A 56,256-nucleotide genomic window follows, 5' to 3' on the forward strand; every position below is an offset into this window, starting at 1 on the left:
CGGCCCCGAGGTTCAGGACGCCTCGTCGCGCACGCGTCAGCAGGCCGTCCTCCTCGAACGCGGCCTGGTAGGCCGCTGCGAGGTCACGGCCCCTGCGCCACAGCCAGTCCTCGACGTTCTCGTACGGCACCTGCCGAACGAGCGCCGACGCCGCTGCGCCGAGCAGCCGGTCGTCCAGGTCCGGCTGAGGGCCCGGCACGATGCGATCGCCGTCCAACGCGATGGCCTCGGTTTCGAGGAGATCGACCAGTTCGGCGCCTGCGAGGGACAGGGACAGGTCACCCTGCCCCACGGCGCGCTCCGGCCGGGGCTCCAGGGCAACGGTGAACAGGTCTTTTGCCGTGGTCATGGACGGCTCCCTCGTCGTCGGCCGCACCCGCGTCCCCTACCGGTGCGGGGTCAGGGGCAAGTATCCCTCAGCCGTTGTTCGTTCTGCGTCCTTGTGCCGTCCGGGGCGGGGCCCCGCGGCCGTCACGGCCGTGCGGACTCGGCCGCGCACCGCCTTGAGGAAGTCTGCTCGTGCAGCGGAGCCGCACAGTCCTCTTGTGAATCACAGGTTGATTTCGCTCACATCTCGTCACGCGTCCGGCCAGGGCTTAGGGTGCCGTTACCCGGCCGGGTATCAGCGCGAAAACAGATGCCACTCCGCTGGAGGATGACTCTCCGTGTCGCACGTTTCACAAGCTCCCGTCCCCACCCCCGACGGTGAGCCGGCCCCGCTCGTCCCCACCACGTACGGCGAGGTCAAAGGGTGGTTCTCGGCGTACGACCAGGTGCTCTTCGACTGGTTCCTGACACGCCAGAACAGCGGTGAGGGGGAGCTCGGCGACCTGCTGGAGCTCGGCGCCTTCATGGGGAAGAGCGCGATCTTCCTCGGACGGTACCTCCGTCCCGGTGAGGAGTTCACCGTCTGCGACCTCTTCGACTCGCCCGCGACGGACGACTTCAACGTTGCGGAGAACCGCAGCTCCTACCCCACGCTCACGCGGCGCGGCTTCGAGACGAACTACCTGGCCTTCCACGAGGCGCTGCCGACGCTGATCCAGGCCCCCACCTCGGTGGTCGCCGACCGGGTCAAGCCGGGAAGCTGCCGATTCGTGCACGTCGATGCCTCGCACCTCTACGAGCACGTCGTCACGGACATCGCGTCCTCGCGCCTCGTCGCGACCCCGGACGCCGTGGTGGTCTTCGACGACTACCGCTCCGAGCACTGTCCCGGCGTCGCGGCCGCCGTCTGGACCGCCGTGGTCACGGGCGACCTGCACCCCGTCTGTGTCTCCGCCTCGAAGCTCTACGCCACCTGGGGCGACCCGGCGCCCCACCAGGCGGCACTGCTCGCGTGGCTGGAGGAGCGCACCGACCTCTGGCACGGCGTGGACGTGATCGACGGCCGGCCCCTGGTACGCATCGGGGACCACGGCGTGGTCGCGCCGGAGCCCCCGCAGCCGCTCCACCCCGCACCGCCGGCGGAACCGGCGGTGGTTCCCGCTGCCGCTCCCGCCCCCGCGCGCAGGCCCGGTGCCCGCTGGCGCAAGCTGGCCAAGGACCTGCTCCCGCCCGTGGTGACCCGCGCGATCGTCGCCCGGAACCGCCGCCGCAGGGGCTGACACCGAAGGGCTGCCCGCGAAGGGCTGCGACCGAAGGGCTGACACCACGCCTGCGGACCCGACCCGGTCCGGGGGTGTGGTGCGGCGCCCGGGCCGAGCGGCGGGCCCCGTCCTTCGGGGCCCGTCCCCTCGGTCAGGCCGACGGCGGGGGAGGGCTCTGCGTGAGGATCCGGGCCGCGGCGAACTCCTCGCGCCAGGCCTCGTCGGCCAGCTCCAGATAGCCGTACGCGTCCTCGCCGACCGGGATCCGCAGCGGAGTGGGGCCCTCGGCCGCGACGATGTCCAGAACCCGTGCGGCGAAGTCCTCGGGGTGCCCGGTCTCCGGGTTCTCCGCGAGGCCCCGCGCGCCCTCCAGCATCTCGCGGTTGGTCACGTCGTAGTCCGGGATCCGCCGGTGCGTCTGCATCATGGACGTCCCGTAGCGCGTCGCGAACATGCCCGGCTCGATCACCGTGACGCGGATGCCGTGCGGGGAGCCCTCGACGGCCAGGGCCTGGCTCATGCCCTCCAGGGCGTGCTTGCCGGCGACGTAGGCGGCCAGACCCGGGAACGCCATACGGCCGACCACGGAGGAGACGTTGACGATGTGACCGTGGCCCTGGGCCCGCATCAGCGGCAGGACGAGCCGGGCGAGCCGCCACGGGCCCACCACCAGGGTTTCCAACTGGTCGCGCAGCTCGGTGTCCGAGACCTCCTCGACCGCGCCGAACAGCCCGATGCCCGCATTGTTGACGAGGACGTCGATGCCGCCCAGCCGGTCGACGGCGCGGCGCACGGCCTCCTCGCAGGAGGCGGCGTCCCGCAGTTCGAGCGGGATCGGCGTGATGCGGCCCGGCCAGGCGGCGGCGAGGTCCTCCAGGTCGGCGGTCTTGCGTGCGGTGACCGCCAGTTCGTCCCCGGCCCGCGCCGCGGCTGTGGCCAGCGCCTGCCCGAGGCCCGAGGAGCATCCTGTGACCAGCCAGCGTCGTCCCATTCGTTCCCCCGTGACCGTCGAGTCCGTGTCGGACTGTGGTGGTGACGGTCATGGTCCTGGCGCGCGCCCCCTGCGGTCATCCCTCCCGTAGGGGCGTGTGGAGGCGCGCGGGCGCACGTACGGGCGCAGCCGCGCGCCGCCCGCCCGCGCCGCGGCCACCCGCGCCCAGGGCCTCAGACGGCTTCGGTCGCGAAGAGCTCCAAGTGAGAGCAGCGCGGGCAGCGGTACGCCTCGATTCGGCGCCGCGGCCGGCCCATCCGCTTGGCACCCCCGAACAGGCCGCGTTCCAACGGCCCGGCGATCCAACGGGCATACCCCCGGGCCCCCTCGCCCGCATCCTCGACGAAACCCGGCTCCAGGCCGACGCCACCGCAGTACGTACATTTCATCGAATCCACCGGACGAGTGTAAGAACCGCCCGCCTCCGCTCCGACCTCCGCCCCGTCCCGCCCCCCCACACACAGGCCGAGGAGCAGTGCGTCAGGTCGCCCGGGGGTGCTGGAGTCCCTGGAGGAGGAGGGCGATCAGGCGTCGGGGGTCGTAGCGGGGGTCGTTGTCACGACCGACGCAGAGGTTGCCGATGCCGCGCATCAGCTCGTAGGGCTGCGTGCCGGGCCTGATGTCGCCTGCCTCGACCGCGGCGTCGAGCAGCTGCGCGCAGACGGGCAGCAGGCGGTCGAGGAAGTAGGCGTGCAGTGCGGCGAAGCGTTCGCTGTCGGACTGAAGGGCGTCGGCGAGGCCGTGCTTGGTGACCAGGAAGTCGACGAAGAGGTCGATCCATTGGCGCAGGGCGTCGAGCGGGGTATCGGCGTCGGCCAGGAGGTCCGGGCCGGCTTCGGCGCATGCCTCGATCTGGTGCTGGTAGACGGCGGTGACGAGGTCCGCCCGGGTCGGGAAGTGGCGGTAGATCGTGGCCATCCCTACGCCCGCCCGGGCCGCGATCCGGCGGATCGGCGCGTCGACGCCGGAGGTGACGAACACCTCGGCCGCGGCAGTGAGCACCGTCTCCCGGTTGCGCTGAGCGTCGGCCCGCTTGCTTCGGGACGGCGAATCCACTGCAGGACCCTCGGCGGTCATCACGTTCTCCCTCGACACCGATTGACAAAGCGGAGCGATGCTCCGGATACTAAATGGAGCAGTGTTCCGTTTCAGCTTAGCCGAAGCGGGGCACCCCTGACCGCCTTGTCCGCCCGCCGGCTGCAAGAGTCCGGCGGGCGGCAGGCGCCGCCGAAAGGGAACCCGCACCATGAGCACATCCACATCCACATCCACATCCACCGCCACCGAACCCTCGGGCGCGCCCGTCCCGGTCCTGTCCGTCAGCCCCGTGGTCCTGTCCGTGCCCGGACGCCCCGTGGATCTCCAGGTGCGCGTCTCCGCACCCCTGACCGGTACCGGCCTCCCCGTCATCCTCCTCTCCCACGGTCACGGCCCCTCGAACAACCTCTCCTCGCTCAACGGCTACGCGCCGCTCGCCAACCTCTGGGCGGCACGCGGCTTCGTCGTCGTCCAGCCCACCCACCTCACCTCCCGGACGCTGACCGCCCTGGTTGCGGACGCCCCCGGAGCACCCGACTTCTGGCGCTCCCGAGCCGAGGACATGACCCACGTCCTCGATCGGCTCGAGGTGATCGAGAACGCCGTGCCGCAGCTCGCCGGGCGGATCGACCCCACCAAGGTCGCCCTCGCCGGACACTCGCTCGGCGGCTTCACCGCCGCCCTCCTGCTGGGCGCCGGCCTCACCGACCCCGACACCGGGAGCCTGGTCCACCTCCGCGAGCCGCGGATCAAGGCAGGCGTACTGCTCGCCCCGCCCGGCAGGGGCGGCGATGTCTTCAACGGACCCATGGCCGCTCACTGGCCGGTCATCGGGGCCGTCGACTTCTCCACCATGACCGCGCCCACGCTTGTTGTCACGGGCGAAAAGGACGACCCCCGGCACTTCACGGACATGGGCCCGGACTGGCATGCCGACCCCTACACCCTCGCCCCCGGCCCCAAGACCCTGCTCACCCTGTTCGACGCGGAGCACGGACTCGGCGGGATCGCCGGATACGACGCAGCCGAGACCACCGACGAAGACCCCGAGCGAGTCGCCGCCCTCGCCCGGCTCACCGCGGCCTACCTCCGCACCCGGCTCCACCCCGGCCACAACGCCTGGCAGACCGCCTACGAGGCACTGGCCACCGGACCCGCCCCGGCAGGTCGAGCAGAATCCAAGTAGCCCCCGCCCCCTGCCGCGCCGGCCCGAAGCCCGGAGACCGCCGAGGCCTGGAGCCGTGGCACCAGCGGACCTGACGAGGTGATCGACGGATGATGTGTGCCGTGGACTCACGCCCAGTGGCCGCGTACCGGGCCGTTGCTGCTGGACGGGGCCTCACCGTCAGGTGATCGACGCGATCGCCTTCAAGTACCCCTGCCCGCGCAGGCCGACGCCGAAGGCGACCTCGACTGGGCCGTCGCCATCGACTCCACCGGGGGCTTGGGCGGCCGATTCGGCGGGACACTCGTAACCGTGCCATGACCTGCGGGAACGTCGTCGGCCCACTTCCGCAGCCGGTTGTGGGCGCCCTTCCGTGCCCGAAGTGCTCGGGCAGGTCCGTCCCCGATGTGCCGGTGCGGTACTTGAACGCGATGGCGTCGGCCGCTTGCCGGTGATCACGCCACTCCCCGCCCGCAGCACGCCCCGAGCCCCCGCCCCGTATACGGCAGGTTCTCGGCCCCCCGAACCACCCCGGAATTTTCGTCCAAGACAAGGGCCCGCGACTCCGGCGAAGCTGGAGGCATGCCCAGAGACAACGCGGGGGACGCGCCCCCGGAGCGCACTGTTCACAACGGCTGGGAGGTCGCCCGCCCCCTGCGCGGAACCTCTCTCGACGGCGTACGGATGGCCGGGTACCGGGACCGTACGGGCAGCAGGCTGGACATGCAGGTGCTGCCACAGCCCGCCGTGATCGTCGTCATCGGGCTCGGAGCCGGACCGCTCACGGTGGAGTGCGCTTCCGGGCACCGGCCACTGAGGGGTCTCGTCGCCTCCCTGTCACCACGTCCGGCCCGCGTCCGCGGCGAGGGCGTCGAATGCGTCGAGGTGGCGTTGTCACCCCGCGCCGCCTACGCCCTGCTGGGCGTGTCCCCACTCGAACTCGACGGCTCCATCACCGGACTCGACGACCTCTGGGGGAGGCACGCCCGGCTGCTGCGCGAGCAGCTGGCCGACACCGCGTCCTGGCGGGAACGCCTCGACCTCACCGACGGATTCCTCCGACGGAGGGCCGCCGGTGCCCCGCCCATGGCGGCCGAGGTCTGCGCCGCCTGGGACACCATCGTGGCAGGCCGCGGCCGAGTGCGGGTCGGCGACCTCGCCGCCCCCTGTGGATGGAGCCGCAAGCGGCTCTGGGCCAGGTTCAGCGCCCAGGTCGGCGTGACCCCCAAACGAGCCGCCATGCTGGTCCGCTTCGACCACGCCGCTCGGGCACTCCTCGCCGGCGAGCGCCCCGGCGACGTCGCCGCAGCGTGTGGATACGCCGACCAGCCCCACCTCCACCGCGACATCCAGGCCCTCGCCGGTTGCACACCCGCCGCACTGGCCGGCATGAACGCCTCCACCGGGCCCTGACTGCCCGTACCCCGACCGATCGGTGATCGGTCGACCCGAAGGAAGGAACCAAGTCCTGTGACAGACACCGAGGTTCGAGCCGCACGGACAGCGGCAGGCCGGGAACTCGTCGTCCGGCTCGCATTCGGCAGCATGGCCGCGCACACCCTGCGCGCGGCGGTCCGCCTCAAGGTCGTGGAAGTGATCGGCGACGAACCGCGCACAGCAGCCGAGGTGGCCGCCGGAACCGGAACCGCGCACCAGCCCACAACGCGCCTGCTGCGCACCCTGACGGCCCTCGGCCTCCTCACGGAAGGCGCCCCCGATACGTTCTCGCTGACACCGGCGGGCGCGCTCCTGGCCCCCGGACACCCCGACTCCCTCGCGTCGTTCGTCCGCATGTTCACCGATCCGGCGATCGTGCGCGCCTGGGAGCACCTGGAGACCAGCGTCCGAACGGGAGAGACCGCGTTCGATGCCGTTTTCGGCACCGACTTCTTCAGCCATCTCGCCCGACACCCCGAGCTCTCCACGGACTTCAACACGGCAATGAGCGAGGTCACCTCCGCGACCGCCGCCGTCCTGCCGCGAGCCTTCGACTTCAGCCGGTTCGCCTCCGTCACGGACATCGGAGGAGGCAACGGCACCCTCCTGGCCGCCGTCCTCGAAGCACACCCAGGTCTGGCCGGCACGGTCTTCGATACCGCCGACGGCCTCGCGGAAGCCGCGAAGACAGTGGCACGGCACGGGCTGGAGGACCGCTGCTCCCTCATGGCCGGGGACTTCTTCCGGTCGGTCCCGCAGGGCTCGGACGTGTACCTGCTGAAGAGCATCCTGCACGACTGGACGGACGCCCGGGCGGTCACGATCCTGCGCCACTGCCGCCAGGCGCTGCCACCTGGCGGCGTCGTCCTGATCGTGGAGCCCGTGCTTCCCGAGGTCGTCGGCACGGAGGACGCGGGCACCTACCTGAGCGACCTCAACATGATGGTGAACGTCGGCGGCAGGGAGCGCACCCGCGCGGACTTCGAGGAGATATGCCGCCGGGCGGCCCTGCGCGTCACCTCGCTCACCCAGCTCGCCGCCGACGCCGCCCCGTACTGCCTGATCGAGGCCGTGGCCGACTGACCACGGACCCGCGCCGGCCTGCCGCCCGCTGTGCCGCTCTACATGGGTTCGACGAAAGGAACCCGCCACTCCGGGCGCGGGTCGGCGCCAGAGGCCGTCCAGTACTCCCGCCCACGGACGATCCGTCCGTCACGGACGGTCCAGAACGACGCCGCACGGAACACCCCGACGCCTTCATGCGGAACCTCGACCTCGGAGACGACCTCGTCACCGGCGCCGACGATCCGCAGCACCCGGATCGCCCAGCCCTCCGGATACTCACGGTTCACCGCGACGTAGTTCTCCCTGCCGACGATGCGTTCACCGCTGACCGGCCACTCGACCACGGCATCCTCCGCGACCAGCCCGGCAACACCGACCCAGTCCCGCGTCTGGATCCGGTCCCACAACGCCTGTACCACTCTCGACGACTCCATACGACCCACCCTGCCACGCACCTACGACAGCGTCGTGCTCCGCGGCCGTGGAAAGCAACTCCTCAGGGGAAGCCCACGACGCCCGGGGTGCAAGCTGGTTCCCGGCCCGGCCCGGCCCGGCCCGGCGCGTGACGCTGGGCCGGCGCGTGCGGCCAGGGGCGACCAGCCGTAGCCACGGCGCGTCCCGCCTCAACGCCGGCTCGTTGCGCGCGGTGGGCGGACGATCGAGGAGTCGGCGGAGGGCTCCGGTGGCTTGCCCGGCGCCGCTGTCCACGCCCACATGCGGCCCGCCCCGCTCAGTGGAATAGTGGGGAGCGGATGGGCCCATTGGGGGTGTGGATGAGCCACCCCCACGTGTCGTGAGCGAATCCCCGCTTCTTTGGGGCGAGGCCGAAGACGTCCGCCCCGATCTCTCAGCCGCAACCGGCAGGAACCTGCCCCGAGCACTACCCGTCGGCTCTGAGACCTGCCGCTGACCAGATACGTTCGCCGCCGACACCCGTCCCCGAGGCAGGGGAGGAGAGGTGCGCGCGCGGGGCCCTCGTCGAGCGAAGTGACTGCTTTCAGCCGAGGGAAGGGACATCTCATGCGAAGAAGGACCCTGTCCACCGCGGTCGTGGCTGCTGTGGCGTTCAGCGGGTGGACCGCCGTTACTTCAAGCACTGCCCACGCAGCGCAACGGGCCGTCCCTGCTGCCACCTGTTTCCTTTCGGAAGGCCCCAACAACACGTTCGGTGTGTCGGGCGAAGGGTTCAGGCCGGGCGAACGTGTCACCGTGAAGGACTCACGAGGCACTACCGTGCGCACGACCGCAGCGATCACAGGAGGCTTTTTCGAGGTCACCGGCCTGCCGAACGACACATACAGCGCCGCGGGACGTCGGGCCAGGGCCATCTGCCCGAAGTGGGTGTCGGACGAAGAGGCCGCGATCAAGTGCACCGTGACCAAGGGCCCGGGAAAGACCTACGGTGTGTCCGGCAGAGGATTCCCGGTGGCGGAGACGGTCACGTTGAAGAACTCCTCCGGCGTCGCCGTGAACACCACCCAAACCATCCAGGACGGCTTCTTCGAATTCACCGGTGTCCCTAACGGCACGTACACCGTCACCTCGAAGTTCGCGAAGGTGACCTGTGCCAGAGCCGCCGAGTAGCGGCACCCACCCTGACCGAAAGGAGCGTGCAGGAGCATTCTTGCGGGGCTCGTTGACCGTGGGCCCTGTTCAGGGATCCGTAAGAGGCCCTTGGGGGTCGTCACCTACCTCTCGCACGTGCCCGCCGCCTGGGAGCGCGGCCGGGGCACGCCGACGGGGTCGCACCAGGACCTCTGGGCCAACTTCAAGCAGCGGAGGGCCTGATCGACTTGCGCGACGAGTACTTCGATCACCTCGCCGCCGGGGCCGAGGAACCGTTCGACCGATGACCGCGGGTCAGGGCACCGACAGCCCGATCGGGGTGGCCGCCCCCCTGGTCGACCATGGATCGAAACGGCCGGCTATCGCCTGTCGCCACAGGTGCTGTGACTCTGTTTCGTAGTCGAGCGTGAGGGCGTCGGAGCCGAGATCTGCTGCTCCGGTCGTCCGCTTCGACGGGTATTGACAGTCCTCTCAGCGGAAGTCCGCTGCGTGGTCCACCGCCCACTCCCGGAAGGACCGGGCCGGGGTACCCGTGATGCGCTCCACCTCATCGTTGACCGGCTCCGGATTGTCGAGCATCGCAGCCTGGGCCGGCAGGACGGTCTCCACCAGCTCCGGCGGGTAGCCTTCGGCCTTCATCTGCTCGACCGCCTCGTCCAGCGCGATCTCCTCGAACCGAACCGGCCGCCCGATGGCCTCACCGATCAGTGCCACCTGCCGTTCCTGGGTGATCAATTCGAGGCCGGTGATCAGGGGCCTGGCGCCGAGCAGGGCGTCGGTCGTCAGCGCCTTGACGGCGACCGCAGCCATGTCCGCCTCGTGGATCAGCGGACGGGCAAGCCTTGCCAGCGGCGCCCGTACCGCACCGGTAGTGCGGATCTGCCGCGCCCAGCCCAGCGTGTTGCTCGCGAACCCGGTGGGCCGCAGCCCCGTCCACTCCAGGCCCGACGCCTCGATCTGCCGCTCCAGCTCTGTGTGGAACATGGTGATCACCTCCCCGGGCTTCTCCTCACTCCCGACCCCGGCGGATGACAGGTACACCACCCGCCGGGCCTGCTTCCTGATCGCCTCGATCACGTCCGACGCGCCCTCGGCGCTCAGGAACGGCCACACCAGGAAGACCGAATCGATGCCTTCCAGAGCCGCGTCCAGCGACGCGGGATCACCGAGATCACCGCGTACCGCGTGCACCCCCTCGGGGAAGTCCGCCTCCCCCCTCACCAGCGCCCGCACGGGCACACCCGCCGCGTGCAGTTGGCTCACCACCGCGCCGCCGACCCTTCCGGTTGCGCCGGTCACCAGGATCCTGGGCTGTGTCATCGGAACCTCCTCGTCTCGCTGTTCGATGACACGACTCTCATACATCAACCAAAGTTCAGGTCAAGCGCCGGCGGGCGAGCGATGCGGGAGAGCGGCTTCGGGCCTGGTAGCGGCCGCCGATGTTCCCAGCGTGTCCAGGCCCGGGGGCCCCGGGGCGTATTCCAGCAGCCCGCCGTCTTCCGGGCTGCTGGGTGCTTCCAGGAAGAGGGCGAGGGCGTAGGGGTGGTCGTCGGTGCGGCCGCCGTGGGTGTCGCCCTCCTGGTGGAGGATGCTGAGGACGCGGCGCTCCACCGGGTCCGGCACGGGAGCCACTGCCTGCCCGGTGAGACGGCCCAACAGAGCGACGAGTTCCTCGTCGGCGTACAGGCGGGGGAGGAGGTCCGACTCCCCGGCGATCACCTGGCCGCCCGGGGTGGTCATGTGGCGGGGCGAGTTGTCCATGCCGGCCATGGAGAAGTCCCGGCGCAGGAGTGAACACGCGCCCCACGCCCGCGCCGACTGCGCTGCTCCGGTCGGCCCCACTCCACCAGGAGTACAAGGAGCGAGGGCGGAGCCCGTACTGGGCCGGGCAGGGCGTCGGCGCCGCCCCGGCACGACCGCAGAGAGGACAGGGTCTCGGCGTCCTTCTGGCCCAAGGGGCGTCCTCCGTTCGAAGGCGGATGGTCGCTTCTTGCGGTTGGGCCTCTGCTACGCCGGGCTTCGCGATCACCAAGCTCCACGCGGCTGTTGACCTGGATGCCGCGTTCGCCACGTTTGCCGCGCAGACCCGGCCGGGCGGGGCACTGGTCGGGGAGAGCACCGATCCGGCGCGCCCGGAGAGGGTCCCCCGCGACTTCCTTCTCGAAGCCGGGCCGCCTGTCGGCGGCATGCTTGCGCCGAGTACGTGCACGATGCGGGTGCTCGCGCTGTCGAGCGGCGCCCGGACCTGGCCCACCGCAGACGGGCACGCCCACCGTGCGTGCCTGAACGGCGCCGCCCGCTGACCGGGCACCGGCTGGAGTGTCTGCGGGAATTGGCTGGCAGGTGCATGACGAGTTGATGGGGTCCGGGGCTACCTTCTTAGGGCTCCGGAGAGGCGGCTGTCCGAACCCGCGGGCCACAGGCGGGCGGTGGCGGCGTCTCCAGTGCCCCGGCTCCGCCGAGGGGCCGGTCCCCCCACGCATGAAAGAAGACGACCATGTCTCTGGGCACCTGGTTGAAAGTCGGCACCTCCGCCGCCGCGCTGGTCCTCGCCGCGGCAACCGCCGCGACCGCGGCACCCGCACCCGCACCGGACGCCACCGCAGCCGTAGTGACACTCCGATACGACGACAGCCGGGCCGGTGGCTGGGAAGCGGCCATCGCGGCCGGGGTCGCTTCCTGGAACGCGAACGTCAGTAACGTACGGCTGGTGGAAGCCGCGCCCGGGGCCCGGGCCGAGATCGTCATCGTGGCCACCACCGGCTGGCCGCAAGCCACCCTCGGTCCGGTCCGTCCGGGGCGACAGGTCCGAGTCGAACTCGGCGCGCAGGCCGTGAGCCAGGGGTACGACAAGACGCGCATCGCTGCGCACGAGCTGGGCCACAGCCTGGGCCTCCCGGACACCAAGCCGGGGCCGTGCTCCCAGCTGATGTCCGGGTCCAGCGCGGGTACGGCCTGCACCAACGCCGTGCCGAACGCGACGGAGCGGTCCCGCGTGCAGAACGCGTACGCGAGCGGGCTCGTGGCAACCGTGCCGACCGATGGCCGGGTACTCGTCGACGCCCCCTGACCGACGGTGCGGCGGGTGGGCCGGTGCGGAGCCCCGACGGGGAGGGACGCCCCGAGTCGGCCGTGCCGGTCCACTGCCGCGCCTTCCAGGGGAAGTAGCTCCACGTGCTGGTTGACCGTGCTCTCCGCCAACCCGGACACGCCGCGAATGATGCTCCCTGGCCCCGTCGACGCCAGCAGCTGACCCGGCTCGGTGGTTGCGTCGAATCGCGGTGTGCGGGACAAGTACCCGTACCCAGGGACGCGTTCGCCAGTGGAGAGGTCGCACGGGAGAGCACAGCACTGTGGGACATGGGGGTTCCGCGCCTTCGTCGAGCAGGCGGGGACCGGGCCCCACCCACCCCCTGTCAGGCGCCGCGTGGGGAGAGGGACGGCAGGGGTTCGCCGGGGTTGGCCGGACGGCCTTCGGACAGCCAGAAGAGGTAGTGGCGGAGGTCTTCCGCGAGGCCTGCGTCGATGTACGCGACGTACTCCCGGCCCCCGCCGGCCGCCTCGCGTTCCTCCGCCCGGCCGGAGACGGACCACTTACGGTCCAGGGCCGCGGCCCACTCCCGCACCCGGCCCCGCTCCCTCCACCAGTCGCGGACGAGTTCCGGGGTCCAGTGGTCGTCGCCGTCGCAGGCGTACCCGACCATCGGGTCCTGCGCGACCGCGCCCAGCAGCGCCAGCGCCTGCGTCGCGTCGCGGGGCTGCCGGTAGACGAACTCGGCGCCCCACTCGTCGTCGTAGAGCACGTGCGCGGGGGCGATCAGCCGACCCATCCAGCAGGTGTCGGTCCCGGCGCCGTAGAACGGCCCCGGTACGTTGCGCCAGTCGCGCTCTGCCCAGCGATCGGGGCGTTGGTTCCACCAGAGGCCTCGGAAGTCCGGGGAGGGCAGCCACGTGCCGCCGTCCGGCGCGGGCAGCCGCCCGCTCTCCGCGGCCCGGACGGACGGCAGAGGGTCCCAGTAGCTCATGGTCGGCATCCTGTCAGACGGCACGAGTGCCAAGGGGTGCCGCCCAGATCGATACCGGCCGTCGGGCGCAGCATCGGGCAGGCTGTGCATCACAAGGCGCGGCGTGTGTCGCGCTCATCGCCGCGACCGCAGGGGGAAGCCATGTCGTTTGCAGAGAGTGGACGACGTACGGAGAGCGTTGCGGTGAACGAGACGAGGACGATGACCCGGCAGCGGCCCCGGAGCGCCGCTCAACAGATGGGCTCCGCCGCGTGCGCCGTCCTCCTGACCCTGGGCAACCTGTTGACGGGCTACCTCCTGCTGCTCGCCCATGCCGCGGAACCCGCCGGCCCCTGGGACGGCGAGGCCGTCGCCCACGCCGACATCACCGCAGCCCTGGCCTTGGCCCTTGCCGTCTCGATGGCACTCCTCACGTGGGTGTTCCTGAGGGCCGAGTGGCTGCGCAGATGGTGGCTCGTCCCGCCGGCACTCTTCGCGTTCGACGCGGTCCTGCGCCTGACCCTCCTCGCTCCGGAGCTCTGACGCCGAGCAGAGGATTCCGGCGGCCGCGGGCGGAAGGCGGGGGTCCGGTCCTGGGCCGCAGTGGCGCCCGTGCGGACACGGGGACCGGCCCCGCACACCTCGGTCTCGCGCCCGCTCACATCGGCGGCTCGCCCCGCAGGCGAGCCGCCGGCCGACATCCTCCCGGGCCCCGGCCGCCCCGAACCACAGCGGCGGCCTGTCCGCCGGATCCGTACGCGGGCCCGTGCCCCCCCGCAGGTCGGGAGCCGGCGGCGGTGACCTGACGGGGCGGCAGGATCACGACTCCGTATCCGATTGGAAAACGGAAGGGAAGAGTCCCTTTTGGGTGTCGGGGAGCCGGTAACGTACGCGCGTTCGATCATGTACACGTCCCCAAGGAACCCTCATGGCCACGCCTCCCGCGCCGCAGACCCCCGAGCAGCCCGCCGCTCCCGGCCCGTTCGACGCCTCCGTGGCGCCGTCCGAGCCCCCGAAGAAGAAGAGCGGCCTGGGGAAGAAGATCCTCGGCGTCCTCGTGGCGATCGCGATCGCACTGTTCTGGCGCCTGGGCCTTCCCCACCTGACGGGCGAGGCCCCGGTTCACGCGGAGGCCGGCGACTGTGTCGTCGTCACGGGCCCGGAGAACGACCCCGAGGTCGAGAGTACGGGCTGCACCGAGAAGGTGCCCGACCTCTACAAGGTCGTCAAGGTCTTCGACAACACCTTCGACATCGACAAGTGCGAGGGCGTGGCCGAAGTCGCTCTCGCGCAGCAGCTCGAGACGGACAAGTTCGTCCTCTGCATGGAGCCCGTCAAGAACTGACGTCCCCACGCTGCTGCAGGGGCCGGACCTGTCGGGTCCGGCCCCTGCGGCGTTCCGGCAAGGCCGTCGGGCGGTGTGCCGGTCTGTGGACGGCGGGCCGGATTCGCACCGGCGTCCTCCCCTCCTGGGAAGGGGGCGCGTCCACCGCTGCGCTACAGCGCCCCGCCGCGGCAGGTGCACCCTGTGCGTCCCTGCCTGGACCCGCGCAACGGGTTCTCGCGACAGCCGTTCGCAGCCGAACGGCGGACGGCCCTGCGCGACCACGGGCTGCCCGCCCGCACAAGAGACCGGCCCTGCCGGGCCGCAGAATGCCCGTCAGCCCGCCTTCTTCATGAGTTCCACCAGGCCCGAGAAGCTCTCCGTGGCCCCGCCGGCCTCCATGCCGCGCCGGAACAGGGTGGCGACTGCGGCGGGCAGGACGGTGTCGACGCCCGCGTCGGCATGGGTGTGCAGGACGTGTTCGACGCTGGCCGCGCCCATGGCGAGCCGGTCGACGTCACCGTCGTGCGTGCCGGCGTCGATGCGGTCGGCGTAGAAGGCGAAGAAGCCGGGCAGGGAGTTCGCGGTGTCGACCGCGTGCCCGAGGATGTCGGAGGCGGTCAGTCCGTTGGCCGCGGCCAGGGCGGTCGCTTGCCAGTAGCTCAGCATGGACGTCCAGAACATCGTCATGCCGATCTGGTAGAGGAGCGCGGCCAGTCCCGGGTCCTCGCCGCGGTAGTCGGTCGTGCCGGTGACCGCTTCGAGCACCCGGCGGTGCCGTTCGAAGGCGTCCTGCGGGCCGCTGTAGAAGGTGGAGGACTCGGGCTTGCCGATGCCGGAGGGCGGGACGGTGACGCCGCCGGTCAGCTGCACGGCGCCCCGGTCGGACGCCCAACGTGCGGCCTTGCGGGCCTCCTCCGGGGTGTCGGAGCTGAGGTTGACCAGAACCCTGCCGGAGAGGGCGGCCTCGGCGGGGCCGAGCAGGTCGTACATCGCGGCATAGTCCGTGAGGCTCAGGAGCACCAGCTCGTTGGCGGCGAGAGCCTCCCGGACGGTCGGTGCGAGGCGGGCGCCGCGGGGCACGAGCCCGTCGGCGCGGGAGGCGGTGCGGTTCCACAGAGTGACGTCGTATCCGCGGTCCAGGAGGGCGGCGGCCATCGCCCGGCCCATGGGACCCAGACCGATCACGGTGACGGAGCGGCTGTCCCCGTTGCCGTTCCCGGTGTCGGTATCGCTGCCGTTGTTCTTTCCCATGATGGATCCCCCAGTTCTGGAACGAGCGCTCTATCTAGCGCGCGGAGGAAACGTAGCACAGGACTAGAACGAACGCTCTACTCAATGGGTTTGGGGCGGGTGGCCCACGCGGACCTCCGGCGCCACCCGCACCCGGCCCCGTCAACAGACGGCCGAGATGTCATCCCCCGGAACCGAAAGGCCCTCCGGCGACCGGATGACGCGCGGATCCCAGTGCGGGCGGGGGCGCGCAGGGAGTGCGCCCCCGCCTGAGCGCCGGTACAGGCGCTGCAGCGCGCCGGCGGCGCCCCCGTTCGATGTCACCATGCGTCCCGAACAGCGGGTCAGCGACGAGAGGTTTGCCACGTGATGCCTCAGGCGACCGGGAACCCCACCCGGCAGCTCTCCGACGGGCAGCGGAAGAACACCCCCCGCAATCCCGATGTCCCCGAAAGCCTCGACGTACCCGGCCCCGCGGACGGCGGCATCACGGACGACGGCCCCGCGGACCACGTCCCTGCGGGACGGCCCCCGATCACCGCCACCCCCACTGCCACCCGCACCGACACCGAACTCCTCATCGCCGCCTCCGTCCTGCTCGCCGACGCCGCCCTCGCCGCACGCAAGGCCGGAGCCGACCTCACCGGAGCGCTGACCGGAGGGCGCTTCGCCCTGCAAGCCCTGCGCCGCCCCGCCTGGGCCCTCGGCACGGCGCTGTCCTGCGCACGCGCCCTGACCAGCCCGACCGGCCTCGGCTTCGGACCCAACGGCGGCGTCATCGGCGAACTCGCCCGCATCGCGGGCAACGTGACCCGCCGACGCCCCGCCGCGGTCGCCATGGCGGTGGACGCCTTCGCCCTGCGCATCGAAGCGGCGACCCTGACCCACCCCAACCTGGACTCCGCCCACGCCCGCCGCCTCACCGGCGCCGTCGTCTCCGGGAACAGGGTGGAGACCGTCCGCGCCCTGTACGCCCTCGTGGAACGGCTGGGCGTCACCCGCGCCCTCACCACCGTCAGCCCCGTGATCATGGAACTCCTCGCGCTGACCGGCCTGCTGGACGAGAACCCCGTCAACGACGACTTCTCCTGGGTGACCCTCTCGGGCGGCATCCCCACCACGGACCCGTTCCTCGGTCTGCCCAGCTCCCTGCTCAAGTACCTCAACCCGGGCCCCGGCCGCGCCGAACGCGCCGACGCCGACCCGATCCTCGCCAAGGTCCTCGGCACCTCGCGCAACGACATCGTCAGCTACATCAACGACATCGGCGCCCTCGGCAACCACGGCCTGGTCCTCCTGCGCCGCGTCGCCTGCGAGGACGGCACGGTACGGCACGTGCTGCTCCTGCCCGGCACCAGCTTCGCCCTGCTCAGCAACAGCACCCCGCAGGACCTGGTCGGCGCCTTCGACGGCTGTCTGCGCACCGACACCACCTACACCCGGGCGGCGAGGAAGCTCCTGCGCCGGGCCGGTGTGCCGGCGGGATCGGAGCTGATGCTGGTCGGACACAGCCTCGGTGGCCTGACCGCGATGAACCTGGCCGCCGACGCGGACGTCGCCTCCGAATACAGGATCACCCACGTGGTCACGCTCGGCTCCCCGATCGACGCCAAGCGGCCCGCCGACCACACCACCCGCGTCATCAGCCTGGTCAACAAGCACGATGTCATCCCGATGCTGGACGGCCGCGGCCCGGCCTCGCCCCACGACATCCCCGCCGGCTGGGTCGAACTGGCCTGGCTCGACGAGTCGTACGACTACCCGCTCTCCCACGCCCCGCAGGCCTACTCCGACAGCCTGCGCGGAGAGCTGGCCCACTACCGCGAACAGGTCAACGGGCTCATCCGGTGCTACGACGGCGACATCACCGGCAACCAGCCGTACATGCTCCGCGACCACTGACCCCCGTCCCGAGCCCCGGGGTGCCCCGAGCCCCGTGCCCCTGGCCGCGCACGTGCCCGTGGCCCGTCCCCTGCCCGTCCCCTGCCCGTGCCTCCGTGTGACCAGAGGGAGAACGCCCCCCGATGACCACCCCCGCCACCGCCTGGCCGCTGGAGAACGCGGTGTTCAGCGCCGCCATGCTCGCCCACCGCCTGCCCTGGGCGGACGCACCCGCCCGCGCCCTGGGCCTGGACTCCCTCACCCGCGAGGGCGCGGCCCGCAAGGTCCTCGCCCACCTGCGCCACAGCCGCTGCGGACGCCCCGTCCGGCTGCGCACCCCGTTCGGCTCGTTCCTCGTCCCTCTGGGTGCGGACGACACCGCCGGACTTCTCGCCGAGGGCGCCGCGTCGGACGCCCTCGCCCCTGCGGTCCGACTCGACGGAGCCGGCCGCCGGCACGGCCTGCACCCCCACGCCCCTCTCCCGCCCGACGCCGCCCCGTCCGCGGCCCTGCTCCGGGGGCCCCTGGCGGAGGAGTTGGAGAAGGTTGTCGCCGCACGCCGCGACGACCACGTGCTGCCCTGGGAAGCCTGGCGGCCCGGTCTGCTGCGTGCGGCCCGCCGGGTGGTGGTGGGCGAGGCCGCGGCGGACGACACCCTGCTGACCGAGGTGCTGTTCCGGACGGCCGGGGCCGCGGGCGGTCACGCGTACGAGGGCCGGGCGGCCGCCCTGAACCGGCGGCTCGCCCCGTACCTGAGCGACCCGGACCCCCGCTCCGTGGCCGCCGGCCTGGATCGCGGCCTGAATCGCAACCAGGCCGCCGGGCCCGTGGTACCCACCGCCCGTGCGCAGGGCGCACCCCACTCCGCGGCGAGCCGGCCCGGGGAAGCGCTGGCCCACACCCTGGCCGTGGTCTCCGAGGCGGCCGTCACGACCGCTCTCCAGGCACTCGCCCTCGCTGCGGCGGGCGTGCCGGGCGCTGCGGACGGCCCGGCCGGAGCCGTGGCGCTCGCGCTCGACCACTTCCCGCCCGTCGAAGCCGCCGTGCACCCGGTCCGCACGCGATTCGTGTGGGACGGACTCGCCGTCGACGCGGGCACCGAGATCCTGGCCGCCCCCGGGTGGCTCCGGGACGCCGCTGCCCCCGCGGACGCCGTGGCTCGCGAGGGCTCCGGTGAGGGCCGGGGCGCCTTCCGGTACGACGGGCCGTCGCCGCTGTGCGGATCGGCGACCGGCTGTTCGGTCACCGCCTTCGCCGTCGAGGTGGCCGAGGAGATCGTCCGGTTCTTCACCGAGGCCGCCCGGCCCGCCCTGCTGTCCCCGGCCCTCAGGCCGGACCGCATGCCGTTCACCCTCCCCCCGCACACCGTGCGGATCGCTCTCCTCGGAGCCGGAGCCGGAGCCGGAGTGGGGGCCGGAGTCGGACTCGGCGCCGTCCCGCCGGCCGTGCGCGTCGGCAGCCCGGCCTCGTCCGCGGCGCTGGCCCGCGCCGATGCGGACCGCCTCGACCGGCACGCCCGCAGCCTCGTCGCCTGCGCCGCCGAAACGGGCTGGAACGGCGACGAGGCGGGCGAGCGATTTCGGATGCAGCTGCTGGAGCACGCGGAGCGGTGCACACGCGCCGCCTCCGACGTCCGCGCCGCCGCCCGCCGTCTCGGCGACTGAGGCGAAGACCGGAACGGTCCGGCGGCGCGCCCCGCCGGACCGTACGGGCGGCCGCGGCGGCTACCGCACGAGCGCGTCGCGTCGTTCACGCTCCCGATCGACCATGTCCTGCACGGTGCCCTGGACTTCGGCGCAGAGCCACCGGGCTGCCGCCGAGCGGGCGCCGAAGCCCCTCGGCCGTTCGGGCGGCGCGACAGGTTCACCGATGGTGATCAGCCACTTCGCGGGCAGCGGGAAGGGCGAGGTCAGGGGGAAGTAGGGAAGGTCCAGGAGCTTCGCCAGCGCGGGCACTTCCCCGATCTTCGGCGAGGACTCCTCCGCCCCGATGACACTGACCGGAACGATCGGAGCCCCGGTGTGCAGGGCCGCCACCGCGAACCCGGGGTTGAAAGGCTGGAGTCGGTACCGCTCACGGAACGGCTTCTCCAGTCCGGAGACCCCCTCCGGGAACACCGCGACCAGTTCGCCGGCGCTCAGGCGTTGCATGGCCGACCTCGGGTCGATGGGTACGGCGCCCTTCCTGGCGGCGTACGAACCCAGTACGGGAAGACGCAGGACGAAGGGCGCGGCCAGCACGGACAAGGAGCGCCGCAACGAGCGGTGCAGGGCCTTCTGCAGCACGAAGGCGTCCAGCCCCCAGGCTCCGGAGTGGTTGGCGACGAGCACCGCCGGCCCGTCGGCGGGAATGTTCTCCAGCCCCAGCACGTCCAGCCCGAACCAGTCGTCGATCAACCATTCCAGCAGCCGTTCCCAGGCATCCTCGCCGGCATTCCCCAGGAGCCTCCGCAGGAAGCGGAGTTCGCCCCCCGCAGCCCCGATGACATCGGCCAAGCTCTCGGACACCGACGAGCCTCCTGTCTCCTGCCGTTCCACAACCCCTGACGCGGGGTCCTCCACCACCAACGGAGACGGAGGCCGAATGATCACGGAGGGCCCCGGATCCGGGAATTCGCTTCTTGGTTCGGTCGGGTCGCCGGACACAGCGTCGGGCCACCGCCACCGCCACCGCCACCGCCACCGCCACGGCAGCGGCCGCCTCGCCGAGAACTCTGCGTGGAGGAGGCGTTACCGGCCGTCTTGCAGGAGGTGACGGCTCATCACAGACCCGGGCCGGGCAGCGGGCCGACGCGGGTTCGACGGGGGAGTGGCGAATACCTTGCGCTCCTCCCGGGGGGCCGGCGGCGCGTCGGACCGCACCTGCGCACGCACGGGCGGAACTGCCGCGCCCGCACCGCCCCCGGCGCATGAGGCTCCCCGGCCCGGCCGACAGCCCCGCCACAGACCGTTCCACGGGACTTTTGAAGCAGCCTGCACCGCTCGCGCCGCGCATCGTGCGGCAGAAGAAATGCGAATACCGCCGCTGCACGCACCGCGTGGGGCAGGTTCGCTCCGCCTGACCGAATACAGCCCCATCGGGCGGCTGGCCGATTCTGGAGCCGCAGTGTTGTCGGGGACCCGACACCCCGGACATGATCACTTCTCGCTCCACCTGACCGTTCATTCGGGAGCCGAAGGTTTCGCGTTCCCCCATGCCGATTTTCACCGCAAAGGAAGTTCGGGCTTTCATGTACAAACGATCGGGACTTCTTGCCCTCACCACAGCGGGCATTGTGCTGTGCACCGCCGGGATCACACCGTCGGTCGGCCGGGCCGCCGACGGTATCGGCGACGCGAAGGGCTCCTATGCCGAAAGGAACGGCCTGACGACGGAGGACATCAGGCTTATCAACGCACTGAACGAGAAAGCTCTGAATCTGGGCCGGCCGGACAAGACCCCGGGTGGGGACCTGCCGAGCGGCACCGAGTCCTGGAGGCCCTCCGCCGCGGCCGGTGACAGGGTCACGCCGCCCGCCGAGCCACTGGACCGCATGCCCGACGCCTACCGGGCCCGCGGAGACAGGGCCACGACCGGCATCAGCAACTACATACGCAAGTGGCAGCAGGCCTACAGCCACCGCGACGGACAAGTGCAGCAGATGACCGAACGGCAGCGGGAGCAGCTGTCCTACGGGTGCGTCGGCGTCACCTGGGTCAATTCAGGGCCGTACCCGACGAACAAGCTGGCCTTCGCGTCCTTCGACGAGGACAAGCACAGGGATGCCCTGGAGAACACCGGCCCCCGGCCCGGCGAGACACGGGCGGAGTTCGAGGGACGCGTCGCCAAGCAGAGCTTCGACGAGGCAAAGGGATTCGACCGGGCCCGTGACGTGGCATCCGTCATGAACAAGGCCCTGGACAACGCCCACGACGAGGGCACCTATCTGAGCAACCTCAAGGCAGAGCTCACGAAGAACAACGACGCTCTCGCCGGCGAAGGCAGCCGCTCGAACTTCTACTCCGCTCTACGGAACACGCCGTCCTTCAAGGACCGGAACGGGGGCAACTCCGACCCGTCCAAAATGAAGGCGGTCATTTACTCCAAGCACTTCTGGAGCGGGCAGGACCCCCGGAGCGCCTCCGACAAGAGGACGTACGGAGACCCCGACGCCTTCCGCCCCGACCGGAACACCGGCCTTGTCGACATGTCCAACGACAGGAACACCTCACGCAGCCCCGCCAAGCCCGGCGAGAGCTACGTCAACTTCGACTACGGCTGGTTCGGGGACCAGAAGGAAACCGACCCCGACAACACCATCTGGACCCACGCCAACCACTACCACTCGCCGGAAGGCGGAATGGGTCCCATGCAGGTGTACGAGAGCAAGTTCCGCAACTGGTCCTCCGGATACACCGACTTCGACCGCGGAACCTACATCATCACCTTCATACCCAAGAGCTGGAACACCGCTCCCGCCAAGGTGAAGCAGGGCTGGCCGTAAAGAGCCGTACGAAACCGTACGAAGCCGCAAGAAGCTACTCCTCCACCGGGGCGCCCTGCCCACGCCCTTGGGGACCCGGTCGAGTCACCCGGTCGGACGCCGCCGGCCGGCCCCGGCCGCCCGCGCCCCGTCGGCCGCGGACCGCGCCGGTACGCAGGCCCACAGTGCGACACCGATGAAGAGCACCTGTTCGGGAATCCTGAACCACAGCGGCGTCGCCGGCTCCCCACCCAACGGGACCTCTTCCAGGGCCGCGTGGATGTTGGCCGGGAGCATCAGGACGAACAGCACGGCCAGGCCGAGCCCCGCGACGGGCCGGGCCGCCTCCCGGACGAGCCCGGCGGCGCCGAGGAGTTCCAGGACGCCCGTCGCGTAGACCACGAGGCGGGGGAGGGGCACGAACGGCGGGACCATCGCGACCAGGTCGTGGTGCCCGGGCATGGGGCCGGGGCCGGAGGGCGCGAAGTGTGCGCTCGCCGTGAACACCAGCATGACCGCGAGGCCGTGCAGGACGGACACCCGCCAGGTCGCGAACCGTTCGACGCCGAGCGCACCGAGCAGCCTGAACAGCACGGCGGGAACGGCCAGAAGCATGAGTGTGCCGAACACGGCAGGACTGTCCCTTCAGTCGGTGAACGGGTGGGTGGGGCGCGAGACCATGCTCGTCGCCCCTCCGCCCCGATCCCAGAGTCAGGATCGACGTGGGGAGGTACTTTTCTGCCATGAGCCTTCACCGCGTGGTGTGCCTTCTCCTGCCGCCGCAGTCCACCTTCGAGTTGGCCTGTGCGGCGGAGGTCTTCGGCCTGAACAGGCCCGGCCTGCCCGCCCGTTACACCTTCGAGGTCTGCACCGAGCGGCCCGGGCCCGTGCCGACCCTGGCCGGCTACGACATGGCCGTCACGCACGGGTTGTCGGCCCTGGAGCGCGCGCAGACCGTGCTCGTCCCCGGCTGGGTGCGGCGTACGACCGCCCCCTCGCCCGGCATCGTCGACGCGCTGCGGCGGGCACACCGACGCGGCGCCCGGGTCGTCGCGCTGTGCTCCGCGGCCTTCCTGCTCGCCGAGGCCGGACTGCTGGAGGGCCGCAGGGCGACCACCCACTGGCGCCTGGCCGAGGAGCTCGCCGCACGGCATCCCGGCGTCCGGGTCGAGCCGGACGTCCTCTACACCGACCTGGGTGACGTCGCCACGAGCGCGGGCACGGCCGCGGGCATCGACCTGTGCCTGCACCTGATCCGCACCGACCACGGCGCCGCCTACGCGAACCAGGTCGCCCGGCACATGGTCATGCCGCCCCACCGCGAGGGCGGGCAGCTGCAGTACGCCACGGCCCCCCTGACCGACCGCACCCCGGACTCCCTGGCCCCCGTCCTGGACTGGGCCGTCGAGCGGCTCCACGAACCGCTGACCGTCGACGACCTCGCCTCGTTCGGGGCGGTCTCCGCGCGCACGCTCGCCCGCAGGTTCTCCGAGCAACTCGGCACCAGCCCCGGCAACTGGCTGCTCCGCCAGCGGGTCATGGCGGCCCGGACCCTCCTGGAGGAGACGGACCTGGCCGTCGAGACGATCGCGGCCAGGACCGGCCTGTCCTCGGCCGCCAACCTCCGCCGCCGCTTCCACGCCCTGGTGCACACCACACCCGCCGCCTACCGCCGCTCCTTCCGGCACGACGCGGCTTCCGGCCTGCCGGCTCAGGTGTAGATGAGCAGGTGGTCGCAGGTGTCCGTCCCGGAGTGGAGGGAGGAGTCGCTGTTGAGGGCGTAGAAGGTCCCCGTGTAGCCGGCGGCCGTCCGCTTCGGCACGACGATCAGGGTCTGGCCCGCCATGTCCAGACCGAACCTGCGCACCACGTTGACGTCCAGCAGCTCGAAGAGGTTCTGCGTGAGCGTGTCGAGCCGCAGGATCCGGTACGTGCGGTCGCCCGATCCCGGTTTTCCCGTCACCAGTGCCTGGTACTGCGCGTCCCCCCACTGCGACGGCTGCAGGGCGACGCGCCCCGCCGCCTCCAGGTCCTGCAGCCGCCGTTGCGTGCTGCCCTGGACGCCGGCCATGTGGATGTGCAGCTGCTGGAACCGGCGGGCGGCCCGCGAGTTGATGCCCAGACCGATGTCGCGGAACCGGACGGGCACGTCTCCGCCAGGGCGGCCGGTCTCCCACGCCTCGTGCCAGTAGTTCGCGACGTTCGGCGTCACGATGAACGGGCACTCGATCCCCGTGATCCGGCAGCTGGGCAGGAGGAGGTAGTTGTTCGGGGACTGAGGTTGGCCGTGCAGCACCACGTAGTTGGGCATCGTCTTCAGGCAGAGGGGACGGTGGCCGGACGGCGGGACGATCCCTTGCGTGCAGTACTGCACGTCCTGCCACAGAGGGTCGGTGTCGGTGGGGCTGCCGCAGAGTGGCTGGAGTTGCGAGGGAGGGCACGCGGCCGGACCGGATCCGGGTGGCGGAGGATTCGGGTCCGCGGGGCAGGGGCTGGGGCAGCAGGGCGCTGTGCCGGCGGCGGAGCCCGGGTGCGCCGCGGCGGCCGCGCTGCCGGCCGCCCCGGCCAGAAGCGCTCCTGCCCCCAGGACGCCGGAAAGGGCCACGAAGTGACGCCGGGGCATGCCGTCCGTAGGGGCGGTACCGGCGGTATGGGCGGTGTCCTTCACAGGTGCGCTCCGAGGGTCGACGACCGCTGATCCCGCCACAAAATAGGCGGAGGCCGGCCCTTTTCCCGGCAGGGAAATGGCGGAGGAGCGGCCATTACGCCGTACGGCGGCGGCGGGAGCCGCTCCCGGCCCGCAGGTCGGCCGCCCCCGGGGGCCCTCCAGGGGTCAGCGGGTGGTGTAGCCCCCGTTGGCGAAGACGGTCTGGCCGGTGACCCACCAGCCGTCGGTCGCCAGGAAGGTCACCAGCGGCACGATGTCCTCGATCCTGGTGAGGTCGTTGCCCAGCGCCTGCGACTTGTGGAACGCCACGCGCTCCGGGGTCTCCTGGCCGTAGAAGAAGGGGGTGTCCATCGGCCCGGGGGCGATGTTGTTGACGGAGATGCCGCGGTCCGCGAACTCCTTGGCGGCGGCCCGGGTGAAGTGCTCCACAGGGGCCTTGGCACCGGCGTAGGTCGAGTAGCCGTCGGTGAACGCCGCGAGCAGCGACGTGACGATCGTGATCACCTTGCCGTTGTCGTTGAGGTGCCGGCCGGCCTCGCGGATGAAGAAGTACGCGGCCTTGGAGTTGACCGCGAACATCCGGTCGTACTCCTCCTCGGAGGTCTCCACGATCGGCTTGCGCAGCACCATGCCCGCGGTGTTGACGGCCACGTCGATGCCGCCGAAGTGGTCCTTGGCGGTGGCGAAGAGCCGCTCCACCTCACTCACCCGCGACAGGTCGCCCTGGACGGTCAGAGCCTTGCCGCCGACCGCTTCGACCGCCTCGGCGGTCTTCTGCGCGTCCGCGGCGGTGGCGTCGGAGTGGTAGTGGATCACGACGTTGGCGCCGTCCTGCGCCACGGTGGTGCTGATCAGACCGCCGAGGTTCTTCGCGCCGGCTCCGACGAGAACGGTCTTGCCGGACAGCGAGTGGTTCGAGCTCATGGTGGGTTCCTTCCGGTGTCAGCACGAGATGCGCCACCAATGTCGCCCGCCCGGCCCCGGCCGCTCTTGAACGATCCGGCTGCCCTGGAACAAACGGATCACGGAAAACGCCCCGGCCACGCGTACCGCACCCGCCGCCGGGCCCGACCTCTGCAATCAAGGACCCGCCCACGGATAATGGGGACGTGTCCAGTTCCACGAAGACATCCCTGATCAAGCCCCACCTCGTCCATCTGTCGGGCAGCGGACCCGACCTGGACCACGCCGTCGTGGAGCGCGACACGGAGCTGGCCGCCGGGAAGCATCCCGGCGCCCAGCCGCCCATCGGCCCGAGTTCGCACGTTCTCGTGGTGCACACGGGCACGTCGACCAATCTGCGCTGGAGCGCCGACGGGCACGCCCGCAGGGAGCGCTTCCACCACGGGCAGTTGCTGATCAACCCGGCCGGCTGGGCATCCCGCCCCCGCTGGGAGGACGACGTGGAGCTGATGCTCGTCGCCCTCGACCCGGCCTGGCTGGAGAAGCTCGCGGACGAGGGCGGCTTCAGCGGCACCTTGGAGATCACCCCCGACTACCACCGCAACGACGCGTTCCTCGCCATGATGGTGGAGCGCCTGGTCCTCGAATACGAGCAGAAGAGCCCCGCCGACACCCTCTACGCCCAGTCACTGGTGCAGGCTGTCGCCGCGCACGTCATCAAGACCACGGCTTCCCGGGGAGTCGGCCTCGCGCCCGCTTCCTCCGCGCTGCTGCCGCGCCGGCTGGCGCAGGTCACCGACTACATCCACACCCATCTCGCCGAGCGCGTCGCCCTGGACGACCTCGCACGGGTCGCCGGGGTGAGCCCGTCCCACTTCACCCGGGTCTTCCGAGCCTCCACCGGGCAGTCCCCGCACCAGTACGTGCTCGGCCAGCGGCTCGAACAGGCCCGCCGGGCCCTGCTCACGACGGACACCGCCATCGCGGCCGTCGCCGACGCGTGCGGCTTCGCCGACCAGAGCCACCTCACGCGCACCATGCGCCGCCATCTCGGCCTGACCCCCAGCGCCCTGCGCACGGACCGCACACAGGCCGCCACCCCCGGCAACGGCGACCTCCCCGGGAGCTGAGCGGGCCGGCGCGGCCGGACTACTGCTGCCCGGGGCGCTGGAACCGCCGGCCGCCCTGCTCGTCGACCACCGTGAGGAACCCGGCGGCCGTCAGCCTCTGTGCGATCTTCCTTCGGCGGACTTCACCCACCGTGAACGCCACGGTGAAGAGCAGCGCGACCGCCGCGCCGGAGGCGACCGCCTCGACCGGCGACCTGTCGATGAGCAGGATGACGGTCAGGACCGCGCAGGCGAGGTAGGCCATCACTTTCTGGCCCCGGTCGGCGATGTACTGGGCCATGACGTCGAAGGTGATGAGGTCCTTCAGCACGGCCGCGGCACCGACCGCCTCGGGGAGCGGCTTCAGCGAGCCCTGCACCAGCCCGGGAACCGTCCCGCCGTTGCCCGCCTGCGGGTGGGCGGTGATGGCGGCCGCCTCGCGCACGCGCGCGTCCGGCCGCGGGTCCCGGTACATCCGGACCTGCACGAGCGAGTTCTTGAACCCGGTCCTGTACGCCATGCCGTACGTGTAGCCGTACTGCTCCGCCACGTGTGCCAGAGCGGCCGCCTTCGGGGTGGAGCCCTGGGGGGCGATCTCGACGATGTCCTGCTGACGGGCGATCTGCTGGAGCAGCCCCGTTATGTGACGTTCTACGGACATCCTGTTACCCACCCCCTGGGACCCCGCGCCCGGGGCCGGCCGGTGCACAGCCTAGGCGCTGCGCGGCGGGGTGACCCTCCTCCACCGGTGGGCCGGACGGGACGCATCCGGGCCCCGTCGCCGCGCCATGACCGCCCCCGCCGCCCCGTCCTGAACCGCCCGTACGGGACCGCCCCGCACCCTGTGCAGCCGGATCTCCACCCCGTTCTCCACCCGCGGGTCCAGGCGCGGCGACCGGCGTCGCAGCAGCCTGGGGGACATGACAGCAACCGAGTGGATCACCGATATCGCCCTCGTCCTGATCGTCTTCCGGCAACTGCGGGAAGGCCGTCTCGACCGCAAGACCTTCCTGCTCCCGCTGGCGATCGTGGCCTTCGTGGCGTACTCGTACCTGGACTCCGTCCCCACCGCCGGCAACGACCTCGTCCTGATCGCCACCCTGACGGCAGCGGGCGCCGCCCTGGGCATCGCCGGGGGGATCTACACCCGGATCCGCGCCCTCGACGGAGACCTCCTCATCAAGGCGGGCGCCGTCTCCGCGGTCCTCTGGATCGCGGGCATGGGAGCCCGGATGGGCTTCCAGACGTGGGTGGAGCACGGCGGCGCCGACGACGTCGCACGCTTCAGCCTCACGCACCACATCACCGGCCAGCAGGCGTGGGTCACGGCCTTCGTCCTGATGGCGCTCACCGAGGTCGTCACCCGGGTGGCCACGATCTACGTACGCAGCCGATCCGTGCGGACGGGGGCAGCGCGTACCCTGCCCGTGCTCGGTACCACGGTCTGACCGTGCCGTATCTTCGGCGTGTGCCCGCAGACCCGAGCGCCCCGCACCCCGGCGACGACACCGGCCGGCGTGCGGGCGCGCGCTCCGTCCCCGGGCACGACCCGCGCGTGCAGTGGGTCGTGTCCCTCGCGGTCGTCGTCGCGGGCCTCCTGACGATCCGGCCCATGGGCCTGAGCGGCCGGGGCCTGGCGGTGGCCGTCCTGTTCGTGCTCAACTCCGCCGCGCTGCTCGCCCGTCGGCTGCCCGAACACAAGGTCCCGCCGCGCCTCGCCCTGGTATGGCTCACGCTCGGCATCGTCGCCGCGGCCGCTCTGATCGGCCTCAGCAGCAGCGGCACGGCCTACCTCTTCGCCTTCTTCCTCTCCGGCCACATCGGATACCGGCTGCAGACCAGGCCCGCCCTCCTCCTGGCCGGGTTCTGCAGCCTGCTCTGCAGCGCCGTGCTGTTCCTGCGCCTCGGGCCGGGGCACGAGGCGCTGCCGTGGGTGCTCGGCCTCGCCACCGGGGCCCCGGTCCTGATCGGCATCGTCAACCGCACCCAGCGGCAGGCCGTCCGGGCGGCGCTCGACGCGGCCGAGTCGGCCGAACGCGCCGCGCGTGCCGAGGCGCGTACCGCCGTGCTGACGGAACGGGGCCGGATCGCCCGGGACGTGCACGACGTCCTGGCCCATTCCCTCGCCGGGATCAACATGCAGTTGGAGCTGGCCGACGCGCTGATCGACACGGGGGACCTGGAGAAGGTCCGGGAGGCCAACGCCAGGGCTCACGGACTGGTCAAGGAGAGCCTGAAGCAGGCGCAGTGGACCGTGCACGCCCTGCGTGAGGACGTGCTGCCGCTGCGGGAGACCCTGGCCTCGATGCTCGCGTCATCGGGCCACCACGACGCCCTCACCGTCACAGGGACGGTGCGCGACGTGTCCCCTCAAGCGGTCCAGAACCTGCTGAGGATCGCCCAGGAGGCCCTCACCAACGCGGCCCGGCACGCTCCCGGGGGAGCCGTCGGGGTGGATCTGGAGTTCGCCCCGGCATCGACCGTGCTGAGGGTGCGCAACCGCCCCGCCACCCGCCGGGCCGCCCCGGGCGCGGGCAGCGGGATGGGACTGATCGGCATGCGCGAACGCGTCGCCCTGCTGGGGGGAACGCTCACCGCGGGCCCGGTCACCGAAGGCCCGCACCAGGGCGACTGGCAAGTGGAGGCAGTGATCCCGCAATGACCGGACCTGTGGCGCAGCAGCAGCCCTTGCGGGTGGTCGTCGCCGACGACCAGGCCGCCGTGCGCGAACCCCTCGCCGCGGTACTCGCGCTGGCCGAGGGCATCGAGGTCGTCGCGGCCGCGGCGAACGGCACCGAGGTGCTGGCGGCCGTCGCCGCCGGCCCGGTGGACGTGGTGCTGATGGACCTGAGGATGCCGGTCATGGACGGGATCGAGACGACGCGCCTGCTGGCCGGCGAGCACCCGGAGGTCGCGGTGGTCGTCCTGACCACCTTCGCCGACGACGACTCGATCCTCGGCGCGCTCGGCGCGGGAGCCCGCGGCTACCTGACCAAGAACGCCGGACGCCAGGACATCACCCGCGCGATCCGGGCCGCGGCCGCCGGCCAGTCCGTACTCGACCGCGAGGTCCAGGACCGGCTCCTCGCCACCGTCAGGACCAGGACGCCCCCGCCGGACCGGCCCCTGCCCGAGGACCTCACCCGCCGCGAACGCGAAGTGCTTGCGCTGATCGGCCAGGGCCTGTCCAACCGTGGCATCGCCGAGCGGCTCTTCATCAGCGAGGCCACGGTCAAGACGCACATCAACAACCTGTTCGCCAAAGCCGGGATCCGCGACCGCGCGGACGCCGTCCGCCGGGCCATCGCCTCGGGCCTGGCCTGACCTCACCCGGGCGTGGGCGACGTACACGGCCAATGTCGGTGGCCGGTGCGACGATCCCCGGAGGACCGCGCGAGGAGAGACATGGGTACCTGGGACATCGGCCCGGACCACCTGATCACCCCCGACGCCGAGCGAGCGGTCGCCGCAGCAGCCGTTGTGGTCGCACAGCACCCTGACGGCGAGCCGGCGTGCGCGAACTACGGCCCATCGCAGCCGCTGCCGGAGTTGCCCGCCGACCTTCGGGCGCTCGCCGACGGCGTCCTGGACCGAGTGGTCGACGAGCGGTCCGAAATCGCCGAGCTGTGGGACGAGGCCGTGAGCGGGCCGCAATGGCGCCAGGACATCACCCGGCTCCGCGACGTCCTCGACCCACCGATCCCACCACAGGAGGAAGCCCTCTTCGCGATGTGACCGGTGGTGAGCGCAGCCTGTCCGGCGGCCGGCCCCGCTGGGCCGCCCACGTGCGGTGTTCAGCGGGGGCGGCGCCGCACCTCACGAGCGGATGCCCTGGTGGAGCAGTTCCAGCCGCACACACAGGCGCGCTTGTCGCTGCCGGCCGACCGGCCGGCGCCGGGACGCAGTTCCAGAGCGAGCAGGTCCTGACGTGCCGGGTCGGTGCGGGTGAGGGAGGTCATGGCTGGCTCCTTGCCGTGTGGCGGAAGGACGTCCGGTCGGACGTCTGCATCGAACCTAGGAGCGCCGGACCTCCCGCCCGCTCCTCCGAACGGTCCCTTCCCCGGATGAACGCCGACGCCGTTCCCGGCCCGTCGAGGTGGCCGCCCGGACCGGCTTCCGGACCTGTGAACGGGGAACGCTGCGGGACTTCGAGTACACGCCCTCCGGGCTCGCCCGGCGCCGCGCCGGGGAAGCAGGGAGGGCGCCCGGCGGCACGCCCCGCCCCTGCGGCGGACCGCGGCCGCGCTGCCGCACCGGCGTACCGGCGTACCGGCGTCCGGCGCGGACGGGCGCGACCGCCGGGGATCATTCGGAGCCGCGGACCGGTGCCCTCACGCCCGGCTCGTCACCACACCTCGGCGTGCCGCAGGGCTGATCACCGGCCCGCGCCCCGGCTCACGCAGGCGAGCGCCCTGCGGATCTCACTGGCCGGGTCGCCCTCGTGGTACGGCCGCTCGCTGGCCTCGATGTGGTCGAGGAACTCCTGGTACCGCACCGCGTACGAGAGGTGGAACAGCGGCTCGACCAGCTCCAGCGCCCGTTCCGGCGCCGAGCCGGGCACGTGTTCCCGCCACGCTCGCGCCCACACCTCGGCGACCTGCGACCAGCGCTCCCCGTCCACGTACTGACACGGGCGCAGCCCGTCCAGGGCCGGGTGACCGAACGCGGAGTCGGCGTAGTCCACGATCACCGCCAGGGTCCCGTCGGAACGCCAGTTGCCGGGGTGGAAGTCGCCGTGGATCAGGGTGTTCGGCAGTCCGCAGGCCGTCAGCTCCTCGACCAGCGCGGGCAGCCGCGCGGCGAGCGCCCGGGCGGCCGCCAGCTCCTCGGCCGTCAGCCGGTCCTCGGGCCGCTCCCCAGGCCCGTCGGCCCCTGGCCCGGGCGACGTCGCCCGCTCGGCCACGAGCCGGTCGAGCAGCGCGTTCACGTGGGTGACCAGCGTGGGCAGGGTGCGGTCCCGAAGCCCGGCCGCGGCGGCCCGGCCGTCGGCGGCCAGGGCCACCTGTGCGGCGACCAACCGGGGCACCACGGCGACGACGTCCTCGGCGGACGGGTGCCAGAGGTCCTCGCCGCGCACATGGTCGAGCAGCAGCCGGCCGTGTTCCGGGTCGGAGCCGAGGACGGTCGGCACCAGCGTGGGGTCGACGGAGCCGAGCAGCCCGATGACCGAGCCCTCAGGTGCGTTGAAGGAGGGGTTGACCGTCTTCAGCCAGGCTTCGCCGCCGTCGGCGGTGCGGAAGCGGAAGAGGCCGGACAGGTTCCACGTCCGGACCTGTTCGGGTCGGCCGGTGGCAGCCCGGCCCGCTGCGTCCAGTGTCTCCTCCGCCCAGGCGAGTGCCTCCCGCAGCCCTGCGGTCGTGGCCCAGCCGGCCCGGCGCTCGGCCGGTCCGAGCAAGGCGGCGACCTCCGGCGCCATCTGATGCGGCGTCCGGCCGGCCGGCCGCTCCAGCGCCTCGACGTGGTAGACCACGTGCCCGCCGTGCCCACTGCTGCCGTTGTTCGGCGCGTGGGCGAGCCGGAGCACCACCACGGGCACCCCCAGCTCCTGCGTGGCCCGCTCGACAACCGGCGCGGCGGACGACCACCAGCCCCCGTTCACCTCGTACGGGCCCAGCAGGCCGAAGTATTCGCCCCCGTGGGTGAGGTGGATGCCTACCGTACGACCGCTCGCTTGTTGCATCCGGGCAAGCTCTCTCATTCCACCCCGTCCGCGCGACCCATTTTCCGCAACTCCCGTTCGGGGACGGCCTCAACCGCTGCGGCGATGCCCGCGACCGTGGGCCCGTCGTTGCGGCCCGGGCGGACACGGCGAACAGCCCCGCGCTCCGGCAACGTTCGTCGCGGGCATGTCACCGGCATGCGACAGCGTTGTCAGGGAACGCGTACATCGCTTCGGAACGGCCCGCGGCCCCCGCATAGTGATCTTGCAGCGCCGGGCCGGACCGCCCCGGCCGCGACCACCAACCGCAAGGGGATTCACCTCATGTCAGGCAACCACCGCAAGACCTCCCTCGTCGCCACGGTCCTCGTGGGCGGAGCAATGCTGCTGACGGCCTGCCAGGACACGGACGCGGGCGCGGACGCCGGCGCCCCCCAGACCTCTGCCTCCGCCAGTGCGGGCGCCGGCACGGCCACGCCGTCCGGCTCACCCGCGGCCACCGCCGAGGCCTCCGGGGGCACGGGCAAGGACGGCAAGAACGGCGGCGCCGACGGCGGGCAGAAGCCGGTCGGGCAGGTCTGCGGCGCCAACGACATCGCCTTGAGCACCAAGTCCGAGACCCAGGCCGGCGGATACATCCTCGTCGTCGCGAAGGCGAAGCCGAACATCACCTGTACCCTCCCCGCCGTTCATCCGACCATCGCGTTCGGATCCGACGGCACGGAGGCCGGCCCCGCCGAGCAGTCCACCGGCAAGCCGATCACGCTGTCGGGGAACACCACCGCCTACGCAGGAGTGAACCCGAAGACCACCAGCGCGAACGGCGGCAAGGAACTGGACAGCATCATCGTCGCCATCGGCAACGACGACCCCGACCCCGTATCCCTCCCGGTCGGCACCATCACCGTCGACAAGCCGATCGTCACCAACTGGCACACCTCCCCGAAGGACGCCGTCCCCTCCCAGTGAGCAGGGCCGAGCCACCACGGCGGTGCCCGGCGGCCCGCGGCCGCGACCGACGCAGGCCCGGGCGCGTGAGGTGAGCTGCCGGGGATCAGTCGCCGCCGCCACCGCCACCGCAGGATGAGCCGCCCGCACCGCTGACAGACGATGTCGACGAGCCGTCGGTGGGGGGAAGAGGATGCCGGCACGACCCTTCTGCCGGGGAGCCGACCGAGGAGGAACGGGTCGCTGTGGCCTCCTCGATGGTGCGGTGCGCCGAGAGCTTCGAGGAGTTCGCTCCCCGCCTCCGGGAGTACGCCGACCACTACGCGTCCGCCGCCTCCTGACCCCGGCGGGCCCGCCCGCCGCCGGAGGCGGGGCCGAACCGCGGGCCTGAACCGGAATGCTCAGGACCAGTCAAGCGTGCGCCACGGGCTGGCCGGGTCCGTGGTCAGGGCACGGTGGGTCGCGAGGACCGTCTCGTACCACTCGCCGAACTCCTCCTCGTCGAAGTGGAGGCAGCGGCCCAGGACGTAGGCGGCCGAGAAGTCCTCCCACGAGCGGTAGTTGAACTGGACGAGACGGCCGGCGCGCACCACGGCCGCCTCCGCCTCCTGCAGGGAGCAGAGACGGGCGGCGAGTCCCCAGCGGGCCATGGCGGAGGCCCGGCCGTAGTCCCAGGCCTCGACGCTCCGGACGAAGCCCCCCTCGGGCAGCAGGCCGTCGGCCCGGAACCGCGCCTCGTAGCGGGCGATCCGGCCGATCAGCCGCTGGACGCCGCTCACTTGGCCCTCCAGCTCCGCGGCGGTGACCGTGCCGCCCGGGGCGACGCCGTTCGCGCTCAGGCGGGGTTCGGCGGTGGCCTCGGCGCGCCGGCGCACCACGTTCCCCGCGGCCTGGCGCCAATGGTCGACGTCGACGGGGCCCGCGAAGTCCAGGGCCATGGAGCGGCGAAGTTGCAGGACGAACTCCCAGACCCCGCTGGCCATTCCGGCACGCAGCAGCTGTTCCTGCGTCTCCTGCCATTCCTCCCGCGTGGTGACCCCCTACCAGCGTTCCAGCGTGCGCTTCTCGTCGCGGTAGCCGCAGCCGTGGTAGGCCATCGAGTTCCAGTAGCGCCCGTTGCGCACGTTGATGTGCGCGCCGGCCGCGAGACCGAAGGCGACGGGGCCGGTGCGGGGGCCGCCCACCTCCAGGGTGTGGACGACGTCCCGCGCCAGACCGGGCCGTTCGACCGGGGCGGAGTGGCGCTGCCACAGGGCACGACCCTCCGGCCCGGCCGGCAGGACGCCCTCGCAGGGGCTGCCGGGATTGACGACGAGGTAGGGCGGATCGTTGTCGTTCCAGACTTCCGCGAACCAGCCCAGGTCGTAGCAGTTGTAGACCGGGTCGGCGACGGGCGGCGGCAGCATGCCGCCGGTGTAGACGGCCAGGCACACGGTCTGGGTCTGCGGGTTCCAGTAGGGGTGGAAGCGGGTGTTGCCGGCGTTCGCGTCGGCGTACGCCCGCGACTGCATCATGTACAGGTCGGCCCGTGCGACGAGGTCGTAGTACGCGGGCCAGTCGCCGCGGGCCTTCGCCTCGTACAGCCCGCGCTCGACTGCGCTCGGCGCCTGCCAGCCCGGCACCGGTGCCGTCGGACCGGGCAGGGCTCCTTCCCCGTGACCTGCTGTCAAACTCATGGGTAAACCCTAAGGGCCGGTCCGGAGCGGTCGGCGTGCCGGTCCCGCCCGGGCGCAGGCCAGAGAGGGCCCGGCGAGGGGCCGGATCACCACCACCGGCGGACGGCCGTCCCGGCCCGCGTCGGCCCGTGCAGCCGCACCCTCCGCGCCGCGCTCCGGCACAAGCGCTCCGACACGAGCGGGCCAACAGCACAGCCCTTACGCCATCGCTGACGAAGACTCCGGTCACAGCACTAGGTGTTCGTCGCGGCGATCGACCTCGACAGGCCGTCGGTGAGCCATCGATGTGCCACGGTCATGTTCAGGACGCGCCCGGCCGTGGCGGTGCTGACCAGGGCCCAGTACCGCTGCAGTCGGGGGTCGAAGCCGGATGACCGCGACACCAGCCCGTGCAGGTGGGCGCGGAAGGCCGGGGTGTCCGACTCCCGTCGGGCTCGCACGTGGGCGGAGACGAACGCGTCCACTGCGTCGCCGCCCGGCGGAAGGCCTTGGGCCAGCGCGGCGGCCGTCAGTGCGGCGGCTTCGTCTATCTCCGCGTAGAAGGCCGGGCCGTCCCTCATCTCTTCGTCGTGGTCCTGGGTCCAGGAGGTGAAACCGGGTGTGGAAATGAGCAGGTGCAACTCGGCGTAGGCCAGGGCCGTCGCGGGGACGGGGTCCTGCGGTGGGGCGGGCGCCAGCATGGCGACCATGATGTCGAGTCGAGGTTTGGGCATGGTCCCGGACAGCTCGCGGTACCAGTGATCAGTGAGCGTGCGGTGCGCCTGCGGGAGCCGTTGGACGCGGGAGAGTATCTCCAGGCGCCGGAGGCGTTCCTCGCCCGGGCAGTCGTCCAGCGACTTGAGCGTGGCCTCGCGCCACCGCAGTTCGACCAGTCGTTCCTGCACCGCTTCGAGCTCGGCTGCCACCAGTTCCCCCAGCGTGCGCTCCCCGGTGACGACCTGGGTGATCGTCGCGATCGGGGTGTCCAGCGCACGCAGACGTCTGATGAGCCGGATCCGCTCCCACGCCTCGGGGCCGTAGCGCCGATGACCTCCGGTGCTGCGAGCGGCCACCGGCAGCAGACCGCTGTCGGAGTAGTAGCGGAGAGTCTTGACGGGAAGGCCCGTTCCGGCAGCGAGTTCACCGATGCTCCACGTGTCTTGGGTCACAGTCTCTTGAACCTCCAGTGCGCGGGAGGTTCTAGCGTATTGATCGCTGAGGGGCGGCCCAGCCCCCGTTCCCACAGCTCAGAGCTCCTTCAGGCCCGGCCGGACCGGTGCGGCCGCCTACGGCCGCGTGCCACCGAGTCCCGCACCGAGCCGTCCCCGACCGAAGAACGGTGGTACGTATGCCCCCGACCATGACAGCGCCGCGTCCGCACGGAAGAGCCGGACTTCGCCTGCCGCTCCTCACCTTGCTGTGCACGGTGGCACTGCTGTCGGCCACCGCCGTGCCCGCGGCCGGCGCGGGCCCCGGGTCCCCCGACTCCGAGAAGCAGGGACGTACGGTCGTACGGACACAGCAGGGCCTGGTGCGCGGCGTGTCCCACGACTCGTACACCGCCTTCGACGGCATCCCCTATGCCGCGCCGCCGACCGGACCACTGCGCTGGCGTGCCCCCGTGCCCGCCGCCGCGTGGCAGGGTGTCCGGGACGCCACGAGGCCCGCTGAACGCTGTGTGCAGATGCCGACACCAGGTGCGGGCACGGTCATCGGCTCGGAGGACTGCCTCTACCTCAACGTCACGGTCCCGGCGGCGAAGCGGGCAGCGAAGAAGCGGCCCGTGCTGGTGTGGATGCACGGCGGTGCGTTCCTGGGCGGTTCCGGCAGTGACTACAGCGCCGAACGGCTGGCGGTCCAGGGTGACGCCATCGTCGTCACGGTCAACTACCGCTTGGGGATCTTCGGTTACTTCGGCCACTCCGGCCTGGGCGCCGCCCCGCCGTTCGGTTTGGCGGACCAGCAGGCCGCCCTGCGCTGGGTGCGGGCGAACGCCGCGCGCTTCGGCGGCGATCCGGGCAGTGTCACGCTGTTCGGCGAGTCCGCAGGCGCCCTCAGCATCTGTGCCCACCTCACCTCGCCGACGGCCGCCGGACTCTTCCAACGGGCCGTCCTCCAGAGCGGTTCCTGCCACACGTCCTTCCCGCGCGGTGCGCTCGCCCCCGGAACACCGGCGTACGAGCCGTTCGCCTCACAGGCCGACGTCCAGACGGCCGGTGCGGAAGCCGCCCGCCAACTGGGCTGTACCGAGGGCAGCAGGGACGAAGTCCTGGCGTGCCTGCGCGGACAGAGCACGGATCGTCTCGCCACCGCGCAGCTGATGCAGTCATTCAACCGGCCCGCCTTCGGCAACGGACTGCTGCCCGTGGCGCCTGCCCAGGCGCTGGCATCCGGGCGCTTCCACCGCATGCCGGTCATCCTGGGCACCAACCACGATGAGATGCGCATGTTCGTCGGCCTGTCGCTCGCCGCCTTCCCGATCCACACCGAGGCCGACTACCGAGCCCGCCTGGCGGAGGCCTTCGGGGCCGCGGCCCCGGCCGTCGAGGCACGGTATCCGGCAGCACACCATCCCTCTCCCGCGCTGGCCTGGGCGGCGGTGCTGACCGATCGGTCCTTCACGTGCACCACGCTGGCAGCCGCCCGGGCCATCGCGGCGCACGCCCCCGGCGTCCCGCTCTACGGCTACGAGTTCAACGATCAGGACGCTCCCGCCCTCGCCGGCCTGCCGGCGAACCAGGGCTTCCCGTACGGTGCGGCGCACGGCTTCGAGATGCCCTACCTGTTCACCGCGTTCCCCACCGAACGACCGCTGGACGACGGCCAGCGCGCCCTGTCGGACCGCATGGCCGGGTACTGGACGAACTTCGCGCGCACCGGTAACCCGAACACCCCCGACGCCCCGTTCTGGCCCGTCCTCCGCGCTTCTTCACCGCACGCGGCATCGGTGCAGTCGCTGGCTCCGGGACCGGGGGGAATCCACCCCGTCGACGCCCATTCCGCACACGGATGCTCGTTCTGGGACGGCCTGTCCTCGTGAGACGCCCGTGAGACGCCCGCGCGATTCCGGGCGGGCAGGAGTGCAGGCGCGCCCACGACGGAGAGGCTTGCATGTGCCATAGCGGCATGTGGTCCAGTAGGCGGCGAGCACGAGATCGAGAGGTTCCCTCGCATGCCCCTTCCTGCGATTCCCCGCCGGGTCAAGATCGGTGATGCCGCCGCGTTCGCCGGGACCACACCCCGCGCCATCCGCCATTACCACGCCATCGGGCTCCTCCCCGAACCGGAACGCGGGAGAGATGACCGCCGGCGCTACGGATACGACGACATGACCCGCCTGCTGTGGATCCGCAGGATGGCCGATGCGGGTATCCCCCTGGATGACATCCACGCCGCCTTCAGGGGGGCCACCGACATCGAGCAGTCCCTGGTACGCCTGGAGGAGTCCCTCGCGTCCAAGGCGGCCGCCATCGAGGCCCAGCGGGCCGCCGTGAACCGTCTCCGCGAGGTGGGCAGCCCCCTGGGCCTGCTCTCACCGCTGGTCACTGGCCGCCTGCACGGTCTACCGCCCGGAGCCCTGCGCTCCGCCGACCTGGACACCCTCCTGGTCACGGAGCGCATCTTCGGCCCGCTGGGCGCCGCCATCCAGGCCGGCCGGTTCATCGTCCTGGCCACCCACCCCGAGCTGCGGGCCGAGGAGGACCGGCTGGCCGAGGCCGAGGCGGCCCTGGACGACGGCATGTCCACCGACGACCCCCGCATCGAAGACCTGGCCGTGCAGCGATGTGTTCACGAGGCCGCCCTGGCAGCCGCCGGCGAAAGTTCCGGCCTGGAAGAGGCCCTCAATGTCCTCCTGGACCGGGAGGACGACCACGCCGGCGAGGAAGGGGACGGGGCGGTGCGGATGAGCGCGATGGAGGCCATCGGCAAGATGCCGTACGACTTCTCCCCGGCCCGCGTCCGGTACGAGGAACGTGTCCTCGAACTGCTTCACTCGGCCGATCAGGACGGCGACACGGCCCCACGAACCTGCTGACTGGCGTCGGCGCGCACCGGCCTGGTGGCCACCTGCTCCGACTGCCGGCCCAGTCGTCAGGGACCCGTTCGAGAGGGGTGGGCGCAGCGGCCTCAGGCCTGGCGGACGATGGCCGCAGGCACATCACCAGGGCACTGCGCCGGCGTCGTCGAAGAACTGTCCGGTCGGGCCGTCGTCGGGCAGGGTCGCGAGCCGGATGGCGATCGCCGCGCCCTCTTCGGGGGTGCGCACGCCGCGGAAGCCGTTGAGGTCGGTGGCGACGTAGCCGGGGCAGCCGGTGTTGATCAGGATGTTCGTGCGGCCCAGCTCCCGGGCGTACTGGAGCGTGACCGCGTTCAGGAACGTCTTCGACGGCGCGTACGCCGCGGACACCGGACCTGCCGTCTGCTCGGCGGCGGGTCCTGACTGCCGGGTGAGGGAGCCGACGCTGCTGGACATGTTCACGATCCGCGGTGAGGCGGAGCGGCGCAGCAGCGGCAGCATCGCGTTGGTGACGCGGATGACGCCGATCACGTTGGTGTCCACGACCGTGTGGAGGGTGGCGGGGTCGATCCGAGTGGGCTCCTGTGGCATGGCGCCTGTGATGGCGGCGTTGTTGACGAGGACGTCGAGGCGTCCTGCGTGTTCGTCGATCAGCTGTGCGGCGGCGGTCGCGCTCGCGTCGTCGGTCACGTCCAGCGGTACGGCGAACGCGTCGATGCCGGCGGCGCGCAGTTTCTCCACCGCGGCGCCTCGGCGCTGCTCGTCGCGGGCGCCGACGCCGACGCTCCAACCGAGGGCGCCCAGGCCTGCGGCGATCTCGTAGCCGATTCCCTTGTTCGCGCCGGTGACCAGCGCGATCGTTCGTTCAGTCATGGGGACGATGCTGCCCTCGTGCCTCGGCCGGGGTCCAAGACCGATCGGGTACCCGGCGATACCGTCAGGGTATTGATCCGGGATAGCGTGGCCGGATGGAGACCCGGGAACTGCGGTATTTCGTCGCTGTCGCTGAAGAGCTGCACTTCGGGCGTGCCGCGCAGCGGCTTGGGATCGCGCAGCCACCGCTGTCACGGGCGATCCAGCGGCTCGAACGCCGACTCGGGGCAGTGCTGTTGGATCGGACCAGTCGCGCGGTCACGCTGACCGAGGCAGGCTCGGTGCTGTTGGTCGAAGGCCGGGCGGCACTCGACGCGGTCGAGGCCGCCGAGCGCCGGACCCGCCGCGCCGCCCGTTCTACGACCGGCCGCCCCGGCCTGGTCCTGGTCACGAAGGCCAGCGCGTCCAGGGACCTGCTGGCGAGACTGCTCGACGCGTATGCCGCCGCACCCGGCGCGGTCCCCGTCGACGTCATCCTGTGCGGTCCGGGCGAGCAGCAGCGACTCCTGCGCGAGGGCCGGGCCGACGTCGCGCTGCTGCACCGGCCGTTCGACTCGACGGCCGGATTCCACACCGAAGAGCTCAGCACGGAGGGCCAGGTCGTGGTCCTGCCGGCCGGGCACCCGCTCACCGCGCGGGCCCATGTCCACATGGCCGACATCACCGGGCTACCGGGCCTGCCCCTCCCGCGATGGCCCGACTCCGACGGCGCCTACCCGCCCGGCCCCGGCCCGCGGGTCCGCGACCACGCGCAGCTGTTGCAGCTCGTCGCGCTCGGCCGAGCCTGTGCGGTCTCACCGGAGTCGTGCCGGGCCCAACTGCACGAAGACCTCGTCGCCGTGCCCGTGCTGGACGCGCCGACAGTCACCACCCTGATCGCCTGGCCACCGCACAGCCGGTCCCTGGCCGTCGCCGATCTCATCCGGACTGCGACACGTCTCCAGTAGCCTCCACGCGCCCGACCAGGCCCCGCCCATCGCGGCCCGGCCCAGGCGCCGGATCCCGGTGGGCGCACGCGGTTGGTGCCCGTCCGTGCGACGAGGCGGCATCCATTCCCGACCCACGCCCCGGACCGTCCACGTCATGTCCTAGCCGGCGTCGAGGGACACAAGTGTGGTGCCGTCATCGGCGTGGCGCGCCGTCAGTGCGATGTCCGCAGCGCCTTCGTTGGAGCGGTCCATGCGGTCTCGCATCACGTCCACGCAGAGGTCGTCCTCGCAGGAACCCCGGAGGAAAGCGAGCTGTGGGACGGTGCGGGCGCAGCCGGGGGCGGGCGAGCTGCCGGTGCCTCCGCCCGGCAGACCGGTGGGGGTTCTGCTCGGCTGCGGGGCGGGGGTGTTCGGGGCCGGGGTGCCCGGGTGGGGGGTGCTCGGCGGGACCGGCGTGGGGCGGGTGGTGGCCGGGGCGGACGGTCCCACGGTGGGTGAGGTAGTGGGGGAGGGGACGGGGCCGGGGGCGTCGTCGGCGTTGACGGGCCCGGCGAATAAGGCGAGGACGGCGGCGGCACAGGTGGCGACGGCGGCGGCCGGTATCAGCTTGCGGTTCATGGTTCCCTCTCGGGTCGGCATGCCCCCGCCCCAGCGGGACGGGGGAAGTCACTCAGGACATCAGGACCTGCGGCTCATCCTGGCATCCGAAGATCCACAGTGGCGTCGTGCCCACGGCACGCAGGCGGACAGGGCGACAGGCGCCCGCCGCTCGTGATCGCCGCTTCGCCGGTTCCGCCGATGGCATAAGCTGCCGAACGGGGGCGCGATCCGCGCAGGAAGCCGAGAGACCGATGGCGGGGGTCGATGACGCATCCGGACAAGGCCGGTCGGCTGGCTGTCAGCGCCGGAGGCAGGGCGACGCCGCGGTCGGGCGCCACCTGGGACTCGGCGCTGTCGAGCGAGGAGTTCGCCGCGATCGGCGGTGTCGGGTTCGAGCCGGTCGGGCAGGTGCTCGGTACGGCCGTCTTCAACATCGGGTACACGGGTGTCTGGGGCTGCCCGGGTAATTGGGCGGTCACCGACGACAACAACCCGGTGCCGTCATCGAGATGGGCGTCTTCCCTGTCGCAGCAGGTGAAGACCCTGTACGCGGCGCGCCGGACGGCTCTGGCCCGCGCGGTGGCCGAATGCGCGGCGCTCGGCGGCGACGGCATCGTCGGCGTGGAACTGCAGGTCGGCGCATTCCCGGCCGGTGGCTTGGAGTTCACGGTGCGGGGCACCGCGGTCCGGGCCCGCTCGCGCATCCGGCCGCGCGCGCCCTTCACGTCGCACCTCGACGGCCAGGACTTCGCCAGGCTCGTGCACGCCGGGTGGGTTCCCGTCGCACTCGCCTTCGGTGTCGCCTTCGCGATCCGGCACGACGACTGGCGCACCTCCTTCCGGATCCCGTTCGCCGCCCGGAACCAAGAGGTCGACTGCTACACCCAACTGATCGGCCACGTCCGCCGGGAGGCCCGCAAGCAGCTGGTCCTCGACACGGAGAAGCACGGCGGCGACGGGGTGGTGGTCGACGACCTGGAGTTGCGCGTGGGCGAGAGCGAGTGCCCCTCCTACGGGTCGACGCGCGACCTGACCGCCGAGGCGGTCTTCGTCGGCACCTCCATCGCCCGGTTCGGCCGCTCCGAGCGGCCCGCCGGCACCAGACCACCGCTGACCATCATGAGACTGGAGCGAGAGAGCTGAGATGACCGAACGTACGGGGCGGGACGTGATCGGGGAAGCCGCGCAGCCGGCGGCACAGGACGCGGCCGAGGGCGCCATGCGCCGGCTCGCGCGACTCCAGCCGGGGGAGAAGGGCTCGCTCTTCACCTCGGACCTGACGGTGAACGAGTTCCTGCTGGTGCGCGAGGCCGGTTTCCGCCCGCTCGGCCTGGTCCTCGGTGCCTCCGTCCACCACGTCGGCCTGCAGCTCGGCCGGTGGTCGAAGAACCAGGAACTGACCAAGCTGTCCCAGGCCATGTACCACGCACGCGAGCTCGCGATGAGCCGGATGGAGGCCGAGGCGAGCGCCCTGGGGGCGGACGGGATCGTGGGCGTGCGGCTGGACGTCGAGTTCAAGGAGTTCGGGTCGGACATCGCGGAGTTCATCGCGGTCGGCACGGCCGTGAAGGCGGACGGTGCGGACCCGGGAGCGGGCGGGACCTGGCTCAACAACAAGGGCAAGCCGTTCACCTCCGACCTGTCCGGCCAGGAGTTCTGGACGCTGATCCGGGCCGGCTACGCGCCGCTGGACCTGGTCATGGGGTCGTGCGTCTACCACGTGGCACACCAGCGCCTCACGCAGGTACTGGGCAACGCGGGTCGCAACGTCGAGATCGAGCCGTTCACCCAGGCGCTCTACGACGCGCGCGAACTGGCCATGAGCCGTATGCGGGCGGAGGGCGAGGCCCTGGAGGCCGAAGGCATCGTCGCCGTGCAGCTCAAGCAGCACACACACGGCTGGGGAGGCCACACCACGGAGTTCTTCGCCATCGGGACAGCGGTGCGTCCGCTGCGCGACGACCACGTCATCGACCGGCCGACCGTGGTGGTGAGCCTCGATGGCTGAGACGGACGTGGAACTGCTGGCCGCGGCGTTGCGGCGGGACAGCGCGGACCTGAACCTGTACGCGCAGGTGCTGTCGGCGAACCTGGCGGATTCGCTGCCGACCGGCGCCGTGCGGGTCCGGCGCAGGCGTTCCCTCGCGGAACGGGTGGCCGGGCGCGAGGGTTCCGTCGTGGAGCTGGACGTCGCACTCGGGGAGCAGCGGCTCGCACTGCGCCTGGATCGCGGGCGAGTGGTCGGGGAGGTACTGCACGAGGTCCGGGGCATCGTGCTCTCCCGGCGCGAAGTGGAACTGGACGAGTGGGTCGACGCCCTGGCCCGGTCCCTGGCGAACGCCGCGGCCTCGAATGCCCGCGCCCGCGAGGCCCTGGAGCGCTTTCTGGCCTGAGCGCCGTCCCGTACGGGTCCGTACCCCCTGGGGAGAGCCCCTTCTAGGGAGTCCTATGGTCAGGGCACCCCAACTCCCGGGTCGCGTGCGCGCTCCCGGCCCTCACCGGCCCCTGCCCGCCGAGCAGAAACGGAACCCGTATGAGACCCGAGTCCACTTCCCTCGTCCCCGCGCGCGCGGACATGCATGACCGAGACCGTTGAAGGCTTCGGCACGGTCCGGTTCACCCCGGTCGATCCCGCCGCGGACTCCGCCGTGCTGCACTCCTGAGTCGTCGAGGAGCGCGCACAGTTCTGGGGCATGAACGGCGCCGGCCGGGAACTGGTCCAGGAGATCTACGAGGACGTGGACCGGCGCGACACGCACCACGCGTACATGGTCCGGCTGGACGACGAGCCGGTGGCGCTCTTCCAGACGTACGAGCCCACCGAGGACCGGGTCAGCCACTGCTGCGAGGTGCGGGAGGGCGACATCGGCGTCCACCTGATGCTGGCCCCGGCGGCGGGCGGCCGCGGCCCGGATTCAGCAGGACCCTGATCGGGTCGCTCACCCGGTTCGCCTTCCGCGACCCGGCCGTGCTGCGCGCGGTGGCCGAGCCCGACGCCTCCAGCGCCAAGGCGCTCGCGCTCCTGAACCGGCTCGGCTTCGTGCGGCACAGCGAGATCACCCTCCCGGAGATCGACCTGCTCGAGGTGTACCTCCCGGAGAAGCGGGCCGTGCTCGCGTTCCTCGACCACCCCGCCGTACTCCCGCCTGCCGTCGGCCACGCCTGACCGCCTGGGCGGCGCCGCGCCGCGCTCCGTCGCACAGATGGCGCGCGGCGCCCGCGGACGCCCCTTCAGCCGTTGAACTGCAGGCCCGGAGGCTGCCCGGAGCCGCGGAACGGCGCTGTTGCGCGTTACGCGTTCGGGTCCCATTCTGCGAGCTGCTCCATCGGCTCGGTGTCGCCGGTGTTCTCCAAGGCGTCGAGCGGGACGCGCGCGTACAAGTAGAGGACCAGTTCGCTCGCTGTGCCCCGCGTCGCCATGTCGCCCGGCTCCGCGTGGGCGGCGAGGTCGTCGCAGCGGACGCCGTCGGCGTCGAGGGTCAGGCGCCAGGAGCGGCCCTCGGTCGCGTGCAGGTCGATGGTCGCCGGCTTGAACGGCCAGGGGACGGTCGTCGCGGCGACCGTCGTCAGGAACTCGTCGACACCCTCGACCGCGACGTCCGCCGGCAGCGGCTGTGCGGCTCCCTGGGTGAGCTGGACGTCGTAGGTGTGGACGGCGAGCTCCTGGATCTGGTGCCGGGCCACGGCTCCGCTGGTCTCCGGGGCCTGCGAGAGGCCCCACCAGGTCCAGCAACCGCGGTCAGGGCCGGCCTCGCGAATCGCGTCGAGCATGAGCTCGGTCGACTCGGCGAGCCAGGCGTCCAGGGCTTCGCGGTCGCGGGGCGCGGTCGGGGCGCCCTTCGGGTCCGTCCTCGCCGGGGGTTCGGCGCCCGGGCCGGCCGCGACGATGGCGGCCTGGCGGCGGCGGCCGTCACCGAGGTGCTGCGCCAGTTCGCGCAAGGTCCAGTCGGGGCAGGTCGGGACCTGGACGTCAAGGGCGGGGGCGGACGCGATCGCCGCGCGGAAGGCGGCCGAGCGGTCTTCGATCAGCCGCAGGACCTGGGGGAACTTCACGGTGTTCTGCACCTCGGTTGTGTATCACGGTGCTCCGGCCGCCCGGTAGCGGATTTGTCGCGTGGCGCTGCACCACTGACCGGGGCCGTGCAGCGCTTGCCATAGGGGGCGTTGGGGGACGTCATGCGACAACTGCCTCTATTTCAGACGGTGTTCATAACGGACGGAATGTGTGCCTCCGCAGGCGCACGGTTACGGATGAACCTTTTCGGTCAGGGTGGAACCGGTTACTCAGGGTAAGTGGGATCGCCCGCCGCCTCGCCGTGTCCCCTGTTCCCCCTTGCCCCGTCTGCCGCGCGCCGTGTGCGGAAACGACGGGAATTCACGCTGCCTTACCCCGAGTAGTGCGAAAAATTTCCCGATCCATGACCGAAGGGCCGCAAAACAAGTCCGAAAGTGACAGGTTTGCTTTGACTCTTGATCGATGGATCCGTGAATGTCGTTCACATGTCCGACACATCCGGAGCCGCCAGAGGTGGCCCCATGCGCTTGCGCGACTTCCGACTGTTGCTCGCCGGAGCCGCCACGGGACAGTTCGGTGCCCAGGTGACGCTGGTGGCGCTGCCGCTCGTGGCCGTTCTCGTACTCGACGCCCCCGCCTTCCAGGTGGGCCTCCTGACCGCCGCCGAGACCGCCGCCTTCCTGCTCGTCGGGCTGCCCGCCGGGGCGCTCACCGACCGCATGCGCAAACGGCCCCTGATGATCCGCGCCGACCTGGTGCGCGCCGGGGCCATGGCGAGCATCCCCGCCGCCGCGCTCGGCGGCGTCCTGACCATGGCCCAGCTGTACGTCGTCGCGCTCGTGACCGGCGTGGCGACCGTGTTCTTCGACGTAGCCCATCAGAGCTACCTGCCGCAGATCCTGCCCCGTGAGCAGCTCGTGGCCGGCAACGGCGCGCTGGAGACGGTCCGTTCCACCGCGCACGTGACCGGCCCCGGCATCGGCGGCGGACTGGTCCAGCTCGTCGGTGCGCAGTTCGCGGTCATCGTCGACGCCGTCGGCTACGTACTCTCCGCCCTGTTCCTGCTCCGCATCGACGAGACCGAGGAAGCACCCGAGCGCACCGCCGGGGGCTCCCTGCGCAAGGAGATCGGCGAGGGCGTCCGCTTCATCCTCGGCCACCCGCTGCTGAGGCTCATCGCCCTCACCACCGGCCTCGCCAACTTCTGCACGGCCGTCCTCATGGCGACCCAGACCGTGCACCTCGTCCGCGTCGTCGGCCTGGAGGCCGGCGGACTCGGCCTGGTGCTGTCCGCGTCGGCCGTGGGAGGCCTCCTCGGCGCCCTGGCCGCCGGACGCATCGCCGCCCGGCTGGGGCAGGCCCGGGTCATCCTCCTGTCCCTCCTCGTGACCGGCCCGTTCGCACTGCTGTGGCCCCTGTCCGGACACGGTGTCGCCGGGGCGGTCCTCTTCGCCGCCGGTTCGGCGGTCGTCTCCTTCGGCGCCGTCGTCTACAACATCGCCCAGGTCAGCTTCCGCCAGGGCATGTGCCCGCCACGCCTGCTCGGCCGGATGAACGCCACCCTGCGCTTCCTCATGTGGGGCACCCTGCCGCTCGGCGCGCTCCTCGGTGGAGCCCTCGCCCAGTCGTACGGGTCGCGCACGGCGCTCGCCTGGTGCGCCGTCGGCATCCTCGCCGTACCCCTGCCGCTGCTGCTCTCCCCGCTGCGCCGGATGCGGGACCTGCCCGCCCCGCAGGACGACGACGGCGCCGAAGCCGCCGCCGCCGGGACACCCCGGGACACCGCCTCCGCCGAAAGCGACGAACGGCCGGCTCCCACACCCGCCGGCTGACCACCGCACCACGGCGCCCGGGGGAGCGCCGCCACAGCCGCCGCAGCGTTCCGCGCGACGCGGCCACGACGAAGAGGACCACGTGCTCAGCATCACCAGTCAGTACCTGGCCCGTTACCGGCGTCTCGCCGGCGACCGGTCCGACACCCTCCTCCCGGTCACCGGGGCACAGCGCCGCTTCGTGCTGGTGCGTGCGCTGGACCCGACGGGACGCCCCGACCTGGTGCCGATGTTCTTCGCGTTCCCGTCCGGAACCATCGACCCCGAACGCCTGCGGGCCGCCGTCCGCAGGCTCGCCGCCCGGCACACCGCCCTGCGCTCCCGCCCCACCGTCGTCCGCGGCACTCCCGTCCTGAGCGTCGCCGCCGATCCGGACGTCAGCATGACCCGGCCGGCCGCCGCCGCACCGGGGGAGTCGCCCGCCGACGCGCTCCGGCGCGTCCTGTCCTCCTGGGATGCGCAGGGCCCCGCCCTGCGCCTCTTCCTGGTGCACGACGAGGAGCGCGAGGAGGACGTCCTCGCCGTCGTCCTGGACCACGCCGTCTGCGACGGCCGCTCACTGGCGCGGATCGTCGACGAACTCGGTGCCGCCTACGCCGAGGAGGCCGCCGGATCGCGCTCCGCACCGGGGGAGACGGAAGCCGAGCTCACCGCCTACCGGGAGGCGGTCCTCGGCCAACTCGCCGCCGAGGAAAAGGCGGAGACACCCGAAGCGGCCGCCTACTGGGCGGACCGACTGCGCACGCTGCACACCCACGCTCCGCAGCCCCGTCCGGCACGCGTACCCGAGGGCGCGAAGCCCAGCGGCGCCGCCCAGGCCCGGCTGCCCGCCCACGACGGCGGCGTGTCCTTCCCCGGGCTGCTCGACGCCTGCCGCTCCGCCGCCCGCGAGCTGTACGGCCCCGACCGGGCCGTCCCGCTCGGCTACCCGTGGGGCGGCCGCCCCACGGGAGCGGAGCCGGTCGTCGGCTGCTTCCTCAACACCCTCGTCTTCCCGGTCGACACCGGCAACGGCCCGGGTGAGGGCCACGGCCCCGGCCCCGAGGCGACGGCCGACGCCTGGTGGGACGACCTCGACCGGGCCGACGTACCCTTCGACGCGGTCGTGGCCGCCGTACGGTCCGCCGGCTCGGGCTGGACCGGGGGCCTCGACGGCCTGCTCACCGTCGACGACGATACGCGCCGCCCGCCGCTCGTGCTGGACGGTGTCGAGGGACGGGAGGTCCACGTCGACGGCAGGCCGGTCCGCGGCCCCTTCGCCGTCTCCGTCACCCAAGGAGCCGAGATCCGGCTGCGGATGGTGTGGGACCGGGCGGTACTCGACGACGAGACCGCGCACCGGGCGTTCGACGCGCTCACCCGGGCTCTGCGCCCCTCGGACCACACCGGCCGGTGAAGCCGGTGCCCCGGGCGGCCCACCCCGCCGCCCGGAAGCCCGCCCGCCGCCGAACGCCCACCCCGCCGCCTGACGCCCGAACGCCCGAACACCCGAACGGCCAAGCGCCGCAGTGGCACGGACGACGCGCGTGCGTCCGCTCCCGCCACCCGATCCGACCGCCGCGACGCAGGAGCCCCGGGCCACCCCCCGGCGCCCCGCCCCACCGCGGCCACCGCGCGGAACCGAAACCGGCACCCGCGAGCGCCGACGCGGCCGCCTGCCGGCCCGCAGCGCCCCATGCCGGGCGCGCCCGCCGCCGCGCACCCCGAGCCTCCCCCCACGGCAATCCCCCCACGCAGAAAACGGCTTCGCGCGACCCGCGAAGCCGCCCCGCACGACCGCCGGACACGACCGTGACCGGTACCGGAGACCGACCCACAACCTCAGGGATCGCCCATGCTTCCCCTCTCCTCCTCGCAGGAGATCGTCTGGCTGCACGAGCAGATGCAGCCCGGCAGTCGCGCCTACAACTTCACCGCATCACTCGACCTGTGGGGCACGCTCGACACCGAGGCCCTGCACAAGGGACTCACCGCCACCCTGGCGCGCCACCCCGGCCTGCGCCTGGAACTCGTCGCCTCCACCGGCTCCGTACCGGCACAGCGGGTCGCGCCGAGTTGCGTACCGAGGCTGCACACGACCGACCTCAGCACGGAGGAGGACCCCGAGGCGGCCTTCGCCCGACTCCTGCGCACCGAGGCCGAGACCCCCCTCGACACCTTCGAGGCACCGCTGATCCGCTGGACCCTCGTCCGGCTGGCCGAGCACCACCACCGACTGGTCCACGTCGAGCACCACCTGATCCACGACGGGCACTCCTTCGCGATCCTGCTCGACGACGTCTTCCGCGTCTACCGCGCCCACGTCCTCGGCGAGACCCTGGAGCTCCCGCCCGCCTCCTCGTACGCGGACCACGTCCGGGACCGCGCCGAAACCGGGTACGCCCCCGAGTCGCTCGACTTCTGGCGGGCCGAACTGCTCGACCAGCAGCACGACATGCCGCTGCCGGGCCTGACCCGCCCCGGTGCACGCCGCCGGCACCACGGCGGACAGCTGCGCCAGACGATCGGCGCCGACCTCGCCGAACGCCTGCGCGGGCACGCCCGGTCCCGCGGCCTCACCCCCTTCGCCACGCTCCTCGGGCTGTTCGCCGAGCTCCTGCGCCGGCACAGCGGCCGCTCCCGGATGGTCATCGGCACCGCCGTCGGCAACCGCCCCCTCGGATACGAGGACGCCGTGGGCATGTTCGTGAACACCATCCCGCTGTCGCTCTCCCTGGACGCCGCCGTCCCCGCCCAGGACACCATGGACGAGGTTACCGACACCCTCATCCGGGCCCTGCCGCACCAGGACGTGCCCGTCCAGGAGCTGACCCGGGCGCTCGGCATGCACACCTCCGGCGCCGACAACCCGCTCTTCTCCGTGATGTTCAGCGCCCACGACGCACCGCTGCCCGAGATCGACGTACCCGGCCTCGACATCACCCTCTTCGAGGGCTTCAACACCGGCACCACCCGCTTCGACCTCGACGTGGTCCTGCTCCCGGACGACCGCCGCGGTGTCACCACGCGCCACGGCGCGCCCGGCATGACACTGGTATGGGACTACGACATGGACCTCTTCGGCGAAGACGTCGCCCGTCTGGTCTCCGGCCGCTTCCTGGACCTGCTGCGCGCCTATCTCGACAGCCCCGGGACGCCGCTGGCCGACCTGGTCCCGACCGCCGTCGAGCCGGCCGCCGAGGCACCGACCGTCCCGGCCGACCGCGATCCGCTGGACCCGGTGGCCGCGCACCACCCGTCGCTGCCCGCCCTGCTGTGCGGCGCCCGCCGCCTCACCTACGGCGAACTCGACGAACGCGTCGGCTCGCTGGCCGAGCGGCTGAAGACCGCCGGCGTGACCCCCGGCCGGCCCGTGGCCGCGGTCCTGCCCAGGGGGACCGACTCGGTCGTCGCCCTGCTCGCCTGCCTGCGGACCGGCGCCGTCTACTGCCCGCTGTCCCCGTCCGACCCGCCGGCCCGCCTCGGCCTGCTGCTGGAACGGCTCGCCCCGGCGCTCGTCCTCACCGGTGACGGCACCCCGGACCTGCCCGAAGGACTGCCGACCGCCCGGATCGACGCCCCGGTGCTGCCGCCCGTGCACGGAACCGCCGAACTGCCCGGTACCGCGTACGTCATCCACACCTCCGGCTCCACCGGTACGCCCAAGCCGGTCGCCGTCGGCCACGCGGCGCTCGTGCACCATCTGACGGCCACCGCCGACCGGTTCGGCCTCACCACCTCGGACCGGGTCCTGATGTTCGCCCAGCCGTCCTTCGACGTGGCTCTGGAAGAGGTGCTGCCGACCCTGCACGCCGGTGCGTGCCTGGTCCTGCCCGAGTACGAGGTGCCCACGGGCGGCGAGCTCGCCGAACTGCTCGGATCGGCCCGGGTGACCGTCGCCAACCTGCCCACCAGCTACTTCCTCGCCACCCGCGAGGACCTGCGCCCCGCGCTGCGCGACGAGAGCTGGACGCCCAGGCTGCTGGTCCTCGGTGGCGAGCGTCTTCCTGCGGAGGCGCTGCGCGGCGTCCTCGCCGACACCGGGGCCACCGTGCTCAACGTGTACGGGGTCACCGAGGCGGCCATCAGCTCGACCGTCCACGAGATCTCCCGCGACGCCCTCGCCGACGGTACCGAGATCCCCCTGGGCACCGAGCTCCCGGGCGAGCGGGTCCACGTACTGGACGCCCACCACCGGCCGCTGCCGTCCGGCGCGGTCGGCGAACTCGCCGTCGCCGGGCCCGGTCTCGCCGAGGGCTACGCGGGCAACGCGGAGGCGACGGCAGCCCGGTTCGTCACCGTCGACGCACTCGACGGGCAGCGCGTCTACCTCACCGGCGACCTCGGCTACCGCGGCCTGGACGGACTGCTGTACTTCCTCGGGCGGCGCGACCACCAGATCAAGCTGCGCGGTCACCGCATCGAGCTGGAGGAGATCGAGGCGGCCGCGTCCGCCGTGCTGGGCGGCCGCTCCTGCGCCGTCGTACTGGACCGGGAGGGCTCCGGCGGGCCCCGGCTCGTCGGCTTCCTCGAGAACGGAGCCGGTGGAACCGACGGCTCCGGCTCGGACTTCGACGAGAAGGCGCTGCACGCCGAGCTGAGCCGCCGCCTGCCCGGCCCCCTCGTGCCGGCCCGTTGGGCACGGCTCGACAGCATGCCGACCCTCGCCGGCGGCAAGCCGGACCGTACGGCCCTGTCCCGCCGCGCGGCGGCCCTCGACCCCGACGGCACCGCGACGCCCGACACCGGGACCACCACCGAGCCCGAGCCGACGGCCACCGCGACGACCGCCGCCACGTCCGACGACCCGATGACGGCTCTGCTCACCGAAGGCTGGCGCAAGGTCCTCGGCCACAGCCGCTTCGACGCCCGCTCCCACTTCTTCCACATCGGGGGCCATTCCCTGCTGGCCGCCGAGCTGGCTGCCTGGCTGGAGCCCCGGCTGGGCGAGCGCCCGCCGCTGAAGGTGCTCTTCCGCAACCCCGTGCTCGCCGACCAGGCCGCCGCCCTCGCCACCACCGCCCTTTCCACGGAGTCGTGATGATCCAGTCCTCGACCGCAGTCGCCCTTCCCACCACGCCCCACGACACCGGGCTCGACACCGGCCCCGACACCGCGCTGAGCATCGCCCACGGCCCGGCCGCCGAACCGAGCAGCGTGCTCGCCCGCTTCGAGGAATGGGCCCGGCGCGCCCCGCAGGCCCCGGCCGTGATCGACTCCACCCGCACCTGGACGTACCAGGACCTCGACGCGGCCGCCTCGAACGCCGCGGCCGCCCTGGGCGACCGCGTCCGGCCGGGTGACCTCGTCGGCGTCTGTCTCGACCGTTCCGCCGCCCTCGTCGTGGCCGCCGTGGCCCTCGCCCGGATCGGCGCCGTCTACCTGCCGCTCGGCCCCCGCCCCGGTGAACGCCGCATCCAGGCCGTCACCGAGGACCTCGACGTCGCCTGCCTCATCGGCGACCCCGGTGTCCTGCCCGCGGACCACCGCGGCGGGCAGCACACCCCGCTGCCGCTGCCCACCGACGGGGTCAACGCCCCCGCCACCGCCGTGGCCGCCTTCGCCGACGCCGTCCGCGGCACCCGGCGCGCACCCGAGGGCGCCCTGTACGCCGTCCTCACCTCCGGTTCCACCGGCCGCCCCAAGGCGGTGGCCGTGGCCGAGACCTCGCTCTCCGTCGCCCTGGACTGGTACCGGTCCGAGACCGGCCTCGCACCGGGCGACCGCCAGTCCCTGCTGATCGGTGTCGCCTTCGACCCGCACCTGCTGGAACTGTGGGCCGCCCTGACCTCGGGAGCCGCCCTCGTCCCGGCCCCGGACGACACCCGCTGGGACAGCCGCGTCCTCACCGACTGGTGGCGTGACAGCGGCCTCACCCACGCCGTGGCGGCCACCCCCACCGTCGAACCGCTCCTGGACCGGCCCTGGCCGCAAGGTCTGGAGCTGCGTCACCTCGTCGTCGGCGGCGACCGCATGCGCCGCCGCCCCGGCGCCGACGTCACCGCCACCGTCCACAACGCCTACGGCCCCGCCGAAGCCACCGTCCTCGCCACCGCGCACACCATGCGCGGCACCGACCCGGAGGCCGGCGACCAGGTCCCGCCCCCCATCGGCACCGCCCTGCCGGGCGTCACCCTCGTCGTCACGGACGACGAAGGCCGCCCGCTCGCCCGCGGGCAGGAAGGCGAACTGCGCGTCGGCGGCCACTGCCTGGCGCTCGGCTACCTCGACCCCGAACTCACCGCCCGCCGGTTCACCCCGCCCCCGGGCGAGCCGGCGCTTGCCGGGATCGACCGCCTCTACCGGACCGGCGACCGGGTACGGATGAACGCCGACGGCGGCCTGGACTTCCTCGGCCGCCTCGACGACCAGGTGAAGATCAGCGGAGTGCGGATCGAACCGGTCGAGGTGGAAGCCGCCTTCGAGCAGGACGCCCGCGTGCGAACCGCCGTCGTCAGCGTGCTGCGCGACGGCTCCGGCCACGGCCGCCTCGTCGCCCACGTACGGCTCGCCGACGGCGTCGACCCGGCGCCCGCGGAACTCCTCGACGCGGTCCGGCCCTGGCTCCCCGAGCAGGCCGTCCCCGCCGCGGTCCGGATCGTCGACGGCTTCCCGCTCGACGCCAACGGCAAGGTGGACCGACCCGCCCTGGCCGCCGAGGCCACCGCCGCGCAGACGCCCGGGACCGACACCGCGGGAGCCCCGGCCGACGCCGATGCCGCCGACGACGCCGACGATGCCACCGCCACCGAGCTGCTGGTCCTGACGACCGTGCGCGACCTCCTCGGCCGTCCCGGCACCGGCCTCGGAGACAACTTCACCGACGCCGGCGGCACCTCGATCATCGCCGCCCGGCTGCTGGCCACCCTCGAACGCGAGACCGGAGTGCGCCTGCGCGCCCCCGAGCTGCTGCGGAGCACCGACCTGCGCGCCTTCGCCGCCCTCATCGACCACCGCCGGACCCCGCGCCCGGAAGGAGCCTGACATGACGAAGCCCGACATGCCCCCGGTGAACCCGCGTCCGGCGACCACGCTGCCGGCACTCGTCGCGCGGCACGCCGCGCTCACCCCCGACGCCCTCGCCGTCGTGGACGGCGACACCACCCTCACCTACGGCCGCCTCCTCCAGGCCGGCCACGCCCTCGCCGCACGCCTGCGCGAGCACGCAGTGGCCCGCGGCGACCGCGTGGCGCTGCTGACGGCGCGTTCCCACCGCACGGTCGTTGCGCAGCTCGGCCTCTGGCTCGCCGGAGCCGTCTGCGTACCCCTCGACCCGGCCCAGCCCCGGCCGCGCACGGAAGCGATGATCGCCGACGCCGAGGTGATGCTCACCGTCGGCGACGCCAAGCTGCTGGACGCGGCAGCCTTCCCCGGCCCCGTCCTGCGCCTGCCCGAGGAGCCGCTCACGAGCGGCCGCCCCGTCGACGGGTCCGACCCGGACAGCCCGGCGTTCATCATGTTCACCTCCGGCTCGACCGGCCGCCCCAAGGGCGTCCTCGTACCGCACGGCGCCATCGCCGAGCTGGTCACCGCCCCCGACTACGTCACGCTCACCGGCCGCGACCGCGTCCTGTTCCACTCACCCATGACCTTCGACGCCTCGACGTTCGAAGTCTGGGTCGCGCTCGCGAACGGCGCCGCGGTCGTCGTCTGCACCGAGCAGCGGCCCTCCCTGGAGGATCTCGCCCGGCACGTCGAACGGCACGGCGTGACGGTGGCGTTCTTCACCACGGCCCTCTTCCACCAGCTCGCCGCGCGCCGCTCCCGCGTCTTCGCCCAACTCCGCTCGGTCGTCGTGGGCGGTGAGGCGATGGCCGCGGCGCAGGCCCGCGAGGTGCTCACCGCCTTCCCCTGGCTGGAGCTCGTCAACGGCTACGGGCCGACCGAGACCACCACCTTCGCGACCGCCCACCGGGTCACCGTGCAGGACTGCGAGGGTCCGATACCGATCGGCAGGCCCATCTGCGGGGCCACGGCGCACGTCCTGGACGCCGCGGGTCAGCCGGTGGCCGAAGGCGAACGCGGCGAACTGTGGATCGGCGGAAGCAGGCTCGCCCACGGCTACACGGGCCTGCCCGAACTCACCGCCGAAAGGTTCGTCGAGCACGCCACCGCGGGCGGCCGGCTCTACCGCACCGGCGACATCGCCTCCCTCCGCCCCGACGGCATCCTGCAGTTCCACGGCCGCAACGACGACCAGGTGAAGGTCCGCGGCTTCCGCATCGAACCCGCGGAGGTCGAACACGCCCTCCGTGAACAGCCGGACGTGGACGACGCCGCCGTCACCGTCGACGGCGCCGGCACTCCCGAGGCGCGCCTCGTCGCGTTCGTCGTCGCCGCGCCCGGCCCCGTGCCCGCCGGCGGGGCGCTGCGCGAGCGGCTCACCGCCGTCCTGCCCGCCCACCTGGTTCCCGACGCCGTCACGGTGCTGGAGCGGCTGCCCCTCACCCCGGCCGGCAAGGTCGACCGGCGCGCCCTCACCGCACGCGCGCACACCGCGGACAACGGGCCCGCCGACGAGCCGGCGGTGCCGATGACACCGCTGGAGCAGGCCGTCGCCGACGTGTGGGGCCAGGCCCTGGGCATCGAGGTCACCGGCGCCGACGACGAGTTCCTCCTCCTCGGCGGCCATTCCCTGCTCGCCCTCGTCGTCACCGAGGACCTGCGCGAGGAACTCGGCGTGGAGATCCCCCTCGCCGACTTCTTCGCCGCCCCGACCGTCGCCGCACAGGCCGCGCTGGTCGAACGCGCCCTCCTGGCCGCCCACCGAGACCTCCACCCCGAGACCCCGGAGCACAGCGATGCCCACTGACGCCGACCCCGCGGCCCGCGACCGGCAGCAACTCCAGCGGGAACTGCTGCGCCGGGCCCGCGCCGGAACGGCCCGGCGCACGAAGGCCGAACCCGCCGCCGCCCCCGCCCCCGCCGACACCGCCGCCGGCGCCGCGGGCGCGGGCCGGGACGGCCACGCCCCGCAGACCGCAGAGGTCCCGCTCTCCCGCGCCCAGCGCCGCATGTGGCTGATGGAGCGGCTCGGCGGCACGGGCGACTCGTACCACGTACCGTTCGCCACCCGTGTGCGCGGTCCGTTCGACGTGGCCGCGTTCGCCACGGCCCTCACCTCACTGGTGGCCCGGCACGCCATCCTCCGCACCCGCTACGCGGAGCACGAGGGCGAGCCCTACCAGGAGGTGCTTCCGACACCGCACACGGTCCCCGTCCACGTCGTCGACACCGACGCCGCGCACACCGCGACGCTGCTGCGGCGCGAGACGGCCCGGCCGTTCGACCTCGCTGCAGGTGACGCCGTACG

Annotated in this window: 52 protein-coding genes, 1 tRNA gene and 1 pseudogene (2 of these 54 cut by a window edge); 32 read left to right on the forward strand and 22 right to left on the reverse strand. The window is 72.4% G+C overall.

Annotated elements, in window-relative coordinates:
* On the reverse strand, positions 1–349 hold the 5' portion of the coding sequence (locus E6U81_RS04450; protein WP_136228739.1) for a GPP34 family phosphoprotein. Its footprint begins 260 nt before the window's first position; 349 of the gene's 609 nt are visible here — the first part of the coding sequence; it begins with the start codon at positions 347–349; its stop codon lies off the left edge, out of view.
* A 316-nt stretch (positions 350–665) separates the two neighbouring features.
* Here E6U81_RS04450 and E6U81_RS04455 point away from each other — a divergent pair, with 316 nt between their 5' ends.
* On the forward strand, positions 666–1,607 hold the full coding sequence (locus E6U81_RS04455; protein WP_136228740.1) for a class I SAM-dependent methyltransferase: 942 nt from the start codon (positions 666–668) through the stop codon (positions 1,605–1,607).
* A 133-nt stretch (positions 1,608–1,740) separates the two neighbouring features.
* On the opposite strand, the gene E6U81_RS04460 is transcribed toward E6U81_RS04455, so the two are convergent.
* The 3 genes from E6U81_RS04460 to E6U81_RS04470 all read right to left on the reverse strand — a co-directional run bounded on the left by E6U81_RS04460 (position 1,741) and on the right by E6U81_RS04470 (position 3,657).
* Complete coding sequence (locus tag E6U81_RS04460) at positions 1,741–2,580, reverse strand: SDR family oxidoreductase (protein ID WP_136228741.1); 840 nt, start codon at positions 2,578–2,580, stop codon at positions 1,741–1,743.
* A gap of 173 nt (positions 2,581–2,753) precedes the next feature.
* Entirely contained in the window at positions 2,754–2,978 is a 225-nt protein-coding gene (locus tag E6U81_RS40850; protein ID WP_240803625.1) for a hypothetical protein, read from the reverse strand.
* A gap of 82 nt (positions 2,979–3,060) precedes the next feature.
* Positions 3,061–3,657 (reverse strand): TetR/AcrR family transcriptional regulator, encoded by a 597-nt coding sequence (locus E6U81_RS04470; RefSeq protein WP_136228742.1) that lies wholly within the window; start codon positions 3,655–3,657, stop codon positions 3,061–3,063.
* Between the two features lie 169 nt (positions 3,658–3,826).
* Here E6U81_RS04470 and E6U81_RS04475 point away from each other — a divergent pair, with 169 nt between their 5' ends.
* The 3 genes from E6U81_RS04475 to E6U81_RS04485 all read left to right on the forward strand — a co-directional run bounded on the left by E6U81_RS04475 (position 3,827) and on the right by E6U81_RS04485 (position 7,303).
* Positions 3,827–4,804, forward strand: a complete 978-nt coding sequence (locus E6U81_RS04475) for an alpha/beta fold hydrolase (protein WP_136228743.1) — start codon at positions 3,827–3,829, stop codon at positions 4,802–4,804.
* A 561-nt stretch (positions 4,805–5,365) separates the two neighbouring features.
* A complete protein-coding gene (locus E6U81_RS04480) occupies positions 5,366–6,196 on the forward strand; it encodes a helix-turn-helix transcriptional regulator (protein ID WP_136228744.1) in 831 nt (276 codons plus the stop codon).
* A gap of 57 nt (positions 6,197–6,253) precedes the next feature.
* Positions 6,254–7,303 (forward strand): methyltransferase, encoded by a 1,050-nt coding sequence (locus E6U81_RS04485; RefSeq protein WP_136228745.1) that lies wholly within the window; start codon positions 6,254–6,256, stop codon positions 7,301–7,303.
* Positions 7,304–7,341: 38 nt separating this feature from the next.
* Here the strand turns inward: E6U81_RS04485 and E6U81_RS04490 are convergent, their stop codons facing one another.
* Positions 7,342–7,719, reverse strand: a complete 378-nt coding sequence (locus E6U81_RS04490) for a nuclear transport factor 2 family protein (protein ID WP_136228746.1) — start codon at positions 7,717–7,719, stop codon at positions 7,342–7,344.
* A 586-nt stretch (positions 7,720–8,305) separates the two neighbouring features.
* On the opposite strand from E6U81_RS04490, the gene E6U81_RS04495 reads away from it, so the two are divergent.
* A complete protein-coding gene (locus tag E6U81_RS04495; protein WP_136228747.1) occupies positions 8,306–8,869 on the forward strand; it encodes a hypothetical protein in 564 nt (187 codons plus the stop codon).
* Between the two features lie 453 nt (positions 8,870–9,322).
* Here E6U81_RS04495 and E6U81_RS04500 read toward each other — a convergent pair whose 3' ends face one another.
* Both E6U81_RS04500 and E6U81_RS04505 read right to left on the reverse strand, forming a co-directional pair.
* Positions 9,323–10,171, reverse strand: coding sequence for an NAD(P)H-binding protein (locus E6U81_RS04500; RefSeq protein ID WP_136228748.1), 849 nt, complete (start codon positions 10,169–10,171; stop codon positions 9,323–9,325).
* A gap of 60 nt (positions 10,172–10,231) precedes the next feature.
* On the reverse strand, positions 10,232–10,612 hold the full coding sequence (locus tag E6U81_RS04505; protein WP_136228749.1) for a hypothetical protein: 381 nt from the start codon (positions 10,610–10,612) through the stop codon (positions 10,232–10,234).
* A gap of 736 nt (positions 10,613–11,348) precedes the next feature.
* Between E6U81_RS04505 and E6U81_RS04510 the strand changes: the two genes are divergently transcribed.
* Positions 11,349–11,921: a snapalysin family zinc-dependent metalloprotease gene (locus E6U81_RS04510; RefSeq protein ID WP_136228750.1), complete on the forward strand. Its 573-nt coding sequence runs from the start codon at positions 11,349–11,351 to the stop codon at positions 11,919–11,921.
* 346 nt (positions 11,922–12,267) lie between these two features.
* On the opposite strand, the gene E6U81_RS04515 is transcribed toward E6U81_RS04510, so the two are convergent.
* Positions 12,268–12,876 carry a ferredoxin gene (locus tag E6U81_RS04515; protein ID WP_240803626.1) on the reverse strand — a complete coding sequence of 203 codons (609 nt, stop codon included), beginning with the start codon at positions 12,874–12,876 and terminating at the stop codon, positions 12,268–12,270.
* A 183-nt stretch (positions 12,877–13,059) separates the two neighbouring features.
* On the opposite strand from E6U81_RS04515, the gene E6U81_RS04520 reads away from it, so the two are divergent.
* Positions 13,060–13,398 (forward strand): hypothetical protein, encoded by a 339-nt coding sequence (locus E6U81_RS04520; protein WP_136228751.1) that lies wholly within the window; start codon positions 13,060–13,062, stop codon positions 13,396–13,398.
* A 385-nt stretch (positions 13,399–13,783) separates the two neighbouring features.
* Entirely contained in the window at positions 13,784–14,200 is a 417-nt protein-coding gene (locus tag E6U81_RS04525; RefSeq protein ID WP_136228752.1) for a hypothetical protein, read from the forward strand.
* 86 nt (positions 14,201–14,286) lie between these two features.
* Here the strand turns inward: E6U81_RS04525 and E6U81_RS39645 are convergent.
* Together E6U81_RS39645 and E6U81_RS04530 are read right to left on the reverse strand one after the other, a co-directional pair.
* Positions 14,287–14,363 (reverse strand) — tRNA-Gly (locus E6U81_RS39645).
* A 152-nt stretch (positions 14,364–14,515) separates the two neighbouring features.
* Positions 14,516–15,433 carry an NAD(P)-binding domain-containing protein gene (locus E6U81_RS04530; RefSeq protein ID WP_136228753.1) on the reverse strand — a complete coding sequence of 306 codons (918 nt, stop codon included), beginning with the start codon at positions 15,431–15,433 and terminating at the stop codon, positions 14,516–14,518.
* Positions 15,434–15,781: 348 nt separating this feature from the next.
* Between E6U81_RS04530 and E6U81_RS04535 the strand changes: the two genes are divergently transcribed.
* Together E6U81_RS04535 and E6U81_RS04540 are read left to right on the forward strand one after the other, a co-directional pair.
* On the forward strand, positions 15,782–17,314 hold the full coding sequence (locus E6U81_RS04535) for a hypothetical protein (protein WP_136228754.1): 1,533 nt from the start codon (positions 15,782–15,784) through the stop codon (positions 17,312–17,314).
* Positions 17,315–17,436: 122 nt separating this feature from the next.
* Complete coding sequence (locus tag E6U81_RS04540; protein ID WP_136228755.1) at positions 17,437–18,957, forward strand: hypothetical protein; 1,521 nt, start codon at positions 17,437–17,439, stop codon at positions 18,955–18,957.
* Between the two features lie 60 nt (positions 18,958–19,017).
* Here the strand turns inward: E6U81_RS04540 and E6U81_RS04545 are convergent, their stop codons facing one another.
* A complete protein-coding gene (locus E6U81_RS04545; RefSeq protein ID WP_168714554.1) occupies positions 19,018–19,800 on the reverse strand; it encodes a lysophospholipid acyltransferase family protein in 783 nt (260 codons plus the stop codon).
* Between the two features lie 722 nt (positions 19,801–20,522).
* Here E6U81_RS04545 and E6U81_RS04550 point away from each other — a divergent pair.
* Positions 20,523–21,776: a protein-glutamine gamma-glutamyltransferase gene (locus E6U81_RS04550; protein WP_136228757.1), complete on the forward strand. Its 1,254-nt coding sequence runs from the start codon at positions 20,523–20,525 to the stop codon at positions 21,774–21,776.
* A gap of 84 nt (positions 21,777–21,860) precedes the next feature.
* Here the strand turns inward: E6U81_RS04550 and E6U81_RS04555 are convergent, their stop codons facing one another.
* A complete protein-coding gene (locus E6U81_RS04555; protein WP_136228758.1) occupies positions 21,861–22,385 on the reverse strand; it encodes a hypothetical protein in 525 nt (174 codons plus the stop codon).
* Positions 22,386–22,498: 113 nt separating this feature from the next.
* Here E6U81_RS04555 and E6U81_RS04560 point away from each other — a divergent pair, with 113 nt between their 5' ends.
* Positions 22,499–23,476 (forward strand): helix-turn-helix domain-containing protein, encoded by a 978-nt coding sequence (locus tag E6U81_RS04560; RefSeq protein WP_136228759.1) that lies wholly within the window; start codon positions 22,499–22,501, stop codon positions 23,474–23,476.
* Here the strand turns inward: E6U81_RS04560 and E6U81_RS04565 are convergent.
* Complete coding sequence (locus E6U81_RS04565) at positions 23,467–24,066, reverse strand: CDP-diacylglycerol diphosphatase (RefSeq protein WP_240803627.1); 600 nt, start codon at positions 24,064–24,066, stop codon at positions 23,467–23,469. The two genes, E6U81_RS04560 and E6U81_RS04565, sit on opposite strands and share 10 nt — an antisense overlap.
* 522 nt (positions 24,067–24,588) lie before the next feature.
* A complete protein-coding gene (locus E6U81_RS04575) occupies positions 24,589–25,347 on the reverse strand; it encodes an SDR family oxidoreductase (protein WP_136228760.1) in 759 nt (252 codons plus the stop codon).
* Between the two features lie 185 nt (positions 25,348–25,532).
* Here E6U81_RS04575 and E6U81_RS04580 point away from each other — a divergent pair, with 185 nt between their 5' ends.
* Positions 25,533–26,456, forward strand: a complete 924-nt coding sequence (locus tag E6U81_RS04580) for an AraC family transcriptional regulator (protein WP_240803628.1) — start codon at positions 25,533–25,535, stop codon at positions 26,454–26,456.
* Positions 26,457–26,475: 19 nt separating this feature from the next.
* Here the strand turns inward: E6U81_RS04580 and E6U81_RS04585 are convergent, their stop codons facing one another.
* Positions 26,476–27,096: a hypothetical protein gene (locus E6U81_RS04585; RefSeq protein WP_136228761.1), complete on the reverse strand. Its 621-nt coding sequence runs from the start codon at positions 27,094–27,096 to the stop codon at positions 26,476–26,478.
* A gap of 259 nt (positions 27,097–27,355) precedes the next feature.
* On the opposite strand from E6U81_RS04585, the gene E6U81_RS04590 reads away from it, so the two are divergent.
* The 4 genes from E6U81_RS04590 to E6U81_RS04605 all read left to right on the forward strand — a co-directional run bounded on the left by E6U81_RS04590 (position 27,356) and on the right by E6U81_RS04605 (position 30,170).
* Complete coding sequence (locus E6U81_RS04590) at positions 27,356–27,883, forward strand: hypothetical protein (RefSeq protein WP_136228762.1); 528 nt, start codon at positions 27,356–27,358, stop codon at positions 27,881–27,883.
* Positions 27,884–27,903: 20 nt separating this feature from the next.
* Positions 27,904–29,097, forward strand: a complete 1,194-nt coding sequence (locus tag E6U81_RS04595; protein ID WP_346766121.1) for a histidine kinase — start codon at positions 27,904–27,906, stop codon at positions 29,095–29,097.
* Positions 29,094–29,759, forward strand: coding sequence for a response regulator transcription factor (locus tag E6U81_RS04600; protein ID WP_136228763.1), 666 nt, complete (start codon positions 29,094–29,096; stop codon positions 29,757–29,759). Before E6U81_RS04595 ends, E6U81_RS04600 begins: the two co-directional genes overlap by 4 nt.
* A gap of 81 nt (positions 29,760–29,840) precedes the next feature.
* Positions 29,841–30,170, forward strand: a complete 330-nt coding sequence (locus tag E6U81_RS04605; protein WP_136228764.1) for a DUF4259 domain-containing protein — start codon at positions 29,841–29,843, stop codon at positions 30,168–30,170.
* Positions 30,171–30,229: 59 nt separating this feature from the next.
* Here E6U81_RS04605 and E6U81_RS39650 read toward each other — a convergent pair whose 3' ends face one another.
* Both E6U81_RS39650 and E6U81_RS04610 read right to left on the reverse strand, forming a co-directional pair.
* Positions 30,230–30,394, reverse strand: a complete 165-nt coding sequence (locus E6U81_RS39650) for a hypothetical protein (protein WP_168714555.1) — start codon at positions 30,392–30,394, stop codon at positions 30,230–30,232.
* Between the two features lie 416 nt (positions 30,395–30,810).
* Positions 30,811–32,115 (reverse strand): phosphotransferase, encoded by a 1,305-nt coding sequence (locus E6U81_RS04610; RefSeq protein WP_136228765.1) that lies wholly within the window; start codon positions 32,113–32,115, stop codon positions 30,811–30,813.
* A gap of 303 nt (positions 32,116–32,418) precedes the next feature.
* Here E6U81_RS04610 and E6U81_RS04615 point away from each other — a divergent pair, with 303 nt between their 5' ends.
* Positions 32,419–33,063, forward strand: a complete 645-nt coding sequence (locus E6U81_RS04615; protein ID WP_136228766.1) for a DUF4232 domain-containing protein — start codon at positions 32,419–32,421, stop codon at positions 33,061–33,063.
* A 380-nt stretch (positions 33,064–33,443) separates the two neighbouring features.
* On the opposite strand, the pseudogene E6U81_RS04620 reads toward E6U81_RS04615, so the two are convergent.
* Positions 33,444–34,718, reverse strand: a pseudogene (locus tag E6U81_RS04620) (DUF1266 domain-containing protein).
* A 233-nt stretch (positions 34,719–34,951) separates the two neighbouring features.
* Entirely contained in the window at positions 34,952–35,866 is a 915-nt protein-coding gene (locus E6U81_RS04625; RefSeq protein ID WP_168714556.1) for a MerR family transcriptional regulator, read from the reverse strand.
* A 191-nt stretch (positions 35,867–36,057) separates the two neighbouring features.
* Here E6U81_RS04625 and E6U81_RS04630 point away from each other — a divergent pair, with 191 nt between their 5' ends.
* Positions 36,058–37,737 carry a carboxylesterase family protein gene (locus tag E6U81_RS04630; protein ID WP_136228768.1) on the forward strand — a complete coding sequence of 560 codons (1,680 nt, stop codon included), beginning with the start codon at positions 36,058–36,060 and terminating at the stop codon, positions 37,735–37,737.
* Positions 37,738–37,869: 132 nt separating this feature from the next.
* The gene (locus E6U81_RS04635; protein ID WP_136228769.1) at positions 37,870–38,733 is read left to right on the forward strand and encodes a MerR family transcriptional regulator; all 864 of its coding nucleotides are present in this window, start codon (positions 37,870–37,872) and stop codon (positions 38,731–38,733) included.
* 123 nt (positions 38,734–38,856) lie between these two features.
* On the opposite strand, the gene E6U81_RS04640 is transcribed toward E6U81_RS04635, so the two are convergent.
* Positions 38,857–39,588 carry an SDR family NAD(P)-dependent oxidoreductase gene (locus E6U81_RS04640; protein WP_136228770.1) on the reverse strand — a complete coding sequence of 244 codons (732 nt, stop codon included), beginning with the start codon at positions 39,586–39,588 and terminating at the stop codon, positions 38,857–38,859.
* A 95-nt stretch (positions 39,589–39,683) separates the two neighbouring features.
* Here E6U81_RS04640 and E6U81_RS04645 point away from each other — a divergent pair, with 95 nt between their 5' ends.
* Positions 39,684–40,535, forward strand: coding sequence for a LysR family transcriptional regulator (locus E6U81_RS04645; protein ID WP_136228771.1), 852 nt, complete (start codon positions 39,684–39,686; stop codon positions 40,533–40,535).
* 141 nt (positions 40,536–40,676) lie between these two features.
* On the opposite strand, the gene E6U81_RS41645 is transcribed toward E6U81_RS04645, so the two are convergent.
* Entirely contained in the window at positions 40,677–41,006 is a 330-nt protein-coding gene (locus E6U81_RS41645; RefSeq protein WP_136228772.1) for a hypothetical protein, read from the reverse strand.
* Between the two features lie 375 nt (positions 41,007–41,381).
* Between E6U81_RS41645 and E6U81_RS04655 the strand changes: the two genes are divergently transcribed.
* The 5 genes from E6U81_RS04655 (at position 41,382) to E6U81_RS41895 (ending at position 44,283) form a co-directional block, all read left to right on the forward strand.
* Positions 41,382–42,260 (forward strand): heavy metal-binding domain-containing protein, encoded by an 879-nt coding sequence (locus E6U81_RS04655; protein WP_136228773.1) that lies wholly within the window; start codon positions 41,382–41,384, stop codon positions 42,258–42,260.
* A gap of 1 nt (position 42,261) precedes the next feature.
* Complete coding sequence (locus E6U81_RS04660) at positions 42,262–43,125, forward strand: heavy metal-binding domain-containing protein (protein ID WP_206309835.1); 864 nt, start codon at positions 42,262–42,264, stop codon at positions 43,123–43,125.
* On the forward strand, positions 43,118–43,510 hold the full coding sequence (locus tag E6U81_RS04665) for a hypothetical protein (RefSeq protein WP_136228774.1): 393 nt from the start codon (positions 43,118–43,120) through the stop codon (positions 43,508–43,510). Before E6U81_RS04660 ends, E6U81_RS04665 begins: the two co-directional genes overlap by 8 nt.
* 300 nt (positions 43,511–43,810) lie before the next feature.
* Entirely contained in the window at positions 43,811–44,047 is a 237-nt protein-coding gene (locus E6U81_RS41890; protein WP_346766122.1) for a GNAT family N-acetyltransferase, read from the forward strand.
* A complete protein-coding gene (locus E6U81_RS41895; protein WP_346766125.1) occupies positions 44,047–44,283 on the forward strand; it encodes a GNAT family N-acetyltransferase in 237 nt (78 codons plus the stop codon). The genes E6U81_RS41890 and E6U81_RS41895 overlap by 1 nt, the downstream gene beginning before the upstream one ends.
* A gap of 125 nt (positions 44,284–44,408) precedes the next feature.
* On the opposite strand, the gene E6U81_RS04675 is transcribed toward E6U81_RS41895, so the two are convergent.
* A complete protein-coding gene (locus E6U81_RS04675; RefSeq protein WP_136228775.1) occupies positions 44,409–45,182 on the reverse strand; it encodes a maleylpyruvate isomerase family mycothiol-dependent enzyme in 774 nt (257 codons plus the stop codon).
* A gap of 471 nt (positions 45,183–45,653) precedes the next feature.
* On the opposite strand from E6U81_RS04675, the gene E6U81_RS04680 reads away from it, so the two are divergent.
* The 6 genes from E6U81_RS04680 to E6U81_RS04705 form a co-directional block, all read left to right on the forward strand.
* Positions 45,654–46,964, forward strand: coding sequence for an MFS transporter (locus E6U81_RS04680; RefSeq protein ID WP_240803629.1), 1,311 nt, complete (start codon positions 45,654–45,656; stop codon positions 46,962–46,964).
* 82 nt (positions 46,965–47,046) lie between these two features.
* Entirely contained in the window at positions 47,047–48,360 is a 1,314-nt protein-coding gene (locus E6U81_RS04685; RefSeq protein ID WP_136228777.1) for a condensation domain-containing protein, read from the forward strand.
* Between the two features lie 438 nt (positions 48,361–48,798).
* The gene (locus E6U81_RS04690; RefSeq protein WP_136228778.1) at positions 48,799–51,984 is read left to right on the forward strand and encodes a non-ribosomal peptide synthetase; all 3,186 of its coding nucleotides are present in this window, start codon (positions 48,799–48,801) and stop codon (positions 51,982–51,984) included.
* Entirely contained in the window at positions 51,984–53,927 is a 1,944-nt protein-coding gene (locus E6U81_RS04695) for a non-ribosomal peptide synthetase (RefSeq protein WP_136228779.1), read from the forward strand. The genes E6U81_RS04690 and E6U81_RS04695 overlap by 1 nt, the downstream gene beginning before the upstream one ends.
* Position 53,928: 1 nt before the next feature.
* Positions 53,929–55,755: a non-ribosomal peptide synthetase gene (locus tag E6U81_RS04700; RefSeq protein ID WP_136228780.1), complete on the forward strand. Its 1,827-nt coding sequence runs from the start codon at positions 53,929–53,931 to the stop codon at positions 55,753–55,755.
* Positions 55,745–56,256 carry the start of a condensation domain-containing protein gene (locus E6U81_RS04705; RefSeq protein WP_136228781.1) on the forward strand. It continues 2,491 nt past the right edge of the window, so only the first 512 of its 3,003 coding nucleotides appear in the window; it begins with the start codon at positions 55,745–55,747; its stop codon lies off the right edge, out of view. Before E6U81_RS04700 ends, E6U81_RS04705 begins: the two co-directional genes overlap by 11 nt.

The sequence above is a fragment of the Streptomyces sp. A0592 genome, assembly GCF_004795115.1.
Classification (GTDB): domain Bacteria; phylum Actinomycetota; class Actinomycetes; order Streptomycetales; family Streptomycetaceae; genus Streptomyces; species Streptomyces erythrochromogenes.

Excerpts from the sequence above, each read along its gene's own strand:
- E6U81_RS04460 (WP_136228741.1), bottom strand. The coding sequence starts at position 2,580 with ATGGGACGACGCTGGCTGGTCACAGGATGCTCCTCGGGCCTCGGGCAG.
- E6U81_RS04470 (WP_136228742.1), bottom strand. The coding sequence starts at position 3,657 with ATGACCGCCGAGGGTCCTGCAGTGGATTCGCCGTCCCGAAGCAAGCGG.
- E6U81_RS04475 (WP_136228743.1), top strand. The coding sequence starts at position 3,827 with ATGAGCACATCCACATCCACATCCACATCCACCGCCACCGAACCCTCG.
- E6U81_RS04480 (WP_136228744.1), top strand. The coding sequence starts at position 5,366 with ATGCCCAGAGACAACGCGGGGGACGCGCCCCCGGAGCGCACTGTTCAC.
- E6U81_RS04490 (WP_136228746.1), bottom strand. The coding sequence starts at position 7,719 with ATGGAGTCGTCGAGAGTGGTACAGGCGTTGTGGGACCGGATCCAGACG.
- E6U81_RS04495 (WP_136228747.1), top strand. The coding sequence starts at position 8,306 with ATGCGAAGAAGGACCCTGTCCACCGCGGTCGTGGCTGCTGTGGCGTTC.
- E6U81_RS04500 (WP_136228748.1), bottom strand. The coding sequence starts at position 10,171 with ATGACACAGCCCAGGATCCTGGTGACCGGCGCAACCGGAAGGGTCGGC.
- E6U81_RS04505 (WP_136228749.1), bottom strand. The coding sequence starts at position 10,612 with ATGGACAACTCGCCCCGCCACATGACCACCCCGGGCGGCCAGGTGATC.
- E6U81_RS04510 (WP_136228750.1), top strand. The coding sequence starts at position 11,349 with ATGTCTCTGGGCACCTGGTTGAAAGTCGGCACCTCCGCCGCCGCGCTG.
- E6U81_RS04515 (WP_240803626.1), bottom strand. The coding sequence starts at position 12,876 with ATGAGCTACTGGGACCCTCTGCCGTCCGTCCGGGCCGCGGAGAGCGGG.
- E6U81_RS04525 (WP_136228752.1), top strand. The coding sequence starts at position 13,784 with ATGGCCACGCCTCCCGCGCCGCAGACCCCCGAGCAGCCCGCCGCTCCC.
- E6U81_RS04530 (WP_136228753.1), bottom strand. The coding sequence starts at position 15,433 with ATGGGAAAGAACAACGGCAGCGATACCGACACCGGGAACGGCAACGGG.
- E6U81_RS04535 (WP_136228754.1), top strand. The coding sequence starts at position 15,782 with ATGCCTCAGGCGACCGGGAACCCCACCCGGCAGCTCTCCGACGGGCAG.
- E6U81_RS04540 (WP_136228755.1), top strand. The coding sequence starts at position 17,437 with ATGACCACCCCCGCCACCGCCTGGCCGCTGGAGAACGCGGTGTTCAGC.
- E6U81_RS04550 (WP_136228757.1), top strand. The coding sequence starts at position 20,523 with ATGTACAAACGATCGGGACTTCTTGCCCTCACCACAGCGGGCATTGTG.
- E6U81_RS04560 (WP_136228759.1), top strand. The coding sequence starts at position 22,499 with ATGAGCCTTCACCGCGTGGTGTGCCTTCTCCTGCCGCCGCAGTCCACC.
- E6U81_RS04565 (WP_240803627.1), bottom strand. The coding sequence starts at position 24,066 with ATGCCCAACTACGTGGTGCTGCACGGCCAACCTCAGTCCCCGAACAAC.
- E6U81_RS04575 (WP_136228760.1), bottom strand. The coding sequence starts at position 25,347 with ATGAGCTCGAACCACTCGCTGTCCGGCAAGACCGTTCTCGTCGGAGCC.
- E6U81_RS04585 (WP_136228761.1), bottom strand. The coding sequence starts at position 27,096 with ATGTCCGTAGAACGTCACATAACGGGGCTGCTCCAGCAGATCGCCCGT.
- E6U81_RS04590 (WP_136228762.1), top strand. The coding sequence starts at position 27,356 with ATGACAGCAACCGAGTGGATCACCGATATCGCCCTCGTCCTGATCGTC.
- E6U81_RS04600 (WP_136228763.1), top strand. The coding sequence starts at position 29,094 with ATGACCGGACCTGTGGCGCAGCAGCAGCCCTTGCGGGTGGTCGTCGCC.
- E6U81_RS04605 (WP_136228764.1), top strand. The coding sequence starts at position 29,841 with ATGGGTACCTGGGACATCGGCCCGGACCACCTGATCACCCCCGACGCC.
- E6U81_RS39650 (WP_168714555.1), bottom strand. The coding sequence starts at position 30,394 with ATGACCTCCCTCACCCGCACCGACCCGGCACGTCAGGACCTGCTCGCT.
- E6U81_RS04610 (WP_136228765.1), bottom strand. The coding sequence starts at position 32,115 with ATGCAACAAGCGAGCGGTCGTACGGTAGGCATCCACCTCACCCACGGG.
- E6U81_RS04615 (WP_136228766.1), top strand. The coding sequence starts at position 32,419 with ATGTCAGGCAACCACCGCAAGACCTCCCTCGTCGCCACGGTCCTCGTG.
- E6U81_RS04630 (WP_136228768.1), top strand. The coding sequence starts at position 36,058 with ATGACAGCGCCGCGTCCGCACGGAAGAGCCGGACTTCGCCTGCCGCTC.
- E6U81_RS04635 (WP_136228769.1), top strand. The coding sequence starts at position 37,870 with ATGCCCCTTCCTGCGATTCCCCGCCGGGTCAAGATCGGTGATGCCGCC.
- E6U81_RS04640 (WP_136228770.1), bottom strand. The coding sequence starts at position 39,588 with ATGACTGAACGAACGATCGCGCTGGTCACCGGCGCGAACAAGGGAATC.
- E6U81_RS04645 (WP_136228771.1), top strand. The coding sequence starts at position 39,684 with ATGGAGACCCGGGAACTGCGGTATTTCGTCGCTGTCGCTGAAGAGCTG.
- E6U81_RS04655 (WP_136228773.1), top strand. The coding sequence starts at position 41,382 with ATGACGCATCCGGACAAGGCCGGTCGGCTGGCTGTCAGCGCCGGAGGC.
- E6U81_RS04660 (WP_206309835.1), top strand. The coding sequence starts at position 42,262 with ATGACCGAACGTACGGGGCGGGACGTGATCGGGGAAGCCGCGCAGCCG.
- E6U81_RS04665 (WP_136228774.1), top strand. The coding sequence starts at position 43,118 with ATGGCTGAGACGGACGTGGAACTGCTGGCCGCGGCGTTGCGGCGGGAC.
- E6U81_RS41890 (WP_346766122.1), top strand. The coding sequence starts at position 43,811 with ATGAACGGCGCCGGCCGGGAACTGGTCCAGGAGATCTACGAGGACGTG.
- E6U81_RS04680 (WP_240803629.1), top strand. The coding sequence starts at position 45,654 with ATGCGCTTGCGCGACTTCCGACTGTTGCTCGCCGGAGCCGCCACGGGA.
- E6U81_RS04690 (WP_136228778.1), top strand. The coding sequence starts at position 48,799 with ATGCTTCCCCTCTCCTCCTCGCAGGAGATCGTCTGGCTGCACGAGCAG.
- E6U81_RS04695 (WP_136228779.1), top strand. The coding sequence starts at position 51,984 with ATGATCCAGTCCTCGACCGCAGTCGCCCTTCCCACCACGCCCCACGAC.
- E6U81_RS04700 (WP_136228780.1), top strand. The coding sequence starts at position 53,929 with ATGACGAAGCCCGACATGCCCCCGGTGAACCCGCGTCCGGCGACCACG.